Annotated in this window: 55 protein-coding genes (2 of these 55 running past the window's edge); 15 read left to right on the forward strand and 40 right to left on the reverse strand. The window is 31.8% G+C overall.

Annotation, left to right across the window (positions count from 1 at the left end):
• From orr to glyA, 8 genes are all read right to left on the reverse strand, one after another.
• Positions 1-882, reverse strand: partial view of an ornithine racemase Orr gene (orr, locus tag KPL50_RS10125; protein ID WP_216298342.1) — the 5' portion only. It extends 189 nt beyond the left edge of the window; the window shows 882 of its 1071 coding nt (coding positions 1-882); its start codon is at positions 880-882; its stop codon lies off the left edge, out of view.
• Positions 883-899: 17 nt separating this feature from the next.
• The gene (locus KPL50_RS10130) at positions 900-2285 is read right to left on the reverse strand and encodes a GlmL-related ornithine degradation protein (protein ID WP_216298343.1); all 1386 of its coding nucleotides are present in this window, start codon (positions 2283-2285) and stop codon (positions 900-902) included.
• 25 nt (positions 2286-2310) lie between these two features.
• The gene (gene oraE, locus KPL50_RS10135; protein WP_216298344.1) at positions 2311-4515 is read right to left on the reverse strand and encodes a D-ornithine 4,5-aminomutase subunit OraE; all 2205 of its coding nucleotides are present in this window, start codon (positions 4513-4515) and stop codon (positions 2311-2313) included.
• On the reverse strand, positions 4515-4880 hold the full coding sequence (locus tag KPL50_RS10140; protein ID WP_216298345.1) for an ornithine aminomutase subunit alpha: 366 nt from the start codon (positions 4878-4880) through the stop codon (positions 4515-4517). Before KPL50_RS10140 ends, oraE begins: the two co-directional genes overlap by 1 nt.
• 14 nt (positions 4881-4894) lie before the next feature.
• Entirely contained in the window at positions 4895-6307 is a 1413-nt protein-coding gene (ortB, locus tag KPL50_RS10145; protein WP_309245161.1) for a 2-amino-4-oxopentanoate thiolase subunit OrtB, read from the reverse strand.
• A gap of 37 nt (positions 6308-6344) precedes the next feature.
• Positions 6345-6635 (reverse strand): 2-amino-4-oxopentanoate thiolase subunit OrtA, encoded by a 291-nt coding sequence (ortA, locus tag KPL50_RS10150; protein WP_216298346.1) that lies wholly within the window; start codon positions 6633-6635, stop codon positions 6345-6347.
• Between the two features lie 250 nt (positions 6636-6885).
• Positions 6886-8280, reverse strand: coding sequence for a sigma-54-dependent Fis family transcriptional regulator (locus KPL50_RS10155; protein ID WP_253200552.1), 1395 nt, complete (start codon positions 8278-8280; stop codon positions 6886-6888).
• 145 nt (positions 8281-8425) lie between these two features.
• Positions 8426-9655: a serine hydroxymethyltransferase gene (glyA, locus tag KPL50_RS10160; protein ID WP_375372910.1), complete on the reverse strand. Its 1230-nt coding sequence runs from the start codon at positions 9653-9655 to the stop codon at positions 8426-8428.
• Between the two features lie 418 nt (positions 9656-10073).
• On the opposite strand from glyA, the gene KPL50_RS10165 reads away from it, so the two are divergent.
• Positions 10074-10847, forward strand: a complete 774-nt coding sequence (locus KPL50_RS10165; protein ID WP_216298347.1) for a threonine/serine exporter ThrE family protein — start codon at positions 10074-10076, stop codon at positions 10845-10847.
• Positions 10844-11269, forward strand: coding sequence for a threonine/serine exporter family protein (locus KPL50_RS10170; RefSeq protein WP_216298348.1), 426 nt, complete (start codon positions 10844-10846; stop codon positions 11267-11269). Before KPL50_RS10165 ends, KPL50_RS10170 begins: the two co-directional genes overlap by 4 nt.
• Positions 11270-11309: 40 nt before the next feature.
• Here the strand turns inward: KPL50_RS10170 and KPL50_RS10175 are convergent, their stop codons facing one another.
• The 20 genes from KPL50_RS10175 to KPL50_RS10270 form a co-directional block, all read right to left on the reverse strand.
• Positions 11310-11573 (reverse strand): metal-sensitive transcriptional regulator, encoded by a 264-nt coding sequence (locus KPL50_RS10175; RefSeq protein ID WP_216298410.1) that lies wholly within the window; start codon positions 11571-11573, stop codon positions 11310-11312.
• Positions 11574-11831: 258 nt separating this feature from the next.
• Positions 11832-13616, reverse strand: coding sequence for an aspartate--tRNA ligase (gene aspS / locus KPL50_RS10180; protein ID WP_216298349.1), 1785 nt, complete (start codon positions 13614-13616; stop codon positions 11832-11834).
• A 28-nt stretch (positions 13617-13644) separates the two neighbouring features.
• Positions 13645-14898 (reverse strand): histidine--tRNA ligase, encoded by a 1254-nt coding sequence (gene hisS, locus KPL50_RS10185; RefSeq protein ID WP_216298350.1) that lies wholly within the window; start codon positions 14896-14898, stop codon positions 13645-13647.
• Positions 14899-14914: 16 nt separating this feature from the next.
• Positions 14915-16366, reverse strand: coding sequence for a coproporphyrinogen III oxidase (locus KPL50_RS10190; RefSeq protein WP_216298351.1), 1452 nt, complete (start codon positions 16364-16366; stop codon positions 14915-14917).
• A 55-nt stretch (positions 16367-16421) separates the two neighbouring features.
• The gene (locus KPL50_RS10195; protein ID WP_216298352.1) at positions 16422-17030 is read right to left on the reverse strand and encodes an MBL fold metallo-hydrolase; all 609 of its coding nucleotides are present in this window, start codon (positions 17028-17030) and stop codon (positions 16422-16424) included.
• A 10-nt stretch (positions 17031-17040) separates the two neighbouring features.
• Positions 17041-17487 (reverse strand): D-aminoacyl-tRNA deacylase, encoded by a 447-nt coding sequence (dtd, locus tag KPL50_RS10200; protein ID WP_216298353.1) that lies wholly within the window; start codon positions 17485-17487, stop codon positions 17041-17043.
• 33 nt (positions 17488-17520) lie between these two features.
• Positions 17521-19704 carry a bifunctional (p)ppGpp synthetase/guanosine-3',5'-bis(diphosphate) 3'-pyrophosphohydrolase gene (locus KPL50_RS10205; protein ID WP_216298354.1) on the reverse strand — a complete coding sequence of 728 codons (2184 nt, stop codon included), beginning with the start codon at positions 19702-19704 and terminating at the stop codon, positions 17521-17523.
• A 128-nt stretch (positions 19705-19832) separates the two neighbouring features.
• A complete protein-coding gene (locus KPL50_RS10210) occupies positions 19833-20351 on the reverse strand; it encodes an adenine phosphoribosyltransferase (protein WP_216298355.1) in 519 nt (172 codons plus the stop codon).
• 143 nt (positions 20352-20494) lie between these two features.
• Positions 20495-21376: a DHH family phosphoesterase gene (locus KPL50_RS10215; RefSeq protein ID WP_253200553.1), complete on the reverse strand. Its 882-nt coding sequence runs from the start codon at positions 21374-21376 to the stop codon at positions 20495-20497.
• A 151-nt stretch (positions 21377-21527) separates the two neighbouring features.
• Positions 21528-22406 (reverse strand): protein translocase subunit SecF, encoded by an 879-nt coding sequence (gene secF, locus KPL50_RS10220; protein WP_216298356.1) that lies wholly within the window; start codon positions 22404-22406, stop codon positions 21528-21530.
• Between the two features lie 4 nt (positions 22407-22410).
• Positions 22411-23649 (reverse strand): protein translocase subunit SecD, encoded by a 1239-nt coding sequence (gene secD / locus KPL50_RS10225; protein WP_216298357.1) that lies wholly within the window; start codon positions 23647-23649, stop codon positions 22411-22413.
• A gap of 81 nt (positions 23650-23730) precedes the next feature.
• Positions 23731-25095: a thioether cross-link-forming SCIFF peptide maturase gene (gene scfB / locus KPL50_RS10230; protein WP_216298358.1), complete on the reverse strand. Its 1365-nt coding sequence runs from the start codon at positions 25093-25095 to the stop codon at positions 23731-23733.
• Between the two features lie 62 nt (positions 25096-25157).
• Complete coding sequence (scfA, locus tag KPL50_RS10235; protein ID WP_124999239.1) at positions 25158-25295, reverse strand: six-cysteine ranthipeptide SCIFF; 138 nt, start codon at positions 25293-25295, stop codon at positions 25158-25160.
• A 67-nt stretch (positions 25296-25362) separates the two neighbouring features.
• On the reverse strand, positions 25363-25731 hold the full coding sequence (locus tag KPL50_RS10240; RefSeq protein ID WP_216298359.1) for a TIGR04086 family membrane protein: 369 nt from the start codon (positions 25729-25731) through the stop codon (positions 25363-25365).
• A 96-nt stretch (positions 25732-25827) separates the two neighbouring features.
• A complete protein-coding gene (gene yajC / locus KPL50_RS10245; protein ID WP_216298360.1) occupies positions 25828-26121 on the reverse strand; it encodes a preprotein translocase subunit YajC in 294 nt (97 codons plus the stop codon).
• A 114-nt stretch (positions 26122-26235) separates the two neighbouring features.
• Positions 26236-27366, reverse strand: a complete 1131-nt coding sequence (gene tgt, locus KPL50_RS10250; protein WP_216298361.1) for a tRNA guanosine(34) transglycosylase Tgt — start codon at positions 27364-27366, stop codon at positions 26236-26238.
• A gap of 50 nt (positions 27367-27416) precedes the next feature.
• Positions 27417-28442, reverse strand: coding sequence for a tRNA preQ1(34) S-adenosylmethionine ribosyltransferase-isomerase QueA (gene queA, locus KPL50_RS10255; RefSeq protein ID WP_216298362.1), 1026 nt, complete (start codon positions 28440-28442; stop codon positions 27417-27419).
• A gap of 33 nt (positions 28443-28475) precedes the next feature.
• On the reverse strand, positions 28476-29531 hold the full coding sequence (ruvB, locus tag KPL50_RS10260; RefSeq protein ID WP_216298412.1) for a Holliday junction branch migration DNA helicase RuvB: 1056 nt from the start codon (positions 29529-29531) through the stop codon (positions 28476-28478).
• Positions 29532-29554: 23 nt separating this feature from the next.
• On the reverse strand, positions 29555-30154 hold the full coding sequence (gene ruvA, locus KPL50_RS10265; protein ID WP_216298363.1) for a Holliday junction branch migration protein RuvA: 600 nt from the start codon (positions 30152-30154) through the stop codon (positions 29555-29557).
• A 201-nt stretch (positions 30155-30355) separates the two neighbouring features.
• Positions 30356-31108: a hypothetical protein gene (locus KPL50_RS10270; protein ID WP_216298364.1), complete on the reverse strand. Its 753-nt coding sequence runs from the start codon at positions 31106-31108 to the stop codon at positions 30356-30358.
• A 571-nt stretch (positions 31109-31679) separates the two neighbouring features.
• On the opposite strand from KPL50_RS10270, the gene aat reads away from it, so the two are divergent.
• Entirely contained in the window at positions 31680-32348 is a 669-nt protein-coding gene (gene aat, locus KPL50_RS10275; protein WP_216298365.1) for a leucyl/phenylalanyl-tRNA--protein transferase, read from the forward strand.
• Between the two features lie 113 nt (positions 32349-32461).
• The gene (locus KPL50_RS10280; protein WP_253200555.1) at positions 32462-34930 is read left to right on the forward strand and encodes an ABC transporter substrate-binding protein; all 2469 of its coding nucleotides are present in this window, start codon (positions 32462-32464) and stop codon (positions 34928-34930) included.
• A 67-nt stretch (positions 34931-34997) separates the two neighbouring features.
• Here the strand turns inward: KPL50_RS10280 and rd are convergent, their stop codons facing one another.
• Entirely contained in the window at positions 34998-35159 is a 162-nt protein-coding gene (gene rd, locus KPL50_RS10285) for a rubredoxin (protein ID WP_216298366.1), read from the reverse strand.
• Between the two features lie 413 nt (positions 35160-35572).
• On the opposite strand from rd, the gene KPL50_RS10290 reads away from it, so the two are divergent.
• The 5 genes from KPL50_RS10290 to KPL50_RS10310 all read left to right on the forward strand — a co-directional run bounded on the left by KPL50_RS10290 (position 35573) and on the right by KPL50_RS10310 (position 39890).
• On the forward strand, positions 35573-36229 hold the full coding sequence (locus KPL50_RS10290; RefSeq protein ID WP_216298367.1) for a response regulator transcription factor: 657 nt from the start codon (positions 35573-35575) through the stop codon (positions 36227-36229).
• A gap of 3 nt (positions 36230-36232) precedes the next feature.
• Complete coding sequence (locus KPL50_RS10295; protein WP_216298368.1) at positions 36233-37681, forward strand: HAMP domain-containing sensor histidine kinase; 1449 nt, start codon at positions 36233-36235, stop codon at positions 37679-37681.
• Complete coding sequence (locus KPL50_RS10300) at positions 37671-38435, forward strand: YcdB/YcdC domain-containing protein (protein ID WP_216298369.1); 765 nt, start codon at positions 37671-37673, stop codon at positions 38433-38435. Before KPL50_RS10295 ends, KPL50_RS10300 begins: the two co-directional genes overlap by 11 nt.
• Positions 38436-38734: 299 nt before the next feature.
• The gene (locus KPL50_RS10305) at positions 38735-38995 is read left to right on the forward strand and encodes an N-acetylmuramoyl-L-alanine amidase (protein ID WP_309245166.1); all 261 of its coding nucleotides are present in this window, start codon (positions 38735-38737) and stop codon (positions 38993-38995) included.
• Entirely contained in the window at positions 38976-39890 is a 915-nt protein-coding gene (locus KPL50_RS10310) for a polysaccharide deacetylase family protein (RefSeq protein WP_216298370.1), read from the forward strand. Before KPL50_RS10305 ends, KPL50_RS10310 begins: the two co-directional genes overlap by 20 nt.
• 118 nt (positions 39891-40008) lie before the next feature.
• Here KPL50_RS10310 and KPL50_RS10315 read toward each other — a convergent pair whose 3' ends face one another.
• The 7 genes from KPL50_RS10315 to KPL50_RS10345 all read right to left on the reverse strand — a co-directional run bounded on the left by KPL50_RS10315 (position 40009) and on the right by KPL50_RS10345 (position 46848).
• The gene (locus KPL50_RS10315; RefSeq protein ID WP_216298371.1) at positions 40009-41196 is read right to left on the reverse strand and encodes a MalY/PatB family protein; all 1188 of its coding nucleotides are present in this window, start codon (positions 41194-41196) and stop codon (positions 40009-40011) included.
• Positions 41197-41353: 157 nt separating this feature from the next.
• Entirely contained in the window at positions 41354-41587 is a 234-nt protein-coding gene (locus tag KPL50_RS10320; protein WP_164955372.1) for a hypothetical protein, read from the reverse strand.
• 117 nt (positions 41588-41704) lie between these two features.
• Complete coding sequence (locus KPL50_RS10325) at positions 41705-42196, reverse strand: LURP-one-related/scramblase family protein (protein ID WP_216298372.1); 492 nt, start codon at positions 42194-42196, stop codon at positions 41705-41707.
• A gap of 18 nt (positions 42197-42214) precedes the next feature.
• Positions 42215-43966 (reverse strand): DUF4153 domain-containing protein, encoded by a 1752-nt coding sequence (locus KPL50_RS10330; RefSeq protein ID WP_216298373.1) that lies wholly within the window; start codon positions 43964-43966, stop codon positions 42215-42217.
• Positions 43967-43990: 24 nt separating this feature from the next.
• Complete coding sequence (locus KPL50_RS10335; protein WP_253200556.1) at positions 43991-44782, reverse strand: RelA/SpoT domain-containing protein; 792 nt, start codon at positions 44780-44782, stop codon at positions 43991-43993.
• 47 nt (positions 44783-44829) lie between these two features.
• Positions 44830-45690, reverse strand: a complete 861-nt coding sequence (locus KPL50_RS10340; RefSeq protein WP_216298374.1) for a putative RNA methyltransferase — start codon at positions 45688-45690, stop codon at positions 44830-44832.
• Positions 45691-45822: 132 nt separating this feature from the next.
• Positions 45823-46848, reverse strand: coding sequence for an AI-2E family transporter (locus tag KPL50_RS10345; RefSeq protein WP_216298375.1), 1026 nt, complete (start codon positions 46846-46848; stop codon positions 45823-45825).
• A gap of 164 nt (positions 46849-47012) precedes the next feature.
• Between KPL50_RS10345 and KPL50_RS10350 the strand changes: the two genes are divergently transcribed.
• Positions 47013-47273 carry a glutaredoxin domain-containing protein gene (locus tag KPL50_RS10350; protein WP_216298376.1) on the forward strand — a complete coding sequence of 87 codons (261 nt, stop codon included), beginning with the start codon at positions 47013-47015 and terminating at the stop codon, positions 47271-47273.
• Between the two features lie 44 nt (positions 47274-47317).
• Here KPL50_RS10350 and KPL50_RS10355 read toward each other — a convergent pair whose 3' ends face one another.
• Both KPL50_RS10355 and KPL50_RS10360 read right to left on the reverse strand, forming a co-directional pair.
• Complete coding sequence (locus tag KPL50_RS10355; protein ID WP_216298377.1) at positions 47318-48052, reverse strand: hypothetical protein; 735 nt, start codon at positions 48050-48052, stop codon at positions 47318-47320.
• 364 nt (positions 48053-48416) lie between these two features.
• Positions 48417-49703 (reverse strand): DEAD/DEAH box helicase, encoded by a 1287-nt coding sequence (locus KPL50_RS10360; RefSeq protein ID WP_216298378.1) that lies wholly within the window; start codon positions 49701-49703, stop codon positions 48417-48419.
• Between the two features lie 425 nt (positions 49704-50128).
• On the opposite strand from KPL50_RS10360, the gene KPL50_RS10365 reads away from it, so the two are divergent.
• The 3 genes from KPL50_RS10365 (at position 50129) to KPL50_RS10375 (ending at position 53194) form a co-directional block, all read left to right on the forward strand.
• Positions 50129-50998 carry an SDR family oxidoreductase gene (locus tag KPL50_RS10365; RefSeq protein WP_216298379.1) on the forward strand — a complete coding sequence of 290 codons (870 nt, stop codon included), beginning with the start codon at positions 50129-50131 and terminating at the stop codon, positions 50996-50998.
• Between the two features lie 129 nt (positions 50999-51127).
• Entirely contained in the window at positions 51128-52063 is a 936-nt protein-coding gene (locus tag KPL50_RS10370; protein WP_216298380.1) for a M15 family metallopeptidase, read from the forward strand.
• A 15-nt stretch (positions 52064-52078) separates the two neighbouring features.
• Positions 52079-53194, forward strand: a complete 1116-nt coding sequence (locus KPL50_RS10375) for an amidase domain-containing protein (protein WP_216298381.1) — start codon at positions 52079-52081, stop codon at positions 53192-53194.
• A 90-nt stretch (positions 53195-53284) separates the two neighbouring features.
• On the opposite strand, the gene KPL50_RS10380 is transcribed toward KPL50_RS10375, so the two are convergent.
• The gene (locus tag KPL50_RS10380; protein ID WP_216298382.1) at positions 53285-54949 is read right to left on the reverse strand and encodes a ribonuclease J; all 1665 of its coding nucleotides are present in this window, start codon (positions 54947-54949) and stop codon (positions 53285-53287) included.
• Positions 54950-55208: 259 nt separating this feature from the next.
• On the opposite strand from KPL50_RS10380, the gene KPL50_RS10385 reads away from it, so the two are divergent.
• On the forward strand, positions 55209-55508 hold the full coding sequence (locus KPL50_RS10385; protein WP_216298383.1) for a hypothetical protein: 300 nt from the start codon (positions 55209-55211) through the stop codon (positions 55506-55508).
• A gap of 58 nt (positions 55509-55566) precedes the next feature.
• Here the strand turns inward: KPL50_RS10385 and KPL50_RS10390 are convergent, their stop codons facing one another.
• Entirely contained in the window at positions 55567-56799 is a 1233-nt protein-coding gene (locus tag KPL50_RS10390) for an FprA family A-type flavoprotein (RefSeq protein ID WP_216298384.1), read from the reverse strand.
• Between the two features lie 211 nt (positions 56800-57010).
• On the opposite strand from KPL50_RS10390, the gene KPL50_RS10395 reads away from it, so the two are divergent.
• Positions 57011-57671: the 5' portion of a Crp/Fnr family transcriptional regulator gene (locus tag KPL50_RS10395; protein WP_216298385.1), read on the forward strand. 50 nt of this gene lie beyond the right edge of the window; 661 of the gene's 711 nt are visible here — the first part of the coding sequence; it begins with the start codon at positions 57011-57013; its stop codon lies beyond the right edge, outside the window.

A 57671-nucleotide genomic window follows, 5' to 3' on the forward strand; every position in this document is an offset into this window, starting at 1 on the left:
TCTTATATCCTGTCTTCCTACGGCTACAATAGCTCTTTTTCTTATCCCTAGATTTTCAAAATGAGGAATATTGCCAAAAGCGTCCACTCCTATTTTCCCTGTTGGGATTGTTGGTTTATCCTTTATTTCAACTATTTCACCTTTCAAGATAAAAGCATCTTCATAGCAATTTTCCACGCCTTCTCCATAAGCCGTTTCTCTGCCAAGAAGAATTGATTCACCAATTCTAAGCTGAGTAATTTCTTTTGGCATAGTATTATTAATAACCATATAAAGGCTGCTAGAATTTCCTCCTGAAATTAAAGGTAAACTTATATCAAAGGTTTTTTCTAAGTCCACTTTTAAGGCTATAAGTACGCCTAAATTTTCACTATCAGGAATTACCCCACCATAGCAAGTAACATTGGTGCCTAGTCCAAGCAAATTAATGTTATCTAATTTTAATATTTCTCCCACAGTGGAAATTGCATCCTGGATTAAGACACCTTCTCTTAAATCCCCAATATCTACCATTAGAATAATATTGTGAGTTTTATTTAAATCTTTTGCAGCTACTGATAAGGCCCTAATTGTAGCAAGTTCTGAATTTAAACTTGTATCGCTATACCTAACAATTTCATAAGCTTCGCTAATCATTGGAATCCTAATCATCAATTTGGTGCAGTCTAAGTCTTTTGAATTTTTCAAATTTGAAATTCTAGAATCCGCAACACCTTTAATTCCAGACTTTAGTATAGCTTCTGTAATGGGCCTTTGAGCGCAGAACACTTTAGTTACCGAGGCAACCTCTATATGCACTTTATTACATAGGTCTAAGATTGTTTTTGCATTATGTGTTAATTTTCCTAAATCTACGTCCACACAAGGATAAACTTTTTTCATATAGATACTCTCCTTTTCTAAACTGGATTGACATTTTCATTAATTATCATATCCACTGTTATGCCTAAACTTTGAAGTAATAGTGCTTTGGCAACTTTTTTATTTTCTCTACTTAAAACTCCCGCACAGGCCATAATATAGTTTTTGTCTAGGAGCACTTTGGCACCTTTTTTAGGTAGCATTGTAACTTCATCCTTTAAGTATCTAATTCCTAGGAGCATGTCTTCACCTTTAGGAAGTCTTGTTAATGCACCCCCAGTTCCTATAATATATTTAACCTCAGATAAATCCTTACCATAAGCCACAAAACCGCTTTCCCCATCATATTTCCTTTTTATAAATCCTACATGCCTACTTATTGCAACATCAAGTGCTTTTTTAGTTAGCAGGCTACTTGCATTTATATCTTCCACTTCTGTGGGTATTGGCTTTATGTGCTGAGTTATGTGTTCTTTAGTAAATTCACCTAAATCTCGCAGGTCAAGTAAATCTATTACATTTTTACTGTTAATGAAAACTCCAAGATCTCCTTCTACAGTTCTTTTAGCCTTTGGTTCAGGATTTACTAGCATATCTAAAACTACAGTACTTCCATCAGTAACAGAATGTACATCTGTGGTAGCACCGCCTACATCAAAAACTACTAAATCACCTATGATGTCGTATAAAACCTTTGAACTTTCCATAACTGCTCCTGGAGTTGGCATTATGCTTCCGTTTACCATTTCTTTTATTTTATTCATTCCAGGTGCTTTTACAATATTCTTTTCAAAAGCTTGTTGTATTATTTTTCTTGCTGGTTCCACATTTAAGGTATCTACCATTGGATAAACGTTATCAATCAAATAAAGTTCTTGTCCCTTAAATATATTTTTTATTTCTTCTTGATTTTCGATGTTTCCACAATATACAATAGGAATATTAAATTTTTCAGTGCTTATAAGTTCTGCATTATAAAGAGCTGTTTCTCTTTCACCATAATCAGTACCTCCAGCAATCATTATCATGTTAGGGTTTATATCATGGATTCTCTTTAAATCACTTTTTCTCATCTTGCCAGCAGTAACCATTTTAATGATACCTCCAGCGCCCAGAGCAGCTTCTCTAGCCGCTTTAACAGTCATCTGTTCCATTAGCCCGTGAACAGTTATTCTGAGCCCACCTGCAGCACTTGAAGTTGCCAGCATTGAGTCCCAGGTAAGTGATTCTCCAATTTGATTTTCTACATCTTTTACTGCAGTTTTGAGTCCTATAGTTACATCACCGTCTAAAACCGTAGTACAACTTTTACCTTGAAAAGGTATATTTACAACAACGCGGCCCCTATCGTCATAGATGGCATTAAAAGCTGTAACTAAAGTAGTGGTGCTGCCTATTTCAGCAACTAGATAATCTACCTTCAAAAGAATTTCCTCCCTTTTACGCTTCTTACTCTTCTTCTATATCAGGAATACCCATTAACCTTTTAATTATGAAAGATGCAACAGATGTACCATTTGATCCACGTCCAAAGCCAACATCCATACCGTTTGCTTTAGCTATATCATCTGTTACTTGTGTACCACCAGAAATAAGTATAATTTTATCTCTTACTCCCTTTTCGGTGCAAAGATCACTAAGCTTTCTCATGTTCTTTATATGCACATCATTATGGGAAATGATTGTACTACATAATATTGCTTGAGCCTTTGATTCTATAGCAGCATCTACTAATTTTTCTATTGGACATGAGGTTCCAAGGTAAAGTGCTTCTATACCAAATCTTTCAACTCCACCATGTTTTATATCTATAACTTCTCTTAGTCCTACTGAATGTTCATCCTCGCCTACAGTAGCTGCGGCAACTTTTATTGGGTGCTCTTTTACGTAATCCTTCATAACTTGATTTGAAAGTACTTTTCTTCTCTTGGGAAGTACTAACTCATCTCGCTTTACAGGTGTAAAATCACAAATACCTTTAATTTCTACAAGACAACCTTCAGCTTTTTGTAGAACTTGTTTATGAAGAACTTCGACATTTTTAAGGTTCATTCTTTTACCCATTTCAAGGGCTGCTGCTTCACTAATCTGTTCATTTTCTGGTATGAATAGGGTAATCTTAACATATCCATCTTTAGCCCATTGAACTTCAGGAATGATAGTGCCATCTTCTTTAACTTTTTCCATTCTCTTAAATACATTATCATTTTCGTCTAATTCATCAATATATTGAATCTTTGAATGGCTACATAAAGTACATTCATCTATTGGATCGCAAGCTTTTTTATATTCGCTTGGAACATTATTAAATCCAAAATGACCACAAACCGGTGCAAAATAATCACTGTCTCTTAAAACTATTGTATCAACAGCATCTCCACCATCCATCTTTCTAGCAATACCATCATCATTTCTTTCTGGATACTCACCTGAATCTATAAAGAATCCTGCATCAACTGATTTAAAATATCCACCTACTTCTATCATTTCTTCAAGGAACATTATAGCTCTTTCTTCTAGTTCCCTAGCTTTTTCAGGTAGATATCCAGTCTTCTTAAGTTCAATCATGTCCATTAGACCATCCATACCTAAAAAGGACTGTTTTGTAGTGTTTATAGCATGTATATTATTATAATGCCAAGGAACATTACGTCCTTCATCAGGAGTTATAGTACTTTGGATATCAACAGAAGTTAATTCTGAAATTAACAAATTTAATGTATGACCAACTGTAGCTTCTCTTTCACAAGATTCTACATATTTTGTATTCATTTGAGCTCTCATTTTATATTTTTTAAAGAAATGTCTAAGTGCTACTGCATAAGGTAAATCATATCTCATACATGGAGCTGGAGCTGAAGTTGGTGGCACAGTTGAAAGGGCAATATTTTCAGGCTTCATACCTACCATTTCTGAAAAACAAGAATTTATAGCATGTTGTACCATAAGCTCTGGCATTACTTTATAACCTTTCATAGCTGTTGCATTTGCATTATGTGCACCATCTATTTGAAGGATATTTGCCCAGGACATTACACCTTTTGCAACTGCTGCATCTACAAAAGATCTATACATATTAATATTTCTATAAAGTACATTGTATTGTGGATCTTGATGAGCTCCGTTAACGCCTTCTTCTGCGAACATAACCGCTACATCAGGACCTGCCACACCAGATACATAGGAGTGGAAATTAATTCTTCTTCCTACTTCTTCTTCTATTAAATCTATAGCTTTTCTTGTTGCTCTAACTTCTTTTCTAGTTATTGGAACTCCACCTATACCTTCAGGGCTTCCTTCTAATAAACCATCAAAATGACTTTGTCCCATTGTCCTTATAACCATTAAATGATCCGCACCATGCCATGCAGCCATTCTCATCCTTCTTATATCATCTTCAAATCTTCCTGAAGCTATTTCTGTTGTAATAACAGGTCTTGGTTGCGGGTCTATACCTTCAAAACTTCTTGCTGCAGGAAGGCCATGACTTTTCTTAAGTGGAGCTGATATTTCATGGTAGGTGAATTCCCCTACTTTTCCTTCTTTATTTTCTTCTCTCCAGTGCCAGCCTCTCCATTTAGGTTCATATTTATCTAAGTCTTTTAATATTTCTTCTACATTAAGCTTTACATTTTCTTCTAACTTTTCTACCATTACTTGTCACTTCCCTTCATTTTTTCTGAGATGATATCCCAGCCTATTCCAATAGACAATTCCTCTCCTGCTTTAAGGTAATCCATGTTCTGAAGCTTTGCATAAGTTAAAATAACATTTCCGATACCTTTGGAAAGTAAGTTGTACTTTGTACCATAATCAATTAATGGTTTCGCCTGCAAACTTGAAAATCCCATTCTGAGTACTACAGATCTCTCAATAGCTGGAGACGTATGAGTATAGGCTAAATCAACAATAGGTTTTACAATTTCCTCGGTTAAGCTCCAAAACCTGTCATATAATTGATCCTCGGTAAGGCTTTTTAAATGTTCTCTTCTTTTTTCAAAATCATCTTCTCTTTTCATAAATTAATTTCCCCCTAACATATTTCAACATTATGTTGTTTTAATATTTCAACTACTTTTTTATTACTCAGTTTTGTTTCTGTGGACAAAAACTCAATATCTACCTGTTCAACTTTATTATCTACTAATTTATTTACTACATTTTTCATATAAGAATTTTTTAACCCATCCATATCTAAATCTGTAACTGTTACCTTTGATGGATGAGATGGAATTACTATATTTTCACCTGGTACTTGCTCTTTTGGATCGCCTACATAAACTTTAATTCCGTTATCTTTAGCAAAATTAAGCTGCGGTATTAAATGTTTTCCAGCTCCCGTGTATTCAGTCTCTTGTACAACTATTATGGCATCATCCTCGTATTCTTGAGCAATTGAAAAGGCTGCTACTAGGGAGGTATTTCCTGCTGGTCCTCTTTCTAGTCCTTCAAGCACAGCTAATATTTCAGTCATCCAAAATACATCACCTTGTGTGGTAGTTACATATCTATCCAAATACCTCAGAGGCCTAGCTGCACTTCTAGGTACATCGGATCTATCTGGATTTGTCAAAAATGGAATGCCAAATCCTGTATGTCCTGTTGTAAAGGATTTCTTATTAAAGTCTATATCAGACGCCATATGCAGCCCTGAAAGATCAACTGATGCTCCGATTATTTTCGTTTTAACAGCACCGGCCTTTATAAGTCCCCTAGCAGTACCAGTAACATTGCCACCTCCTGCATGAGTTATAATAACTGCCTCAGGATCTTTACCAAATTTTTCTCTACACTGCTCAGCTATTTCATAGCCTAGTGTTTCTATGCCTGCTACTCCATAAGAGGAATATAAGGAGGCATTATAATAACCTGTATCTTCAAGTATTTTAAGGTATGTATAAAATAATTCAGGTCCTACAGAGAGTCTAATAACTTCTGCTCCAAAACCCTCACATTTTCTTCCTTTTTCTAGTATTTCAGGCTGTCCAACTTTTCTTGAATCATAACATTCGTTTGCTATTATACATTTAAGTCCTCTAATGTTTGCTTGGGATGCAACTGCAGCTCCGTAATTACCTGAAGTAGCTGCGCCTACACCGTTATATCCTCTGTTCATCGCATCAAATACAGATATAGATGCTCTTCTATCTTTAAAACTTCCAGAAGGATTACAGCTCTCATCCTTTACAAATATTCTAGCTGCATGTCCAGTCTTAGAAGTCTTTCTCGCAAGTTTTGTAATGTTTTTTAGCTCTATTAGTGGAGTGTTTCCTACCCCTACCTCATTTTGAATTTCTTTAACTTCATCTAAGCAATATCCAACATCTTTCATCAATCCTTCATAATCAAAGGAAAGCTTGCCAGTTTCATATTTACTATAATCTATTCCTATAGATTTAAGAATTATTTCATTCTTACGCTCCATAAGCTCTTCATATTTATTCACCCTTTATTACCTCCTCTTAAAACTATGATTAAACTCATTATTTTGCTATTATTTCTCTAGCTTGTTTTCCTATATTGCTTATTTCTTCAACATATTTGCCATAGGTATGATAATAGCCTGGCTCTATGTCCACAATTGTGCCTTGAGCAATTCTGCCAATATTAGTTTCAACTTGTACTTGTCCTCCAAGTTCACAATCACTAAGGCACTTTCCACATGTCCAGCTTTTAAGAGGAGTTTTTTTTGTCTCATCTGGTATATTCGAAGCTCTATCTTCTGGTGTTAAAACCGTTTCTTCTACTTCAACCCAGGTGCCTTTTTTTATCATTATTTTTACCTCCCTTTTTTAAAATATTATTGAAAGTACTTTCTTAATTGTAGAGCAATTTCTGTGCCAAATAGAAAACACATGTATTTAAGCCATTGCTTAAATACATGTGTTTATTATTCGCAAAATATTCTGCATATATTTTTTAAAATTGTTGAATTTAAATCAATAATTACTAATTATCTACCTTTTTACAGGGTTTGGTGTACATGCAAAAAATTATGCATACATAGCAAAAAAACTTGCTTCCTTAGAATTCTTCTATTATTTTATGTATTTTTATTTTATATTGAAGATTTTGTCTTGAAATGCTAAGTTCTCTAGCAGCTTTACTAACATTAAAATCATTCTTTTTTAGTATTTTTTCTATTATGCTCTTTTCAATACCGCTCATATAATTTTCTAAATGGAAGCTTCCATCATTTATTGTATTAATGTCATGAACATTAGTACAATTATCATATGCTATTCTAAAATCAAAGTAGTTTTCTGTTAAAATGGAATTATAGTCTGCCATATTTATTGCAGATTCAATAACATTTGTTAGCTCTCTTATGTTTCCTGGCCAATTATATTGTAGAAGCTTTTTCATCATATCTTCATCAATGCCTCTTATATTTTTATAAAGAATTTTATTGTATTTTTCAATTAACTTGTCCACAAATATAGGGATATCGTCTTTTCTATCTCTTAGTGGAGGTATATTTATTCTCAGTACACATAACCTATAATAAAAATCTTTTCTTAATTTTCCACTTTCAATAAGTTTTGCTGGGTCTTCATTTAAGGTAGCGATTATTCTTACATCAATATCAATACTTTTAGTTCCTCCAATTGGCCTTATATACCCCTCTTGAAGTACTCTTAGTAGTTTAGATTGAAGATATGGCTCTAGTGAATTAACCTCGTCTAATAAAATAGTTCCATGATTTGCTTCTTCAAATAATCCTTTTTTATTCTCAGCCCCTGTAAAACCACCTTTTTCTGTACCAAAAAGCATTCCCTCTAGTAATAGAGCAGGAATAGCTGCACAATTTATAGGAATAAATGGCTTATCTTTTCTTACCCCACCATAATGAATACTTTGAGAAAAAACTTCTTTGCCTGATCCAGTTTCTGCATATAATAATACAGAGGAACTTGACATGCTAGCTTTTTTAGCTTTGTCTATAGCGATTTTCATAGTAGGACTATCACCATATATATCACTAAAAGTATAATGGCTATTAATTTTTTTATCCAAATTTTGCAATTTGCAAATGTTCTCAGTTAGTTCTTTTAATTGAGTCATGTCTTTTGCTATTTCAATCACCGCTATAACTTTATTATCTACAGTTACTGGAACAGTAGTATTTATAGTAGTGACTTTTTTCTTATATCCATTACCATAATGTTGTATTAAACCTACAATTTTTTCACCGGTCTTTAATACATTCATAATGGTGGAATCATCATCTTTTACATCTTCTAGATACTCGCTAACCTTTTTTCCTAAGACTTCACTAGGATCTACACCCTCGACTTTTCCCATGGCACTATTATAATATATAGTCTTGCCATCACTGTCTACTACTTGAATTCCTTCCTCCAAATTTTCTAATAGGCATGCTAATATCTTTTCTGCGCTTGGAATTTTACTATCCATATTACCCCTCCCTAATGGAGTATTTACAATTTAAATTAATTATACCACATGGAATTTTATTATGTAAAAAAATAACACCGGCAATGAACCAATGTTATTTTTAATATTTATTTTATATATGGCTCCTATTTAATTCCCCAAGTTCTTAATATAATGGGAATTTACTACATAATTGAACTACTTTTTCTCTAATTCCTTCTAAATTACCCTCTCTATTTTCTATAGTTTCATTCATAAGCTGTGCTATTATTTTCATTTCTGCTTCTTTAAAGCCTCTTGTAGTTACTGCAGGTGTTCCGATTCTTATACCACTTGTAACAAAGGGACTTAATGTCTCGTTTGGTACAGTGTTTTTATTTACAGTAATACCCACAAGGTCTAATAGCTTTTCAGCTTCTTTTCCAGTTATATTTTTGTTTGTTAATTCTATAAGTAAAAGATGGTTATCTGTACCGCCAGATACCAATTTAAATCCGTATTTTAAAAGTTCTTCTCCAAGTATTTTTGCATTTTTAACTACTTGTTCAATGTAAACTTTGAATTCTGGCCTAAGAGCTTCTCCAAAACAAACAGCTTTCGCAGCTATAGTCTGCATTAATGGTCCACCTTGCATACCTGGGAAAATAGACTTGTCTATTATTTTTGCATATTTTTCTTTACATAAAATTGCTCCACCTCTAGGTCCTCTGAGTGTTTTATGAGTAGTCGTTGTGACAAAATCAGCATATGGCACTGGAGACTGATGTGCTCCTGTTGCAACAAGCCCTGCGATATGCGCCATATCTACAAACATATAAGCTCCCACTTCATCACAGATTTCTCTAAAGGCTGCAAAATCTATAGATCTTGGGTAAGCACTGGCACCAATAACTATCATTTTAGGATTATGTTCTTTAGCGAGTGTCCTCACCTCTTCATAATCTATAGTCTCTGTTTCTAGATTAACGCCATAAGGAATGAAGTTATATAAAATTCCTGAAAAATTCACTTTACTTCCATGAGTTAAATGTCCACCATGACTCAGATTCATACCTAGTACTGTATCTCCTGGTTTTAACACAGAAAAGTAAACAGCCATATTAGCTTGTGAACCTGAATGGGGTTGCACATTAGCATGTTCTGCACCGAAAAGTTCTTTCATCCTATCGCGGGCTAAATTCTCGACTTTATCAACTACTTCACAACCGCCATAATATCTTTTAGCAGGGTAACCTTCTGCATATTTATTAGTTAATATAGAACCATTTGCTTCCATTACTGCTTTACTAACAAAATTTTCAGAAGCAATTAGTTCAATATGATCCTCTTGTCTTGCATTTTCCTCTTCAATAATTTCGTAAACTTTTAAATCACTGTTTTTTAAATATTCCATCATATACGTACCCTTCCTCTCTTTTTTAGATTAATTGATTATTTTGAATTTATATTTCTAGAATTAAATAAATTTTTAAAACTAAATAATTTTTGAAATTATTTATTATACTCCCATTATAAAATTTAATAACTTATTAATCAACCTAAAGATGAAATTTTCCACGAATTTTCTGAATTATTTGAGAAATATATTTGTTATGGGATTTTAATACACTTTATAGCATATTACTATAAGTATGGCTATATTTCAGAGTATAAACAATAACAAATAATTCAATTTTCCAAATAATAATAGTTTTTTAGGTTTATGGTATATAATGATAGTACGAATTTATTATAATATAATATGTGCAACTTTATATTTACGCTTAATAATAGCTATATAAATCTAAAATTAGTTTTTACTGAAAGGAGATCCAATGCATATTGATGATATTATTCATGTAGCCACTGACGCTGGAAAAATCATTTTAGAAAATGGTGGAGAAACTTATAGAGTTGAGCAAACTATTACTATGATATGTAAGTCCTATGGCATACCAAATACTGAAAGTTTTGTTACTCCCACAGGCATAATGGTTTCTATAACTAACAGTGAAAATAAGACCATTTCATTAGTTAGACGAATAAATAATAGAACAGTAAATCTTCGTAAGGTTGATATGATTAACAATCTCTCTAGAAAAATAGTTACGAAGCCTATATCTACTTATGAAATGAGAAAGGAAATTGAATATATTAATAATATACCACCTTATTCTCAAATCACTACCACATTTTTTGCTGCTGGCTCTTCAGGTTTTTTCACCTTGCTTTTTGGTGGAAATTATAAAGACTTTTTTATAGCCTTTTTAATTGGAGCTCTTATAAATTATTTAAGTGGATATTTAGATAAATTAGAGGTAAATAGTTTTTTAAAAAATACGCTTGGCGGCGCCCTTGCTGCAAGCATAGCCCTAATAGCTGCCTCTTTAGGTCTAGTTGGTAATATGGATACTATTATAATAGGTTCTATAATGATACTAGTTCCGGGTATTTCCATAACAAATGCAATACGGGATACTATTGCTGGCGATTTAGTTTCTGGTGTATCAAGGTCAGTAGAAGCTCTATTTGTGGCCATTGCCATAGCTGCTGGCACAAGTATAGTTTTTAAAATATGGGTGTTGTTATTTGGGGGTGGTTTAATATGATTCTTAATTCATTTTATGCTTTTTTAAGTTCTCTTGGTTTTGGAGTACTATTTAACATTAGAGGTAAAAACCTTATTATTGCATCACTTGGAGGAGGTCTTAGTTGGTTCACTTATCTTCTTACGGCAAGACTACAACCTTCATTAGTTTTTTCATTATTCCTTGCCTCCTTGGTAGGTAGTATTTACTCAGAAATAATGGCAAGAATTTATAAGAGTCCTGTGACTATATTTATTATTTGTGCAATTATACCCCTTGTTCCCGGTGGTGGAATGTATTATGCCACACTTGAGGCAGTAAAGGGAAATTTTGATGCATCGCTATCCAAAGGAGTTGTAACCCTGTTTAGTGCAGGAGCAATCGCAATTGGAATAGTTTTTGTGTCTTCCATAAGTACAATTTTCAAAAAAATAAAGAAGTAAAATTTGTTTGCAAATTTTACTTCTTTATTTTTTTGTTTTATTATTTTAAAAACATAAGAAAAGTTGAAACTAGCTCTTGAATTTTCTCTTCTTCTATTGGGTCATCTTCACGTATAAGACAGTTTTTTGTATATCTCTCTAAAACAAGGCCACCAACTTTACTCATAGCGGCACGAGCTGCAGCAACTTGCACCAGTATGTTTTTGCAGCAAACTTCACTGGTAACCATTTTTTCTATACCTTTAACCTGTCCTTCGATTTTTCTTAGTCTAACTTGAATATCTCTGACTAGTTCATCATTCATTGCTTTCTCCTTTTCTGTTGTCACTTTACCACTCCTATACATAATATAGTGAAACACTAACCATAGTTAATTATATTTATAATCATCATACCCGGTATAGGTACTATTTACAATTATAGCATCAGGATTAATACAAATCAAGAGATAACCGTGCAATTAAAACATTAATACATAAATTTCACATATTCATTTATTATGAATGCAAAAACAGCATAATATTTGCATATTATGCTGTTTTTGCACAACTATATTATAGTACTATTGCTTTACTGCTGTTTTTGTGATGCCAAGTTCTTCAAGTTGCTTGTCATCAACCATGTTTGGCGCTTGTGTCATTGGACAGAAAGCATTTTGATTTTTAGGGAAAGCTATTACATCTTTAATGTTTTCTGTTCCGGCTAAGAACATTGTTATTCTATCTAGTCCAAAAGCAAGTCCGCCGTGTGGTGGTGGTCCATATTTGAATGCCTCTAGTAAGAACCCAAACCTTTCCCATGCTTTTTCCTGAGTAAAGCCTAAAACTTTAAACATAGTTTCTTGTAGGCTAGAGTCATGTATTCTTATACTTCCTCCACCTAATTCTTCACCGTTTAATACCATATCATAAGCTTTAGCCCTAACTCTACCTGGCTCTGACTCTAAATACTTAAGATCTTCATCCATAGGCATAGTAAAAGGATGGTGGGCTGCTACGTATCTATTTTCTTCTTCGTTATAATCTACTAGTGGGAATTCTGTAACCCATACAAAGTTAAATTCCTTATTATCTTTTAAGATTTCTAGTTCTTTAGCTAATTGTAATCTTAAGGCGCCCAGTGATTGTAGAACGACGCTATCCTTATCTGCAACAATAAGTACTAAATCTCCAGCCTTTGCTTCTACCTTATTTAATATAGCTTTCATTTGTTCGTCACTTAAGAACTTAGCTATAGGGGATTTAATTTCATCTTCTTTATAAGCAATATACGCAAGCCCTTTTGCTTTGTAAGTTTTAACAAACTCACCTAATTTGTCTAATTTCTTTCTTCCCATGTCTGCAGAATTAGTTACTTTGATAGCTCTCACTGAGCCACCATTATCTAGGGCATTTTTAAATACTACAAATTCACAATCACGTGATTCTTCTGTGATATTAACTATTTCCATACCAAATCTTAAATCTGGTTTATCTGAGCCATATTTATCCATAGCTTCTTTGTAGGTTATTCTTTTCATAGGAAGCATAACATCTTCATTTACTACTTCTTTAAATACTTTTTTAATCAGGGCTTCATTTACAGCTATAACATCGTCTTCTTCTACAAATGACATCTCTATATCTACTTGTGTAAATTCTGGTTGTCTATTGGATCTTAAATCTTCATCTCTAAAACATCTTGCTATTTGGAAGTACTTATCATATCCAGATACCATTAATAATTGTTTAAACAATTGTGGTGATTGCGGAAGTGCATAAAAGTTTCCTGGATAATTTCTACTTGGAACTAAATAGTCCCGAGCGCCCTCAGGTGTACTTTTTGTAAGGATAGGTGTTTCTATTTCTATAAAGCCATTCTCATCTAAAAAGTCGCGAATAACCTTAGATGTTTTATGACGTATCATAAGAATTTTCTGCATATCGGGTCTTCTTAAATCAAGATATCTATATTTTAGACGTACATTTTCTGAAGCATCTAAGTCCTCTTTTATGTATATAGGTGGAGTTTCTGATTGAGATAGTATCTTTATACTTTGGCCTTTAAGCTCTACTTGTCCTGTTGGCATATTATCATTTGTAGATTGTCTTTTAATTATTTCACCAGTTACAGCAATACAGTACTCAGGCTTTACTAAATCTGCCTTTTCAAAAGCTTCTTTGTTTATTTCTTCTCCGAATACTACCTGAAGTAGGCCTGTTCTATCTCTTAAATCGATAAAAACAAGTCCTCCTAAGTTTCTCTTTGTTTGAACCCAACCCATTACTGTTGTTTTATTTGATATATGTGTTTCACGAAGATCACCACACATATTGGTTCTCTTTAAGCCGTTTAATGCTTCTGCCATTTTGTTCCCTTCCTCTCTTGACTGTGAATTAAGCTTTAACTATATTAATAATTTCTTGTAAATTATCTAATTTAATTTCAAACTGCTGTCCATCAGACATTCTTTTTATTTTAGCAATTCTTGTTTTGATTTCATCTTCACCTAAAATAATTGTATAGCATGCTCCAATCTTATTAGCATATTTCATTTGAGCTTTTACGCTCTTTTCCATATGATCGCATTCACATTTTATTCCCTTTTCTCTAAGGGAATTCACAATTTTAATTGCTTCATATTTAGATTCACCATTCATTGAACCAACATAAAGCTCCATGTATTTTTCTTTAGGTACTTCTATATTATTTTCTTCCAGGGCCATTAATAGTCTTTCTATTCCCATACCAAAGCCCATAGCTGGAACATCTGGGCCACCTATTTGTTTAATTAAATTATCATATCTTCCACCACCACAGAGAGCAAGACCATTTTTGTCAAGCACTTCAAATACAGTTTTGGTGTAATAATCAAGTCCCCTTACAATAAGTGGATCCACATCAAAGTGTATATCCATAACTCCTAGGTAATTTTTTAAGCTTTCAAAGTGAGTAGAACAGTCTTCGCAAATGTAATTGGATATAATTGGTGCGCCACTAACAATTCCTGTGCAACCATTCACTTTACAATCTAAAATCCTTAGTGGGTTTTTTTCAAATCTACCTTTGCAAGTTTCACAAAGATCCTCATATTTATCTTTTAAAAATTCTTTTAATGCATAATTATATTTTTTTCTACAACTCGGACATCCCATACTGTTGATTTTTAATTGAACACCTTCTATTCCAAGCTCTTTATATACCCTCATAACAAGGCTAATTACTTCAGCATCAATGGAAGCTTCCACGGAGCCGCAAACTTCTACACCAAACTGATGATGTTCCCTAAATCTTCCCTTTTGCATTTTCTCATATCTGAAACATGGAGTAAAATAATATAATTTTGTAGGTTGCACCTCATTAAATAAGCCATTTTCTATAAATGCCCTTACTGCTGGTGCTGTGCCCTCAGGTTTTAGTGTAATACTTCTTCCACCCTTATCTTCGAAAGTATACATTTCCTTTTGAACTACATCTGTAGTTTCCCCTACTCCTCTTTTAAACAATTCTGTATGTTCAAACATAGGTGTTCTAATCTCACGGCAACCATATACGCAGCATAATTTTCTAAATAGATTTTCTACATATTGCCATTTATAAATGTTTTCAGGTAATATGTCTTTAGTACCCTTAGGTGCTTGAATATCCATTTTATCACTCCTTTTACTAGTCTTTTAATTTAATAGTATTGCAACCATATAATGTTTCTAGCAATTCAATTTTCTTTTGGATCATCTCATCTATCCTTTTTATGTACTCTCTAACATCCTTAATATTTGCGAACCTTTCATGCCTGTTTTCTTCTAAAAAAACAACTTTACATACAGCATCTGCACCAAGTGCAATAATCGTCTGTTTTTCCTCAATCATTTGAATATTATATATTCCTTCACTGCCCGGTGTTTTATATCCAATATTCTCCATATTACCCACCATGTTTTTCTGCCTATACATATAATAAGGTTTCATATGAAGTTTTTTAGATAATTCCACAGTATGCTCATACATTTGATTTAATTCTTCTTGACCGGGAACTTCAAACCTATAATTATTAAGCATCTTTTCATGGAGCTTAGAAGCTCTTTTTATGGACAAACCATGAATTGTAATACTGTCAGGTTTAATGTCAAATATTTTATCACAAGTCTTTATTATATGTGAAATCTTTTCCCCAGGCAGTCCTACTATTAAGTCCATATTTATATTATCAAAACCTAATTTCCTTGCCATATCAAATTTTTGGGTAACGCTATCTACGGAATGAGTTCTGCCAATTAATTTCAAGGTATCATCATTCATTGTTTGGGGATTAATGCTTATTCTATGTACTCCATATTTTTTCATAGTAGTTAACTTATTAAAAGTTATACTGTCAGGTCTTCCGCATTCTACAGTAAATTCACGTACATTATTATGCACGATAAAGGCTTCATAAATATATTTCATTATAAATTCAAATTGTTCATCATTTACAGAAGTGGGTGTACCCCCTCCAAAATATACACATTCAATGTTTAGCTTTTTTTCTTGAATATAGTTACTTATCTCTTTAATCTCATGAGCCAGTGCGTGAAGGTATGGCTGTACTATGTCTTTACAACTTTCTATAGGACTCGCTGCAAAAGAACAGTATAGACAACGGGTAGGACAAAAGGGCATCCCAATATAAACACTTATAGTATCCTTGTCACTATTAACAATATTTCTCTCAAACTTTGCAACATCAATACAAAGTTGTGCTTTATCTTCTCTTGTAACATGTTTTTCTTTGAACTGTTCTATGATAGCCTCATCAGAAAACCCCTCTTGTAGCAGTTCAAGAGCTTTTTTAGACGGCCTAATTCCAATTAAAGTACCCCAAGGTAGCTGATTTTCTGTACTTTTTGAAAAATATAAAAAAACAGCTTTTTTTACTTCATCCTTAAGTTTATAGGAATTATCAACCTTGTATTCATAATTTTCAGAGTCCTTTTGTATTGTTATTATATTTTCCATTATTTCAATATTAAAATCATAATTTTCTTCAACAAATTTAATATCAGCAAATAAAAAGAATAAATTTATTATTTGATATACGTCATAATTAAATTTTTCATTATTTAATTTTACCTTAATCATTTTAACTCCTTACTAACTATAGTTTATAAAAATTTTAGTGCTATTTTAGACTATATTAATCCTTTAAAAAAGGATTTCCCAATTTTTCATTATTTATTGTACTACTTGATCCATGACCAGGATACACTATAGTATCTCCAGGAAGGCATAAAAGCTTCAATTTAATACTCATAATTATAGTATTGAAATCTCCTCCTACAAAATCTGTTCTTCCGATGGAACCTGCAAAAAGAGTATCTCCTGTGAAAACAGCGTTTTCAACTTTAAAGCACATACCACCAGGTGTATGACCTGGTGTGTCTAAACAAGTAAACTCTAAGTTAGAAATTTTTATTACGTCCCACTGCTTTAGTAATTTGTCTGCCCCACCTTCAATAAGAGGACCAAATAAATACTCGCCCTTTGTTATTAAGTCGTCGTCTGCTTTGCTTATACAGACTGTTGCCTTTGTGATTTCCTTTAGTTTAGCCACACCGGTGGTATGGTCTAGATGTCCGTGAGTCAAAAGGATATACAAAACTTTCGCGCCCATAGCATCTATAGCACGAGCAATCTCCTCCACGTCTCCACCTGGATCTACCACTATAGCTTCTTTTGTAGTCTCATCCATAACAACATAACAATTTGATCCATATATTCCTGTAACAAGTGTTCTAATTTGCATATTAATCCTCCTAGAAATCTTTCTTGCTCTCAATAAGTAAGGTTACCGGTCCATCATTTTGTATAAAAACCTGCATATCCGCCCCAAAATCTCCAGTTTTAACTTCACCTAATATTCCCTTGCACTGTTTAACAAATTCTAAATATAATATTTGGGCTCCATCTCCACCAAGTGCTCTCATGAAATTAGGTCTTCTGCCTTTTCTACAATCACCGTATAGTGTAAATTGAGAAACTACAAGCATTTCCCCACCTACATCTATTAGAGATTTAGTCATTTTTTCATCTTCTTCAAAAATCCTAAGATTTAATATCTTATCCACTAGGTATTTTACATCCTCTTCCGTGTCATCCTCGCTAATTCCTAGGAGAATATTTAGCCCAAACCCTATTTCACTAACTAATTCACAATTTACTTCAACCCTTGAAGATTTTACTCTTTGCACTACTGCTCTCATAAATATCCATCTCCTAAATAATAAAAATATCCCTTAGTTTTTTAATCTGTATACTTCTATTACACCAGACAATTTAGTGATTTTCTTTTGTAATTCCTTCAAATGCTCCGTATCAGAAACCCTTAACTTTATATTTATTAAAGCCACATTATTTTTTAGTGTTTTTGCGTTAATTGAGTATAACTGAGTCTTTGTTACTGTTATTACCTCCATTATGTCCGACAATAACCCATATCTATCATCTGCTTTAATTTCAATCTCAGTAATATAGCCTTTTCCCTCAGAAGCTCCCCAGCTTACTTCAACCACTTTATTAATTTCATTTTTCATTAAGGCTTCAACATTTTTACAGTCCTTTAGGTGAACAGAAACTCCACGTCCCTTAGTTATATAACCTATTATTTCATCTCCTGGAACTGGATTACAACACTTTGCGAACCTTACAAGTACATTGCCCTCACCTTTGACTACTAGCCCCGAAAAATCAATTTTCTTTTTCTCTTCTTTGCTTGTAGTCTTGGTTATCTTTTGTTCAATGTCCTCAATTGTCAAATTTTCTGTTTTATTTTTATTTTCAAAAACTTCTCTCAACCTATTAACTACAGTTGAAGGCATAATATCTCCTACTCCAACATAAGCAAACAAATCATCTAGAATTTTAAAATTATATTTCTTGTATATTTTTTCTATTGCTTCACCCTTGGCAATTTCTCCAAAATTGTGCCCTTGTCTTTTGGATTCTCTTTCTAATACTTCTTTACCTTTCTCAATACTCTCATCTCTTTTAGCTTTTTTAAACCAAGCTTTAATTTTACTTTTAGCTTGATTGCTCTTTGTAATGTTAAGCCAATCAATATTAGGACCCTTAGGTGACGGCGAAGTTACAATTTCAACTATTTCTCCAGTTTTTAGGTGATATTCCAGGGGTACCATTCTTCCATTTACCTTTGCTCCCATGCACCTATGACCTATATCTGTATGAATTCTGTACGCAAAATCAATTGGTGTTGCATCAAGGGGTAAATTAATAACTTCTCCCTTGGGTGTGAAGACAAAAACTTCATCTGAAAATAAATCAATTTTAAACCCTTCCATAAACTCTTCTGCATCAAAGGTTTCCCCTTGCCATTCAAGAATATCTTTTAGCCAAGAAAATTTAGAATCGAAATTTTCATCATCACTGCTCTCTGTGCCCTCTTTATATTTCCAGTGAGCAGCAATACCATATTCCGCGGTTTTATGCATCTCATAAGTTCTAATTTGAATTTCAAAAGGTTTTCCGTGTGGTCCTATCACTGTTGAATGAAGTGATTGATACATGTTGGGTTTAGGCATTGCAATATAATCTTTAAATCTTCCCGGAATTGGTTTATAAACCGTATGCACAATCCCTAGAGCTGCATAACAATTTCCAATATCATTTACTAAAATTCTAACTGCAGTCAAATCGAATACTTGATCTATAGTTTTGTTTTTGGAAACCATTTTTCTATAAATGCTGTAAAAATGCTTTGGCCTTCCATCGATGTCAGCCTCTATTCCTACAATATTTAAGTTAAATTTCAATTCTGATATTATGTTGCTAATATTATCTTCTCTCTCAACTCTTTTTTCAGCAATTTTCCGTACTAAATTATAATATTCATTTGGGTTTAAATATCTAAGTGATAAGTCTTCTAGTTCCCATTTAATTTTAGACATACCTAGTCTGTGTGCTAAGGGCGCATAAATATCCAAAACTTCTTTTGCTTTTAGCTTTTGCTTCGCAACAGGCATATATTTTAGCGTACGCATATTATGAAGCCTATCTGCGAGCTTAATAAGGATAACCCTAATATCCTTTGCCATAGCTAAGAGCATTTTGCGAATATTATCTGCCTGTTCCTCTTCCTTAGTCTTATATTTTATGAGACCGAGCTTTGTTACACCCTCAACTAAATTTGCTATCTCTATACTAAATTCCCTGCTTATATCTTCATAAGTATATACGGTGTCTTCAATTACATCATGAAGTAAGCCCGCAACAATTGTGCTAGTATCAAGTCCCATTTCTGCCAAAATACAGGCTACTTCTAATGGGTGAACAATATAAGGCTCTCCTGATTCTCTCTTTTGCTCTTTATGTGCGGCATAAGAAAAATTAAAGGCCTTAACAATAAGATCTTTATCTAGAATATTACAATTATTTTCAATCTTATATAACAATTTTTCCAACATGGCTTATACACTCCTAAAATCAAAGGCTGGTTTAATTAACCAGCCTATACTTTTTACTAATATTATATAGTTTTATGTAGAATTTTGCAATTTAAATTTAATATTTACTACATAAAATTAAATAAGAATTAAATATCGTATTTTACAAGAGACATTATATCATAACCCTTTAATTTGTCTTTTCCATTAAGTCCTGTTAATTCAATTACAAAGTTTAAGGAAACAACCTCTCCACCCATTTGCTCTATAAGCTTTGTTACTGCAGCTACTGTGCCACCTGTAGCAAGCAAATCGTCTACTATAGCTACCTTTTGTCCAGGCTTTATGGCATCTTTATGAATTTCTAGTTTATCACTACCATATTCAAGGTCGTACTCAACTTCCATAGTGTCATAAGGCAACTTACCAGGTTTTCTAACTGGTACAAATCCTGCTCCAAGAGCATAGGCCACTGGAACACCAAATAAAAATCCCCTTGCCTCTGGTCCTACTATAACATCTATCTTCTTATCTTCTAAATATGCTACCATTTCATCTATAGTGTACTTAAGAGCACTATGATCTTGTAGTAAGGTAGTTATATCTTTAAAACTGATACCTTTTTTTGGAAATTCCTCTATTATTCTAATATTATTTTTTAAATCCACGATAATCCCCCCCAAAAATAAAATCAAAGTTTACAAATGCATAAGCATTTGATTATTTTTCGTTTTTAATCAATACTACTTATTATACTGCCCATTATATATTATAATGAGTTATTTATGCAACACAAAGATTATGTAGTATCTCACCTAACTATGAGACTGTTTTTTAATTCTTTATCTAAGTACTTTGATATCTGTAATGCTCTATTGCTGTCAGAGGTAATAAATAGCTCAACAACAATTTTAGCATTATCCATTCGTCCAACGGGATTAATGGTAGGCATTACTGTTAATGCCAATTTTGATACTGTATCTTCATTAATAACCACAATGTTATGAGTTTTTAGTAGTGCACAAATTCCATAATTATTTGTGTTTTTTAATTTCTTCATGCCTTCCTGCGCAAATATTCTATTTTCACTCTCAAGCTTTGTTTTACTAGAAATAGTACCTAGCATTACCAAATCCATATATTTGTTTATGGATTTCATTTTGTAATAGGATGATATTGCTTGTGCTACTTTAAAGGCCACCCCAGCAGCGCATAATCCTTTGAATGGATAATTGCACCCCTTTTGTTTTGGATTCACAACAATGGTGTCTGGAGCTATATTTATAGGCTCATGAAAATCTGTGATTATAACCTCTATTCCCATGTATTTGCATAGTTCTATTTCACTGAAAGAATTGATGCCACAACCTAATGTTATTATAAGTCCTGGTCCTAAATATTTTATATGATTGATAACATCACTTTCAAGTAAGTCACGGCTCTCGCTACGCACACTTGGTATAAAATACTCAACATCAGCATTTAGAAACTTCAGAACTAACATCAATAAAGAAATTGCCGTAATACTATCCACATCATAAAATCCATAAAGGACAATTTTTTCTCTCTCATTTATGGCTTTGACAATTCTATATAATGCATCCTCCATTCCTTTTAATAAAAATGGATTATACATATTATAATCTATAAAGTCATTATTATTCACTTGCATGCTTTTAAGATAATCCACCATAAAAACTCCTCAAAGTTAATAGAAAACACTTAAATTATAAAATTTCCTATTTAACAAAATTAAAAAAGGCAAAGAAGTAGTTAATACATCATACTTCTTTGTCTTTAATTTTTAACTATTTGAGCCAAAGTGTAACAAGGGCAATTGGTTCCTATGCTCTTGCTTTCGAAGTTGCTTTACTATTTCTTTTTTTTAGCAATACCCAAACTGGACTTGCTATGAAGATTGACGAATAGCATCCAACTAATATACCTATTATTAATGGGAAACTAAGCTCTCTTATAGCTGGTACAAATACATATACTGCAATTATAGTAAATAGTGTTGTAGCAACTGTATTTATTGATCTTGCCATAGTTTGTGTAACACTTGTATTAGTAATCTCTTCTATAGATGCTTTTCTCATATTTTTTTGATTTTCTCTTATTCTATCAAATATTACTATAGTATCATTAATAGAGTAACCAACAATAGTCAGAATAGCCGCAATAAAAGTTGCATTTACTTGCACTCGGAATATTGCGTATACCCCAACCATAATTAGAATATCGTGCACTAATGAAACTATTGCTGCAACTCCGAACTTAAATTCAAATCTTATACCTATATAAACTAGCATACAAAGCATGGCAATAATCAAACCAGCTATTGCTTTTGTCTTTAATTCGCTACCAACAGAGGCTCCAATTGTATTTTCTGAAATTAATTCACTAGATTTAAACTGCGTCTTAATTTCTTTTACCATGATTGCTATTTGATCAGCAGTAAGTGCATCAGTTTTTACGGTTATTTCCAAATCCTTGCCTTCATCTAGTGTTTTTGACAAATATTGATCCTTTGCGTGTTTGTCTATTATTTTATCTACATCGGCTTTTACAAAAGCCTGATTCATCTTTATCTCAAGCACTGTACCACCTTTAAAATCTATACCTAAGTTTAACCCTTTTGTTACCATGAATCCCATTCCTATTACAATAATGAATAGAGACATAGCAAACCATAGTTTAGTTTTTTCAACTATCTTTAGCATATGCTTACCCCCTCTTCACGCCAAAATGAGATGTTTTACTTAAAAGTCCCATTTCGACAGCTAATTTCAATAAGAATTTAGTGCTAGTAAGTGCTGTAAATACACTTATAGTTACACCAATCATAAGTGTTAGTGCAAAGCCTTTAACTGCGCCTGTGCCCATTGAGTAAAGAACTATAGCAGCAATTATAGTTGTAATATTTGAATCTAATATTGATGACAATGCTCTATGAAACCCAGCATCTACAGAAGATTTTACTGATTTTCCTGTTCTAAGTTCTTCTTTTATTCTTTCGAATATTAACACGTTAGCATCTACTGCCATACCAACCGTAAGCAGGAATCCTGCTATACCTGCCAGTGTCAAAGTAGCATTAATGGCTGAGAATGCGCCAAGAACCAAAACCACATATAAAATTAGTGATACATCTGCAATCAAACCTGGCGCTCTATAATATAACATCATAAATATAAGTATAATTAATATTCCAATAGCTCCAGCCTTCATACTTAATGGCAATGCATTTGCACCTAATGTAGCTCCAACTGTTTTAACTGAAACAGCTTTTAGTGTTACAGGCAATGCTCCTGATTTAATAATTTGAGATTGTCTTGTAGCTTCGGCTAAATCTTTACTTCCTGTGATAACTGCCTTACCATCTGAAATAACTGCTTGAACTGTAGGACTAGTTAACTCCACACCATCCATAAAAATAGTAATTGGTTTTCCTAAAAATTTCTGTGTTGCTTCTGCGAACTTTTTCTTACCTGCTTCATTAAGCTCAAGTCCTATAGTAGGTTTATTATCTTCACCTGGGTATGCAGTAGCATCCTTTACATCTTTACCAGTAAGAATTGTAACTTTATCCGGACCAACAAATGTAAGCTCTCCTGATTTTGCAACAGTATCAAGAACTACTTTAGAATCGAACATACCCGGTATTTCAATTCTAATTCTATTGTTGCCTTCTTTGGCAACTAGTGTTTCACTAACTCCCATTTTGTTGACTCTCATAGAAATAAGCTCAATTGCCCTGTCTAAGGTCTTTGGATCAACCTTTCCACCTTGAACTTCTTCTAAGACAGAAATTCCGCCTTGCAAATCTAAACCTTTATTTATTGTCTCAGTAAAGGGTTTAAACCTATAACCTCCGATTGTAAATCCTTTAAAACCTGAATATGCCAATATCCCAACAACTAAAACACTGGCCAAAAACATAAACATGCTTTTCTTCTTTTTCATCTTTATCCCCCTCTGTTGCTTAATCATAAATACAATTATATTATGATTAACAAAATTAGTCAATATTAGGTAATTTACAATTTATTTATCCATGGTTTTTGCTTTTAAAGCTATAGCACACTCTATCCTTTTCTTTTGCATCTTGCAGCCAATTTCATAGGGAATATGCATATCTCCATTAAAATTAAAGTTATTTGCCTGGCATCCCCCACTACAATAAAACTTTGCCCAGCAATCAGTACATTTAGGTTTGTTGTAAATGTGTGCTTCTTTAAACTCTAGCTCCATTTTTTTATTATGCATTCCATTATAGATATCTCCCATTAGGAAATCTTTATTCCCAACGAATTGATGACAAGGGTATATATCACCATCAGGAGTAACTGCTATGTATTCATGACCTGCTCCACAACCAGAAATTCTCTTATAAACGCAAGGTCCACCTTTAAGATCTATATTAAAATGATAAAATTTAAATTCATTTCCATCTTTATGTCTTTGAAGCATATCCTTATATAATTTATCATATTGCTCAAAAATAATAGGTAAATCTTCCTCTCTAAGTGATAAAACATGTTCGTTTGGAAGTACTACTGGTTCTATAGATATTTCTTTAAAACCTAGATCTGCCATATGTTTTATATCTTCGAAAAAGTCAGTATTTTCTCTAGTGAAAGTTCCTCTTGCATAATAAGCTTTCGACTTATCTCTCATGTCAACCATTTTTTTAATATTAGGAAGTATTCTATCATAAGAGCCAGTTCCATCTGCCCTTACTCTAACTTTATCATTAACAGATTTTCTACCATCTATACTGAGTACTATATTACCCATATTTTCATCCATATATTTCATGATTTCGTCATTGAGTAATGTAGCATTAGTTGTCATAGTAAATCTTATAGATTTATTATGAAGTTTTTCTTGAACTTTAGCATGTTCAACTATTTCTTTTATTGTATCAAAAGCCATAAGGGGCTCTCCACCAAATAAATCAACCTCAATGTTTTTTCTTGGGCCAGATTTCTCTATAACAAAATCTATTGCTTTCATTCCCACTTCTGCTGGCATTACGCTTCTAGCACCATGATATTCACCCTCGTCAGCAAAACAATATTTACATCTTAAATTACAATCATGTATTACATTTAGGCATAGTGCCTTTATGTAAGACTCTTTTTCTCCAATGTCCATAGCGATTTCTCTGTACATATCTTTTGTGTATAACATTTCTTCCTTGATTAAGCTGAGAATTTCACTGTAGGCTTCTTCAATATCTTCTACCATATATTTATCTTTAAATATTTCTAGTAATTCTTGTTTTTCTTTAAGGGAATTATCATCCAAAAGATCATAAACTATTTCATCAATTACGTGAAGTGATCCGGAATTTACATCTATTACATAATACTCGCTGTCTTGTATATATTTATGAATTAATGACAAGTTATTTTCCTCCTAACAAATTTAAAGCAGTAACCCTAAGTGTTACTGCCACATTAGTAATATTAGTTTTCACAAGCTAAGTTAGCCACTGTACAAGAAGTTTTGCATGCTGATTGACATGAATTAGCACATTCCTTGCATCCTGGTTTTTTTAAACTTTCTTTAATGCTTGTTTTATTTATAGTTTTTATATGTTTCATTTCAATTCCTCCATTCGTAAAGTTTCGGTATGATTATATCATAATATCTTGGCTAAATAAAGCATTTCTATAGATTTATTCCAAGCATTCCAGCAAGTGTACCTATACCCAGTGCTAAAGCGGTTCTTATTACTTCTCTCAAACCAATAGCAGTGCTTCCACCACCAACTACTTTAACTAAGTATAAAACTACCATGTAAATAGCCGCCACCATAATGCCCATTAGCCAACCCTTTTCACCTGCTTTTTTTGCAGCATATACCGATCCATAAAGCACGCTAACTAATGTTATTATAATATAAAAAACGGATGTTACCTTCATGCTAGCTGGTAAATAGCTTGTTATTATAGAATAAGCTACCAATACAATTAAGGTTAAAATTGAAGCCCTAAATACACCTTCTGCAGCACAAGAATATTTTACTTTATTTTCCATGTAAACCCCCCCTTTTTTATGGATTTCAATAAAAAAATTTAGTTGAAATCTATAATATTAATTATGATTAAAAAGGGGGTTTTATTACTTAAATTTTTACTTTTTCTCTAGTATCACATCAGAACTACTTGAATTTCTAACAGAACCTATTCCGGTTCTAGCTAATTTAATTTTAGTTCTATCTGGACCACTTTCTAAGATAACAAATTCTTCTTGGATATTGACGATTTTTCCAATTATACCGCCTTTAGTCATTACTTCATCATTTACTTTTAAATTATTTAGAAGTGCGGCATATTTTTTCTTTCTTTTGTTTTCTGGTATAAATACTACTAAATAAAACACTACTAGCATTAATATTATAGGTAATAAAGATACTATTTGATTCATTTATATTCCCCTCCTTTCAATAATTTTTTAAATTATAATAAAATAATTCTCCTGTAAAAATCAATAACTTTACTTATTATTACTTTTATAGGGTAATCATGTTATAGCAATTAATTATGCGTTTTCATTCCACTGAGCTAGTTTCTCAGCCTTAAATTCTTCAAAACAATCATTATCAATGGCAGTTCGTATGTCTTCCATAAGTTTATTATAAAAATATAGATTATGAAGCACACAAAGTCTCATGGCGAGCATCTCTTTTGCCTTAAATAAGTGTCTTATGTAGGCTCTTGTATAATTCATACAAGTAGGACATTGGCACCCCTCATCAATAGGAGCAGCATCTAGTTCAAATTTAGCATTCATTATATTTATTTTACCATCACCCGTAAAAACATGTCCATGCCTTCCATTTCTTGCAGGCAAAACACAATCAAAAAAGTCTACGCCTCTTGATACAGCTTCTAAAATATTACTTGGATACCCTACTCCCATAAGATATATTGGTTTATCTTGTGGTAAGTGTGGAACAACGGCATCAATGATTCTATACATGTCTTCATGAGACTCTCCCACTGCAAGACCTCCAATAGCATAGCCATCCAGGTTCATCTTAGTAATAGTTTTAGCATGTTCTATTCTGATATCCTCATATGTTCCCCCTTGATTTATTCCAAATAATATTTGTTTGTTATTGACAGTGTCATCAAGAGAATTCAGCCTATCCATTTCAATTTTACACCGCTCTAGCCACCTTGTAGTTCTTGCTACTGAATCAACTACATATTCTTTGGTAGATGGGTTAGGTATGCATTCATCAAAAGCCATAGCAATGGTAGATCCCAAGTTGCTTTGTATTTGCATACTTTCTTCTGGGCCCATGAATATTTTCTTTCCATCAATATGTGAATTAAAATAAACGCCTTCTTCTTTAATTTTTCTCATAGCTGCAAGTGAAAACACTTGAAATCCACCTGAATCTGTAAGAATAGGCCTATCCCAATTCATGAATTTATGAAGTCCTCCCATCTGCCTTACAACCTTATCTGTTGGCCTTAAATGCAAATGATAGGTATTAGATAATTCAACTTGGCAATTAATTTCTTTTAAATCCATGCTGGAAACTGCACCCTTAATAACTCCTTGAGTTCCTACGTTCATAAAAACAGGTGTTTGAATTGTGCCGTGAGGAGTTGTAAACTCTCCACGTCTTACTTTACCACTTTTCTTAAGTAATTTATACATTTTTACCCTTCTTTCCTTACAATAATTAAGAGTTAGCTCTTTATTATTCACTAATATAACAACATTGCATCTCCAAAACTGAAGAATCTATATTTTTCTTTTACCGCAATATCATAAGCACCCATAACTAAATTCTGTCCTGCAAAAGCGCTAACTAGCATTATTAGTGTAGATTCTGGTAAATGAAAATTGGTTATTAATGCATCAACAATTTTGAATTTATAGCCTGGATATATAAATATGTCTGTCCAACCTGATTTTTCTTCTACTCTCCCATTCTCACTTGCTATGCTTTCTAGAGTTCTATTGGAAGTAGTACCTACAGCAATTACTCTACCTCCGTTTTCTTTTGTATCATTAATTACATCCGCTGTTTCACTATTTAGCACATAATACTCTGAATGCATTTCATGCTCTTCCACTAGGTCAGCTTTTACAGGTCTAAAAGTACCTAGCCCGATATGTAATGTTACAAATGCAAGTTTTACACCCTTTGCTTTAATTTGTTCAAGCAAATCATCTGTAAAATGAAGCCCTGCAGTGGGAGCCGCTGCTGACCCTATTTGTTTTGAAAACACAGTTTGATATCGTTCTTTATCTTCTAATTTTTCAGTTATATATGGCGGTAGAGGCATCTCTCCAAGTTTATCTAAAACTTCTTCAAAGATTCCCACGAATTCAAATTTTACTATTCTACTACCACCCTCAGAAATGCTTATAACCTCGGCCCTTAATTCTCCATTTCCAAAAACAAACCTAGTTCCAATCTTTGCTTTTTTTCCAGGTTTAACCAAAGTCTCCCATTGATTCACATCTATTCTCTTTAGAAGCAGAAATTCCATTTTACCGCCTGTATCTTCTTTTGTACCTATAAGTCTTGCAGGTAAAACCCTCGTGTCATTTAACACTAAACAATCTCCTGGGTTTAAATAATCTATTATATCTTTGAACACTTTGTGTTGTATTTCACTACTGGTTTTATTAACTACCATAAGTCTTGACTCATCTCTTTTTTGGAGTGGATGTTGTGCAATAAGCTCCTTTGGTAAGTCAAAATAAAAATCTTTTACTTTCAAAAAAATTACATCCTTTCTTTATGCGAAAATAGTTTATATTTCTTTATCATCATCAAAAATTGTAAATTGTTTAAGGTTTTTATGTGCCTTTGGCCTTTTCATAGATCTATTTAAATGTTCATAGGCCTTTTCAGAGGCTATCCTTCCTCGTGGAGTCCTTATTATGAATCCCTTTTGAATTAAATAAGGTTCATAGACATCCTCGAGAGTCCCTATTTCTTCACCTATAAAATAAGATAGTGTCTCTATCCCTACCGGTCCACCCTTAAAATTATCTATAATAGCTTCTAGCATTTTATTATCTATTCTATCAAAACCTTCACTGTCTATTTCAAGGAGTTCGGAAGCCGCTGTAGCTATTTTTAAATCAATGATTCCATTGCCCTTAACATCACAATAATCGCGAACCCTCTTAAGCAAACGATTAGCAATTCTAGGTGTACCCCTTGACCGCCTTGCAATTTCAACAGCTGCTTCTTCAGTAATTTCTACATTTAAAATATCAGAAGACCTAATTACTATTTTCTTTAACTCATCTTGCGTATAATATTCCATAGCACTTAGTACACCAAATCTATCACGAAGCGGCGCTGTTAGGAGTCCTATTCTAGTAGTTGCACCAATGAGCGTAAATTTTGGTAAATCGAGTCTTATAGATTTAGCTGAAGCGCCTTTTCCAATTACAATATCTAATGCATAATCCTCCATTGCAGGATATAGTATTTCTTCTACATTTCTATTGAGCCTATGTATTTCATCAATAAAAAGCACATCATAATCACTAAGTGAAGTTAAAATAGATGCCAAATCCCCTGCTCTTTCAATAGCGGGCCCCGAGGTTACTTTTAAGTTTCCATTCATTTCCTTTGCAATAATGTTAGCAAGGGTTGTCTTTCCAAGGCCAGGGGGGCCATATAAAAGCACATGATCCAGAGCTTCTTCTCTGTTTTGAGCTGCCTTAATGAATATATTTAGTTTTTCTTTTATCTTTGGTTGACCAATATACTCTCTAAGCCTTTGTGGTCTTAGGGAATACTCTGCCTCCATATCTTCTTCAATGATAGAAGAAGTAATAATTCTTTCCTCTATATCATCCATAATATACTCCCACCTTAGTTCATTAAGTATTTCAAACAATCTTTAATCATATTTTCAAGGGATAGTTTGTTATCGCTTGCTTTTAATGCTCTTTCAGCTTCCTTTTCAGAATATCCAAGTGACATAAGAGCTCCTAAAACCTCCATAAGTTTTCTATCCTCTACTAAATCGCCACCTGAGTTCTGTGAAAAATTATTAACTTCAGACTGCTCAATATGAATTTTTTCTCTAAGCTCTAGAATTACTCTTTGAGCAATTTTCTTTCCTATTCCAGGTGCTCTTTGCAGCGTTTTTTCGTCTCCTGATACAATAGCATATCTTAGGCTTTGTACACTACAAATAGAAAGTAGTGATAAGCCAGCTTTTGCACCAACTCCATTTACCCCCATTACTAGGGTAAACATCTCTATCTCGTCTTTTGTTAGAAATCCGTATAGTCCAATAAAATCTTCTCTAACAATTTGCTTTATATATAATAACACTTGCTCGCTTGTTTTAGGCATCTTCGCCATAGTACTTCCGGAGGTGTATATTTTGAACCCCATACCATTATTATCTACTACAATATAGTCTTTATTAATACCTATAAAAATTCCTTTTATATATTCGTACACAATATTCCTCCTAGCGTCCTCTTTGGGAAAAAACGAAAAATCATTATCTCCCTCAGAAAATAGCGACTATATAATACTTTACCACCTAACCGCTATTAATTCAATAATTAAGAATGGAAATGTTTATAAATAAGTAAAATAACCTTAAGAAATATATTTTTCTTAAGGTTATAGTAGTTTTTTTTATTTTACATAAAATTATTAAGATTTTAGTAAACCCCTAGCATAATCAAAAGCTTTTTCTGGAGTTTTGAATTCCCCACTCTCATATTCTTCATCAACTTCTACAGCCTGGCTGGCATCACTATCTTTTGTATATTTTCTACCGTGAACTAGGTCTTCTACTAACCCGTCTTTTTCTTTTAAGTCATCTATTTTTATATATTGTAATTCTCCACTGTCATTTGTCTCAAAATTATATTCCCGCTGTTTTCCATCTTCTGCATATACATTAGAATTAAATATTTTGTGAGACGTTATATCACCATTATTATCTGTTTTATAAATTGTTACAAGGTTATTATATACACCTAAATAATATCTATTCGCACTATAACTGTACCTATCACTATTATTAACAAAAATAATCTCATGATCACTCATATTTGAAACTGTGTAACCTTGGCTTTTAAAGATTCCATCAAGTTGCGCTTGTGTCTTGCTATTTAGTAGAGTTGAACCATTAAAATGTTTCTCTAATACCTTATTTCTTACTTCGATATCTTTATATTTAATTTTAAAAATAAATTTTGTGTCTTCAGCTACCACAGGCAAACTAGCAGTCACAGATTTATCACTAGTGTTTTTGGTAATTAGTTTTAAAAATGGAATTTTGCCAGAGGCTTGTAAAACTAAATTGTGATTGTTAATGTAATCAGTAAGTGAGTAGCTAGCAATGGAAAAAATGATTAATAGGGTAGCTAAAATTGTGTATAAAAACTTTCTATTTTTCATATTACCCCTCCTTATTTGTAAATTATGTCCATACAGGGGGGTATTTATTCATTAGATTTATTTTATTTATCTAGACCTTTTCCAGAATCAGTAACATTGACCTAATCCTACTTTAGTTTCATTTTCTAGTCGTCCTATGGTTTCCGATAAAACTCTACATATTAACTCTAAATGACAATCTTTAAAATCAAGTCTTTTAGAAGTTAGAATACAAAGTTGCCATTGCAATGTTTCTAATAAAAACATATTATATATGTCTGTAGGAACATTTTTTTTTACATAGCAAGTCTTTTAAGAGCCTCATAATCATGGATCTCGTAAGCTTTTGTAATAACATGCTTGTACTCTTTATAGATAGTTTCATCAAAAAACATAAAATCACCTTCCTTTAATAGAATTTATGTTGAAAAATTTAATATTATTACGATTGATTGGTTTTGTTAATATTGTTAAGTAATCTTCAAATGAAAGCATTAATAATGCTGATATGAACTTTATCAGGAGTTCGGTTGCAAGGCACGTAGGCTAGAATTAATACTTTTATATTAGTAGATTTTGAAAGGAGTGTATTATGCCTATTTATAGATTATCAAATGATTTAGTATTTCCTGACCCATCTCTTTCAGAGGACGATGGTCTTTTAGCCCTAGAAGGAGACCTATCTCCCGAGAGATTACTTCTTGCCTACTCAAATGGAATATTTCCATGGTTTTCAGAGGAGGAGCCCATACTTTGGTGGTCACCAAATCCAAGATTCGTTCTTTATCCAAAGGATATTAAAATTTCTAAATCTATGAAAAAAATACTTAAAAAGAATACCTATAGAGTTTCCTTTGATACTTGTTTTAGAGACGTTATATCCAATTGTTCTAATATGAGAAAAGAAGAAGGCACATGGATTACAAATGAAATGATTGAAGCTTACTGCAAGCTACATGAACTTGGCCTCGCTCATTCTGTAGAGGCCTGGTATGAAGATAAACTGGTTGGCGGATTATACGGCGTAAGTATTGGTAAATGTTTTTTTGGTGAATCCATGTTTTCAACTATGGATAATGCCTCAAAGTCGGCATTTATTACTCTTACCAAGGTACTCGCGGAAAAGGGTTTTGTTTTAATTGACTGCCAAGTTCATACAAATCATTTGGAAAGTTTAGGTGCAGTTTATATTTCTAGAGAAGACTTTTTACAAGTGGTACAAAGGGGAATTTTAATAGAACCTTTGAAATTGCACTTTTAGTTAAATAATTCCTTATATTATTCAATAATTATATTGACGTTTTGATTATTTTGTCTAATAATGTATATATCTGATTATTTCAAAAAACTTTTTTTACTATTAGGGGGATTAGAATGTTAAAATGGAAGCTACGAAAATCAAGCTCTAGTGAAACAGCTATAGAAAATAACATAATAAATGATAAAATGGAGTGTCTACCATCTCAAAATAAACTTGCAGTTTTGAAACATAATCAAAAATGTATTGTTAATAAATTAAGTAACAAAATTGATGAAACCGGTTTTGCTACAGAAAATTTAATTGGTATTACCGACAATATTAATCAATATGTGGAAGTGCAGATGAGTTCCATTGACAAATTGGTAAATGAAATCACTAATTATTCTGCATTAGCGGAGGAAGTGCTAGCAAGCACTGAGAATTCAAAGCAAATAGCGGAACAAACAATGGAAATAGCAGAAGAAGGCCGTAAGGCCGTAGATAATTCTATTAAAGCCATGAGTGAAATAGAATCTTCTGTAAGCGACGCAAAGTCTGTTGTCATGGATCTTAACACAAAGTCTGCACATATTAATGAGATGCTTAATGTTATTAAAGATATAGCTAATCATACAAACCTGCTTTCTTTAAATGCTTCTATCGAGGCAGCAAGAGCTGGAGAGGCTGGTAGAGGTTTTACTGTAGTAGCTCAAGAAGTTAAAAAATTAGCAGAAAGAAGTGTGGAGTCTGCTGGATTTATTTCAAAGACCATAAATGAAATAAATGATAGTATCGCTCATACAATTGCTGCTATGGATAAGACTACTGATAAAGTAAAGGAAGGAAGTGACATAGCGCAAAATACTATGTCTGTTTTCCAAAATATTATTAATGCAGTACAAACTAGCACTGATGTAACTGCAGAAATAAATATAGCACTAGTAAGTCAAACAGAAAATTTAGAAAGTGTTATAAGCTCTACAGAAGAAATGAATCACACCTCCGAGAAATTATTATCAGTTGTAGAATCTGCTTCGTTAAATACACAATATACAAAGACTTCTCTTAATATTCTATGGGAGGTTTCAGAGGATTTAAAATATATATCCGATAAATTGCTCCAAGAAATTCCTGCAACTACTAAAGAGGACTCTATTTTAAGAACCTGTCTGCATGGTGTACCACTTGGATTTGATCCAGCCCTTGCCATTGATCAAGAAAGTGGGCAAGTAATTGTAAATGCACATGCGGCACTACTCAGCATTGGTTCTTCTGGTGATGTTTCTCCAGGCATAGCAAAAAGCTGGTATGTAGAAGAAGATCATTTAACTTGGGTTTTTAATTTAAGAAAAGGTGTAAAGTTTCAAAATGGACGTGACCTAACAGCTACTGATATTAAATATTCCTATGAAAGGATTTTAAGCCCTGCATTGAAATCACCAAATAGTTGGTTTCTTGAAAACATAGAAGGTGCTACTGAATATCTTCAAGGGCGTGTTAAAGAAGTTGTTGGAATAAGAGTATTAGATAAATATAGAATTTCTCTAAAGCTTACAGTTCCCTACACTGGGTTTTTATTGAATCTTGGACAATATTGTTGTTCTATTATAGCAAATGAAGAAATTTTAAAGGGCAAGATTGTTGGTTGTGGTCCCTTTATTTTAGAAGATGTAAAACCTGATGGTTGTACTCTTACAGCATTTAAGGATTACTTTGGTGGTGCTCCTTATGCAGACAAAATCAACATTGAGTTTAACCCTGAAAATCCTGCAGAAAAGTTTTTAAATAAAGATTATAATTTTATTACAGTAGACAATAAACCCCTTATGGAAAGTTTGAAAAATTCAGAATCCTCCTCAATCAATATGAAGGATGTTATGGGAACTTATTATGCTGGCTTCAATTTAAAAAGTAATTCTCCACTGATTCAAGATGAACAAATAAGAAGGGCATTAAATCATGCTATTGACAGAAAAAGAATTATCAAAGAAGTTTTAGGTGGCATGGCCATAGAATCAAAGGGTCCTTTCCCACCTAGCATAATAGATAATAAGTATTTACCAGCTTTTGATTACAATCCTACTATGGTTAAGGATTTAATAGCTAAAAAAAGATTAGGATCTTCGCTAAAACTTAAATTACTAATGAGAGATGGAAGTCCTGATACTGTATTTAATAAAATTGCACAATACATCCTTGAAGACTTAAAGAAAGTAGGAATTGAGTGTAATGTTGAAAAGGTGGCCTCTGATAAGTATTTTGCGAGTATACCTCATAGTGATTTATTTATAAGTAGATGGATTGCCGATACTGGTGACGCTGATAATTTCCTTCAACCTAATTTTAATCATACAAATTATACGGATTTTACAGGATATAAAAATGATGACGTACTAGAAATGATGAATAGTGCTAAAGAAATATTAAATCCAGTTAAGCGAACTAAGGTGTATGAAGATATTCAAAAGGAAATTATTAATGAAAGTCCATGGATTTTCTTATATCATCCTCAAGTAGGTGTAGCTACTAATGCTGGTATATTAGGCGCAAGACTAAATCCTCTAGGAATTGTAAGATTTGAAGATATTGTTGTAGAGCAATAAACCTAGCTATAGATAAAAAACAAATCAGCCTAAAGATATAAATCTTTAGGCTGATTTAATTATATTACTATTCTACTTTTTCGAACTCTGATTTACTAACTCCACATAGTGGGCAAACCCAATCTTCAGGTATATCTGAAAACTTAGTTCCTGGGTTAATTCCACCATCATCATCCCCTACTGCTGGGTCATAAATGTAACCGCACACTGTACAAACATATTTATCCATAAACAGCCTCCTTAAAATTTATTAATAAGATTACATTTCAGTTGCTTATGTAGAAATAAACATGATTTATCCTCATACACTTTCTAATAACTGAAACTTATGGTTATGTTACCATATCTCGTATGGATTAACAATGCTTCTTTTTCTTGATAGTGAATATTAAGTAAAATATTCAATTATTGATCAGTGAAAATTATTATTTATCAGTACTCTACTTTATGAAGATTGAAGATTTCAGCACAAATAGCAAGTCCAAGTCATGCTCCATTATTGGGTAAGAATCTAAAACTTTACAACAACTTTACATTTATGATAATCTTCTCATATATAAATAGTTTATAATTAAAAATGCTAATTATTTATATTAATAGCTTTGAATAAATATAGCAATAATATTACTGGAGGCGATATGTTTGAAACAAAAGATTCTAATAGTAGAAGATGATTTAGCAATATCAAACTTAATCAGATTAAATTTAAATATAGCAAATTATGAAACTAAAGAAGTTTATGATGGCTTAGAAGCAATTAATATAATTGAAAATGAACCTTTTGATTTAATACTACTGGATGTTATGCTTCCAAGTGCTGATGGTTTTACTATAATGGATAAAATAAGATACTTAGATATTCCTGTTATATTTCTTACCGCTAAAAACTCAGTTATTGATAAAGTAACTGGATTAAAATCAGGAGCAGAAGATTATATTGTAAAGCCCTTTGAGTCTCTAGAACTGTTAGCAAGAATTGAAACTGTTCTTAGAAGATATGGAAAAGCTAATGACGCTTTGGAATTTAAAGATATTAAAATATATTTAAAAGAGAGAATAGTAAAAAAGAGTGGTCAAATAGTTGATTTAACTCTTAAGGAATTTGAGCTATTATGTATATTAGTGAAAAATAAAAATATAGCCTTAACTAGAGATACACTGTTAGAAAAAGTATGGAAATTTGATTACTTTGGAGGAACTAGGACTGTTGATATGCACATAGGTTCAATTAGAAAAAAATTAGACCTAAATGATAATATTAAGACGGTTTATAAAATTGGATATAGGTTGGAGGAATAATAGATGAAATTTTGGCAAAGAGTATATATTTTATTTTTGACTTTATTTATTTTAACATTTAACTTTGCAGGAATTTTAATAATAGAAAAGATTCATAACGAAACATTAAAAAGAGAAGTAGATAGATGTTTAAGTGAGCATTTAAGTATTTATTCAGGGGTGAGTTTAAGTATTCCTGTGTACGGCACTTTAAGAAGGTATTCCCGTAATATCAGCTCTGATGATGAAATTTTATCTAATGCCATCAATGATTATTATAAAGAATACAATGATAAAAATGTTTATGTAGAGATTTTAGATGCAAAAAATAAGAGTGTATTTAGTAATATAAATTTTAAAATGCCTTCTAAAAGAGAAGAAATCAAATCACTTCAACCAGATAAAAGACAATATATAATAAAGGATATAGATGATAAATCCTATATATTCATATCAAACTTGATAAATATAAACAATAAATCCTATAAATTTACTTATTCACGAAATATATCAGGAATTTATGAAGGAAGAAAAAATCAGTATGTTTTCTTTTTTAAACTGGACGTAGCAGTATCTTTAGTTTTCATGGTGTTTATGTATTTCGCAAGTAAATATATAACAAAACCAATCCTGAATCTTATAGGAGCTACTAAAAGAATAGTTAAAGGAAACTTTTCAGAAAAGGTAGCAATAAAATCTAGGGATGAATTTGCTGAGCTGGCAGAGAATTTCAATATAATGGCTGAGGTTGTTGATGAAAAAATAAATGAATTAGAAAGAAATAATAGTGAAAAACAGAGGTTTATCGATAACTTGGCCCATGAATTAAAAACACCATTAACTTCTATAATAGGGTATGCAAATTTACTTCGTACCACCAAATATAACGAGGAAATTTTCATAGACGGTCTTGGTTATATATACAGAGAAGGAAAGCGTTTAGAGGAATTATCTTTTAGGCTAATGGACTTAATACTATTAAGAAAAGAAGAGTTTAAGCTACAAAATGAAAGCATAAAAAACATTGCTCTTGAAGTAAAAGGGTCATTGCTTCCAAAACTCATTGAAAAAAACATAAACTTAGTAATAGAGGATAATGATTTTGAAATGATGATGCAACGTGATTTAATGAAGGTATTACTATCCAATCTTATAGACAATGCTATAAAAGCTTCCAAGGTTAAATCAGAAATTAACATTGGTATTAACAAATATAAATATGAAGTTGAAATAAAAGATCATGGCATAGGGATTGCTAAGGATCATATAGATAAGATCTTTGAACCCTTCTATATGGTTGATAAAGCAAGAACTAGGGCAAGTAATGGTGCCGGATTAGGTTTATCAATATGTAAAAAGATATTGGATATTCATAGTGGATGCTTTGTAGTTGAAAGTGAAATAGATAAGGGAACATCAATTAAATTAATATTTAATAATTGTAAAGGTGGTGACTCCTTCAATGAAGCATAAAATAATACTTCTCATATTATTGATTTCGAGTATTTTTTTAACTTCCTGTGGTGATTTTAGTAACATAAAAAAAAATCAACTGGTAGTTGTAAAGCTTGATAAAAATACTATATCTACTTCAGATGTTGCGAATGGGAAAAAAATCTTAACAGATGAAGGAGCAAAATTAAAAGCTCTAGAAATTTTAGAAAAATATTTTAATGTGAAACTTTACCTGACAGAGGTTGGGAGTGACGTTCAGTTCATTAATTCATCAATGTTAAAAAAAGAGTTAGGGCCGATAAATCCAAGTAGTTATTCAAAAACGCAATTGGAATATAGTAAATCTGTGTTAGAAAACGGTTTTTATGCGGTAGACTTTTTTACAAGAGTAGAAAAGCAAGCACAAGATACAAATTACGCATACTTTTCTATGAAAATAGATTCAAAAACAGGAGAATGTATATATTTTAGCAGTTATGATACTAAGGTTATATCTTCTTCAAACAGTAGTATTGATATAATTGATATAAACGAAGCAAAAAAAATAGCAAAAGAATTTATTCTAAAAAATAATATTGGTAATATTAAAAATATAAAGTTAGTTAATCAAAATCCGAAAAGCGTAAAATCGGAAGTTGGATACAGTTTACTATACGAGGATGCTGACGTAGCTAGTAATAAAGTAATGATTGTTATTGATGGAAGCACTAAAAAAATATACAGTTTCTCAATAGGAGTAATGGAGGTAATTCAATCTAATCCTAGTTGGTAAAAGAATAAACAAATGGAAGAAAATTATAATACTCACTTTTAACAAAATCTTATTTTGTTAAAAGTGAGTATTTTTTTAGAACTAGATAATTCTTTTCTTTACATATACTTTACAACTATTAAAAACTTCTGATATATTCTCCTATTATAATTAAATATATCAGATAAACGATAAAAAGCAAAAACAATGTAGAAAGAAGGTGAAAATCTTTGAAAAAAATTTGTTGAAAATAAGTATAAAAGCACTCTTTTTATTCTTATTCATTACAACCTATTAATATTTCTAATTTTACAGTTTGTATTGATGCGGGCCATGGCGGATATGATATCGGTGCTAAAAACTCATCAAATATTTTTGAAAAGAATGTAACATTAAAAATTGCTCTTAAAGTAGGCGCACTTTTGGAAAGGGACGGAATTAAGGTATTATATACAAGAACTACCGATGAAGTATCCTGGACCTCTGATAATAAGCTAGATCTTAGGGCAAGAGTTAAAGTATTAAAATTAATGTTTAAATATAACAAAGGAGATAAAAATTATGAGAAGAAAGAGGAATAAATTTAATACAATAAGAAACACTGTAATTATAGTATTTTTTATTGTATTATGCAGTTTAGTTTTTACAGGCTATACATATTTTTCTAAAGCGGATGTTCAAGCCAAGGAAAATCAGGTATTACAGGCTAAGGCACAGGAAATAAAGGAAAAAGCTAAAGAATATAAGAAAGCTAAAGATTTAAGTACTAAAGCCAATGATACTTCACATGTTGATGCTTATGATATACAAAAAATATCGGCTATAGCTGACTACAAAGGAGAGAAAGATGGTAAAAAAATAGCATTTCTTACTTTTGATGATGGTCCGTCTACTACTGTAACACCCCAAATATTAGATGTATTGAAAAATAATAACATAAAAGCAACCTTCTTTACTGTTGGAAAACTTATAGAATCTAATAATTCAAGTAAGGATCTTATAAAAAGAATCTTCGAAGAAGGACATGCTATAGGAAATCATAGTTATAGTCATGAAATGAAAAGACTATATCCTCATAACAAACTTGATGTAAATGCTTTTATGACTGAACTCGAAAAAAATAACAATATCTTAAAAGATATTTTAGGACAAGCTTTTAATGCCCGAGCAATAAGAATGCCAGGTGGTTATATGTCTAGATTGTATTACAAGGATCCTAGTTTGATTGAATTGAATGCTAAGTTAAAAGAAAAAGACCTGTATAGTATAGATTGGAATGCATATATTTTCGATGCTGAGGGTGAAAAGAAAACTGCACCCGAATTAGTAGAGGCATTTAAACAATCTGTAGGTACACAAGAAAAGATAGTAGTATTAATGCACGATACCTATGGTAAGGAAGAGACTTCAAAAGCATTACCTGAAATTATAGACTATCTAAAAACAAATGGATATGAATTTAAAATTATAAAATAATACCTTCAAATATACAATAAAATAAAGGCTTTAGTTAAACCTACTATAAGCCTTTATATATTTAAATCTGCTGGAAATGCAGGATGTAAATCCATGGCTAAGAAAAACAATATAAAAGTCAATGATCTTTATAAAAGAATTTATTAACTGATTTTTCCACTCTTCCAAGGGCTTCTTCTAATACACTTCTAGCACATGCGATATTAATTCTTTGAAACATAGCGCCCTCTATCCCAAATAATATTCCATCATTAAATCCTACTTTAACACTTTTTACAAAAAAATCTTGGAGCTCCTGTGAGGACATATTGAGTGCTGCGCAGTCAATCCATACAAGATATGTGCCCTCTGGTATTATTACTTTAAGTTTAGGTATACGCTCTTTAATATATGCCATTAGGAAATTTAAGTTTTCTTCTAAGTATTGCATTAATTGCTGGAGCCACTCGTCACCTTCATTATAGGCGGCTTCTAACGCTACAGTTGCAAAAGAGTTTATTTCAGTTGAAGCATTATTCTCTAAAGTGATTTTGTACAAATTCCTTAACTTTTCATTGGGAATAATTATATTTGATACTTGAAGACCTGCCATATTAAAAGTCTTACTTGGGGCCGTACATATAACAGAGTTCTCAGCAAATTCTTTTGATATGGAAGCAAATACAGTATGCTCATTTCCCTTGTAAATAAGATCAAAATGAATTTCATCAGATATTACAAGGATATTGTTATCTATACATATTTGTCCAAGTTCTATAAGTTCCGATCTAGACCATACTCTGCCTACAGGATTATGTGGATTACATAATATAAGCATTTTTGTTCTATTAGTGATTTTTTCCTTTAAATCTTCAAAATCCATTTTATAACAGCCTTTTTCATAAATTAGTGGATTTTCAACAATTATACAACCATTGTTTTTTACAGAACTATAAAAAGGATGGTAAACTGGTGTTTGGATTATAATTTCATCTCCTGAATTTGCATAAGTTCTAATTATATAATTTAGAGCGGGGACTATTCCTGGAGTATAAATTATCCATTCTTTTTCTATGTTCCAATTATGCTGCTTATCCATCCAATTAATTACCGCTTTATAATATGATTCACCTTTTAAAGTGTACCCATATATCTCATGACAAGCCCTCTTCCTTATTGCTTCTGATATAGGTTTTGCTACTTCAAAGTCCATGTCTGCTACCCACATTGGGATTACATCACTATCTCCAAATTTTTCTTTAACTATGTCCCACTTAATAGATTCTGTATTAAACCTATTAACAATTTCATTAAAATCATAAATCATTTTCTAGCCTCCTTATTCATTATTCCTTATAAGTACACAATAATTCTTGCTCCTGCTAGCTTTCTATTTATCATTATAACCAAAATATAGGGAAAATGATACAATATAAATGTATCATTCTCCCTATATTAAATCGCTCTTAGTAAATAAATAATTCTTATCTAATATTGTATTTATTGATTACCTTATTCCTTAATTTTATGCCAAGTGTCTCATTTACAAATCTATCAATTATATCTTCCTTAGTAGCTTTACCTTCTACAAATATGTTATATCTCTTGCAAAGCTTACCTAAATCACCCTTACTTATCTCACAAGTTTTAACAAAGCTTTTTGCAGCTTTAACACTAGCCATAATCATTATACGTTTATATATCTCATCATTAGTCATATATGCACCTCTAATCTCTTATTTATCTAATACATTATAACATCTTAAAGAGCATGAATAAATCATTATACATAAATTAATAAAATTTTATTAGATAATTCAATATTTTAGTAGCATTTATCCATTATTTTTGTTTTTGTTATCATGTAGTACTTGATCTACTACAATTACCATTGCTAATATAAATGCATGATTTTCTTGTTCATTGATATTAATCTCATAAGTATCTCCCCAAGATAACCATTTTTTGTTTACTTCCGCTATAGAGATACCATTTTTTGTAATTGAAAAGTCATGAGCAAAAAAATCCCCTTCAATCTCGTAATCACCCATATTGCTATCTATATCAAACCTATTGCTAAAGAAAGTAAATTCTTTTTTCACTCTTGCAGCATAGTTTCCATTTAAGTATATATTGTATTCCGGGAGTAGCTTAAATAACTTTTGCTCAATATAGACAATTTCATTATTACCCATATCGTAAATTTTAAGCTTATTTCCTATGGAAAAAACCTTTCCTTCTACATTGAACACATCATTACCTGAAACGTCTTGAATGCTAAACTTATCACCTATAGAAAATATTTTTTCTCGAATATAAAACTTCATATAAGTTCCCCCTTATTGTTATTCTAATTTCACAAGAACATAAAATTCAAAATTCTTCGATTCTATTTTACCACTTGAATTATTCTTATTTCCAGATATACTAGAGAATTGAATCTTAATTTTTACTTTGCCATTTTCATCTTCAAAAGACATTTCCTCTGAAGGAATATTTTTCTGATCTTGGTTACTACCATATTTGTCCATCAATAAATTTGTGAAATCCTGCAAATTCTTTTTATAAATAGCTTTAGCATCTTGAGTTATTTCTAATGTGCTTGATTTATAATCAAAATCTATGCTAAAGCTTGTGTTACTAACCTGCTGTCCATTAGTTCTTGAATCAAAGAAATAGTCATATCCTCGTATATCAATTGGTTTTAATGGACCTGATGAATTAAAATAAAAATATCCATTGTTGCCTGTATTATATTCATCTGTATATTTTACGCCTAAAACTCTTTCCATATCAGAATTTTTAAAGTCCTGTGGCAAGCTTTTGACATCTTTTAGACTGTGATTTCTTTGAAAGTAATTAAGAATACTGGATATCTGCCTAGAATCCTCGTTAGAAACCGCAGCACTTGCTTTAATTACACTGCTATCTTTAATCATATGGTTTGCAATAAATATCTTATCTAGCCTCTTATTTTGGCTGTATTTTGAAACTGAATAACTACTAAAAGGACCAAATACAGATATAGTAGTTATTGCTACTAGGGATAGTGGGAGGAGTATATTTCTTAGTTTTTTTGTAGCCGCAAAGTAAATCATAATTAAAAATACCCATATACCAAGTGCTACAACAAAGTATCTATTTTCAGTTACACCATATGCGTTAATTCTTATTCCTATAGAAATAAACATCATGACTATTAGTGGGAGGATTGCCTTTGGGAAATACTTCATATACTTTTTAGTCCAGGTCTTTTCATTGAGTAATGGCGATATGAAAAATAAAACCGCTGCACTTATCACAGAATACCAAAGCACGAGATTAGATACAAGTCCTTCTGGCCACTGTCTTGTAATGATTATCTTTCCAAAATATATATATAGGATTATTGTATATACTGAAATAAGTGGCATTATTATATATAGCACAAGTACATTCAAAAGACGAGAGTAGTCGTTTAAAGTTAACTTTTCATTTTTTGTAGGAATCCCTGCAAGAAAAAATGATGGTGCAAATGTACCAGCAACAATAAGGAAAGTGTAATAGTAAAGTTCACCTTTTATATTAATTCCTAGAAGTTTATCAATTGTAAAAAGAATTGCCGAAAGCCCAAGATATAAAACTAAGGAGTATAAAACTGTAGTAAAAAATCTAGTGAAAACCCTTACAACAAAAATCTCAAAGTCCGGGCGGTCTGGGAGATATGATATTATAAGAAAAATCAAATAAAGAATAAGGCTAAATGCAATATATCTTGACATTGCAACCATCCTTATCATCCCAATCTCCTTTAGGAAGAGGTAATAATAAATGATTAGTAAAACAGTACCTCCTAAATAAGACACATATAGGGAGACCTTTTTGCACTTCTCTAATCCTTCAAAGTAAAGATTAATACACAGTGAAAGTGGAACCCCAAGGGCAAGTACCATAGTTATTCTACCAAGAGTTTCAATAAAATCGCCATTTGCTTGTGGTGCTATTTCTGATATATAGATAAGAAGTATAACACAGGCCGTTGATATACCAATCGTTTGTGGAAATCTATTAATACTGCTCACAATGCCTTTTACTATTGCATTAAATATTTTTTTCATTACAAACCTCCTTCTTTTTTAAATTTAGTTTTCTCCTTTAAGCTCCTTTATTTCCTTGTCCTTTATCTCAATTATCTTTTCATATTTTTCTTCCATTTCAGTCCAATTTTTATTTAGTAGATTTATTAGAGAAGCCATTTCATCGGAACTACCTGCTATACGATTAAATAGTAATAAATTAAGTGCAAGCACTTCTGGAATTTTATTATGAGAATATCTTAGCTGATGGTCAATTTCACCATAGCCTTCCTCAAAGATTGTTCTCACCTGAATCTCTGCTATAACCTTTTGACTGGTGGGGAAAAATTCTATCAAATAGTGTACAGAACGGTATCCTGATTTTCTAGAATGAATTTGAATATTAAGTTCATCAAACCTTTTAGTATCATCGCCTTCACGAACATTAGCAGTTATTTCAATTACTTTCCAAGTATTATAAATAAAATTATGTATTTCTTCCCAATCTTCTTTAAAAATATGTATTGCTCTAACCCCTATTAAATCATTTATTTCTTCTTTATAGTTGTCGATGGAAAATTGAAATTCTAAGCCATACTTTTCTTTTCGTCCAGGCGTTTTTCTAATTATCTTTTCTATTAACCTATCTGGTTCTTTAACTCTAGACTTTACTGAATGTATTTTTTTATGTGTTCTTAGTGTATCTGCTATAAATCCAGCCTGACTTTCATAACTACTCCTATAGCTATCAAAGTCAGTATATATTTCATTTAATACCGCCCAATCAATTTCATTTTTAATAATATCATCTTCATCAATATGAGTTTTGCTTAAGAAGTCGTCTTTTTTAAGATTCATGATTTCCCCCTAATTAATATAATATGCTAATGCACTTAAGTATATTATTAACACTTTTCATATACATTAATATTAAAATGGAGCAGAGTCGAAAGTTTAGAAGTGCCACTCGCTTTTTCTCTCATACAATTATCAAAAGTCCAATAGTAAGGAGTCATTGAAATAAGATTCCTTACATTGTCCCCATCATCTACATGAATATCGTACTTAACTTCTGCTCTGTCAATTAACTTAAAGCCCTCAAAGGAAATTTCTTTTTCCTCATGTTTTCTAGGGTTTACATATAATATTTCTTTTAATCCATATAAATGTTGAATGCCAGGTGTTATAACAATTAGCTTGCCATTATCCACTAGAACCCTCTTAAGCTCTGTCTCATCAGATGGTGCAAAGTTTCTAATAATAATATCTATGGTATTTGTCATTATAGGTAAGTTGAAATTACTTCCAACAATAAAGTTGATTTTTTTATCTCTTTTAGTAGCATAAGTAACTGCGGCTTTTGAAATATCTACACCGAAAAAATTGATTTTACTATTTTGAGTGTGGTTAGATTCACTTTCATAAATAGCTTCCTTTAACCTACATAAAAAGTACCCTTCTCCACAACCAGCATCAAGTATATTTACAGTATTTCCACTTATATTTGATATTATTATCTCATTCAATTTTTCAGAAAAGATGTGATAATATCCTTTATTTAAAAAGTCTCTACGACCTTCCATCATTTCTTTACTGTCTCCTGGTTCTTTTGTGTTCTTTTGGTTAGCTAGCAAAAGATTAATATATCCAATGCTTGCTATATCGTAATTATGATTATTTGTACATATATATTGCTTTTCATGTTTTTTTAGACACAAATTACAAACAGGACATTTTAATATAGATTCCATATTTTCTGTTGTCACAAAATCACTGCCTTCCTTAAAACCATTTTTTATACTATCCCTAATTTTATTCTTTGTTCCAAACTTTCATATAATGAGTTCCCTGCAATATGAGACATAAATTTACTTTCCCTTATATTAAATTCAATTCTTTTAACGTGATTTTTTTTCGCTCAAATCCACTCCAATTATATCTAATAAGAATATAAATATTGGTATTCCAAGAAGTAGTCCCCAAATGCCCATAAAGTGTTCTGACACTATTAATGTAACAAACGTAAAAAATATTGGAAGATGGGTGGTGTCAGACATAAGCTTCGGGTTCAAAACATAACTTTCAATAGCATGAATTAAAAAAATCATGATGAGCACAAAAACTACTTTAATTAATCCACCTATTTTAAATGCAATTAAACATAGTGGGATTAATGAAATAAATACTCCAGCTACTGGTACAAGACTTAAAATAAATATCATAAATGCAAGTGCTAGTAATTGAGGAAATCCCATTATAGTAAGTCCAATAATTGATAATACCGTGTTTGTAATAGCTATCATTATTTGAGCCTGTATTACTTTACCGAAAGAATTTAAAAAGTTAGTACCAAAATAGCTAATGTAGTTATATTCCACTGATATTTTGCTATGTTTAAATTTATATACAAATTTTAAGATACTGTCTTTCTCTAATATAAATATGAAGCTTATTAAAAGTGCCATAAAAAAATTCAAACTCCATTTCCCAAAATCAGTTACAAAAAGCATAATACTTTGGATACCAGATTTTGCATAACTGGCTATGTCAATTTGCTCTAATATGGGTGTGAAATAAACCATTATCCCACTAGTAGTCTTTGGAAATTTAATATACTCCATTTTATCTAGGATAAATATACTTTCTGAAATAGCAATAGGTATATACTTAACTAATAGAAGAACTATAGTTACTGCCATAAACATATATATAATTATAGTAATAATAGTTGGATTTACTTTTATAACTTTGTTCATTTGCTTAACTAATAAACATTGTAAACTATTTGCTAAATATGTAATCATAAAAGTTAATAAAACTAAATTGATAATGGATCTTATTAAATATGCAAATAACACTAAGGTAGCTAATAATATTATTTTTATTACTGTTTCTCTCTGAAATAACTGTTTAACTGTTTGCATTCAAGATGCTCCTTTATTTCTTTTATTTATTTTTAACTATTTCATTATATCAAATCATTTAACTGATTTCTATAAATAATTATTATTATAATAGCTGAAGAATGAGAAAAATAGTGTATACTATTAATATATATATTAATTTGAAAGTTTGGTGGTGATATTAAATGAAACCAGTAATGATGTTTGTAACTGAATGGTGTCCATATTGCAAAAAGGCACTTACTTGGATGGATGATATAAAAAAACAAAACCCAGAATACGCTGATATTGAAATTAAAATAATTGATGAAGAACTTCAACCTGATATAGCAAAACAATACACTTACTACTATGTACCTACCTATTATGTAGATGGTGTAAAAGTTCACGAAGGAGCCGCCTCTAAGAATATTGTTAGTAAAGTATTTGAAATGGCATTAAAATAGAAAACTATATATTAGGCATCTAAAAAAATAAACTAGCAATTAGACTAGTTATTTTTTTTTAGATACCTCATTTTTTCGTAATATTGTAATTCTAGTCTAAACTTCTTTTCAATTTCTTTATATTCCCCCAAACTGTGAAGCCTTATAAGAAAAATGTCGATCCCCTTTTCCATATTTACAATGTTTTTTCGCATTTTAGCTAAGGATACTTTATCCACGATTATCTTTCTTTTATATTTTTCTATATTATTGTTATCATATTGCATATCCTGCCTGATTGTTCCTTTTCTATTATTACATTGTATAATTTTAGTTTTTATACTCAATTCATTAGAATATGTCAAAAATACTCTTCTATAGCTTCTTAAAAATATTTTCTTAATAAATTTAAATTTTTCACTTTTTAGAAAAATCCGAAGAGCTTCATTATACTCTTTACTTTGCGCTCTCTCTTGTACTATTTTATTTTCTAATTTATTCATATGGAGCTTAATCAGCTTAATCTCCTGCTTGCAATGTTTGATTTTATTTTTTAGCTCTATTTGTTTTTTCTCGGAGTCTTTTATCTTTGATTTATTTATATCTATATTTCTAATAAACTCTTTCTTATATCCATCTAAAGCTTCAGTGTCAAATACAGGTATCTTTAAAAGATTACATATAGCATTTCTAGATTTAGTTAAATTTTGAACTTCACATTTCATCTCTTCTAAAATATCGCTGCTTAATTGAAATTCCATTACAGTAGCATTGTAAGTTTCATTATCATCTACCATCATTGTTACTACCTCTTTTCCATTTTAAAGCCAATAATTCATAAATGTATTTTACCATATTTGTGAAATTTCTGCAAAGTTCTAAAGCCATAGAAATTGCTAATTTAAAATATAAATTTTGTTTTAATTTTATGTATATATTTTTAAGCCTCGGATATACTATTACTGTAGTCAACTAGCCAACATTAATCACATAGTGGGGAGATGTTAGTTATGTTAATCAATAGATTTATAGTTTTAAGCGTAGGCAGTATTGCTAAGGCTAAAAACGGAGATTACTAAGTAAATCCATATGTAATTTAAAATATGGATTAGTAAAGCCAATGATTATTTAAAATAATCATTGGCTTTATGCATTTTTATTATTTTATTTTGCGGCTCTAGTTGTTGCTCTAGCGTTTCTAGGTTGTTGTCTTGCTGAGTGATTTCTTTCATTTCTCCTAGCATAACCGTTTGCTCCTGACTTTGCAGTTGAAGCTTTTTTTGTGTTATCATTACTAACAACTATTGGTAAATTGCTTGCAGGATAAGGATGCTCTTCTATTACTGGTATTGATTTTGCAATAAGCTTCTGAATATCTTTAAGAAATGGCTTTTCTTCGTCATCACAAAAGGATAATGCAACTCCACCAAGTCCTGCCCTGCCAGTTCTCCCTATTCTATGTACATAGGTCTCTGGTATATTTGGCAAATCAAAATTGATTACATGAGATAATTCCTCAACATCGATACCTCTTGCTGCTATATCTGTTGCCACGAGTACTCTTGTAATACCAGCCTTGAAATTATTTAAGGCAAGTTGCCTAGCACTTTGTGATTTATTTCCGTGAATAGCTTGAGCTTCTATACCTGAATTGTTAAGGTCTTTAGTGATTTTATTTGCACCATGCTTTGTTCTTGAGAATACCAAAGCAGAGGCTATGGACTTATCTTGTAGTAAATGAATAAGTAGAGGTTTTTTATCTTTTTTATCTACAAAATACACTGATTGATTAATAAGTTCAATAGTCGAGGAAACAGGTGTCACCGCTACCCTTACTGGATCCACAAGAATAGAATCCACTAGTTTTGAGATTTCTGGTGGCATAGTTGCTGAAAATAGCATGGTTTGCCTGATTTTAGGTAGTTGCGCTATAACTTTTTTTACGTCGCGCAAGAAGCCCATATCAAGCATACGGTCTGCCTCATCAAGTACAAACATTTCCACATGATGTATGTTTATAAATTTCTGTTGCATTAAATCAAGTAATCTACCGGTAGTTGCAATTAAAATATCTACTCCGCCTCTTAGTGCATCAGTTTGATTTTTTTGTGATACACCTCCGAAAATAACTGCACTAGTCAGATTCATATGTGTGCTGTAGGCATCAAAGCTTTCTCCAATTTGGATTGCTAGTTCCCTAGTTGGTGCCAGGATTAGGGCCTTTATATTTTTAGGTCCTTTTATAACCTTTTGCTTTCCACAAAGAATTTGAAGTATAGGAATAGCAAAAGCTGCCGTCTTTCCGGTACCTGTTTGAGCACAACCTAGAAAGTCTCTACCTTTCAATATACTAGGAATTGCTGCTTCCTGTATAGGTGTAGCTTCTACGTAGCCTTCAGTTACTAGTGCTTTTTTTATTGGCGTAATGAGATTTAAGTTTTCGAATAACATTATTTTCTCCTTTGGAAGTGGCTGTCTTGAACTTTAAATGTCGCAAATCACTGATATCCTATTATGAATCTTCTTGAAAATTGGAAACAACAACTTTCTTACATGATTATATTGCATCTAAGAAACCACCATTTATTAGTGATATGAGTATATTTAGGCTGATTAATCTTCATTTTAACTTTGACTTTATATGTCTTTATGTATAAATAAATTTGTTTCACTTATATCAACTTCAATTTTATATTTATTTTAATTTAAATGTTCATTGTACTCACACTTTCTAATTATAACATATTTTCGCTCTTCTTGCTATTCTTCTATTCTTATAGTGGATTGTATAGATTGTAGCTGAAGTGAATATAAATGATGATTTATCATAAACTATGTTTACAAAATATATTTTATTAAAAGAAGGAGCTACTCTTATGAATGAAAATTTTAATTATCCTATGACAGTACCTGAGCAAAAACAAGATAAACAACCAGGACTCGAGTCACTTATGAATCCAAAGCCTATTTTTGAAAATGCAAATTGTATAGGCTCTGGCAAATTAATGAATAAAGTTGCCTTAATTACAGGTGGAGATAGTGGAATTGGAAAAGCAGTTGCTTTGTCTTATGCCAGAGAAGGCGCAGATATTGCCATAGTATATCTTGATGAGCATGAGGATGCAGAAGGTACAAAAAAACTTATTGAAATAAAGGGCAGAAAGTGTATTTTAATCCCTGGGGATATAGGAAAAGACACTTTTTGCAATGAGGCTGTTAATAAAACAATAAGTGAGCTTGGTAAAATAGACATCCTTGTGAACAACGCTGCAGAGCAACATCCTCAAAATAGTATTGAAGATATTACAGTGGAGCAACTAGAAAAAACCTTTAAAACCAATATCTTTTCCATGTTTTATATGGTGAAAGCTACATTACCTCATTTAAAAGAAGGTGCTACAATTATAAATACTTCCTCAGTTACAGCCTATGAAGGCCACAAAACACTAATTGATTACTCCTCAACTAAGGGAGCAATAGTTACATTTACTCGTTCTTTAGCTCTTTCCCTGGCAAGTAAAAAAATACGTGTTAATGCCGTTGCTCCAGGCCCTATATGGACGCCTCTTATACCCGCATCCTTTAGTGCCAGTGAGGTTGGTAAATTTGGAAGTAAAACTCCCATGGGAAGGCCAGGTCAACCTGTGGAACTTGCTGAAACTTACGTATTTTTAGCTTCCGAAGGTGCTTCCTATATAAGTGGTGAAACTATCCATGTCAATGGTGGTGTGGTAATAAATGGCTAGTGACACCCACATAACATGTCTCTTGCCACATGTTATGTGAGTGTCACCTGGCATGTTTATCCACACATATAATAATAATCTATAGGCAATTATATATAGCAAAAGTATTTTTATAAAGGAGATATTATTATGAAGAAACACTCTGCTTTAATCTTTGTTGCTTGTTTAGTATGCAACATAGTAAATATAACAATATCACCTGTTGCAAATACTATTTTCACTGAAGAAAATACTAATATATATAAGGTAACAATGAAGCAAGACCTTCTATGCCTAATGATAGCTTATCCTGAATATATCACAAATATTGAAGAGAAAAATGGAAATATGTATTTAGTGCTGAAGTCAGGGAAAAAGTTAGTTTACGATGATAAAATAAGGAAAAACTCACAAGAAAAACTAATAAGCCCTGATCTTCAAGATACTCTAGAACAACTTTATCCCCTTTCACCAATTAGAAGTATTATGAGGACAGATTACGACCCTGGTCGTGGGCGGTCTTATGGATTATTAACTGAAGTATATGGGTCTTCTAAAAAAGATATAGAATCTAGACTTACAAAAGTTAAGATTGGATACAGTAATTATCAATTCAATGGGAGTAATAGTGCAGCGAGTTCACTGCAAGTTGTTATGAAAGAATTACTTCCCCTTTCACAAACAAACCAAAATGTGAGAAAATGCCTTCTTCCCTGCAGCGGTACTTTTAATTACCGCGTAATCTCAGGGACAAACAGATTAAGTCCTCATGCTTTTGGAATTGCTATAGATCTTGCTAGTGATAAAAGAGATTATTGGAAATGGGCTTCTAAAGAAGCAGGAGAAAAAAGATTAGCTTCCTATGCCAGTGAACTTGTAGAAACTTTTGAAAACAACGGCTTTGTTTGGGGCGGTAAATGGTCGCACTTTGATATCCTACATTTTGAGTATAGGCCTGAAATAATTTTAAAGGCACGCTACTTTACAAATATTATGGATTCAACAAAATCATGGTATGAAGGTGCACCATTACAACAATTGGCTATAAAAAATGCTATAGAAAAAATTGATGCATTAATAAAATAATAGGAGTACAAAATTATGAATTTTTTTAAAGGAGAAAATTTACAATGGTCCAAAATTAGAATGCTTATATTTATAATGCTTCTTTTGTTCATACAGCTATGTGCTCCTAACCACACCTATGCTGCCACAGATGAAGAAAAGAAAGAGGTTACTAGTTATATAGATCAAATTTTTCAAAGGAGAAATAAAGCTATATTAAGTGGTAATTTAGAATTAGTAAAATCAATTTATAACATGAACACAAAATATGGAACCTGGGCCTATGAATATGAAAAAAGAAAGATGAATTATATTAACAATTGGGCACAAAAACAAGGAGTTAAGTTTACAGATATTACGCCAACTATAATTATAAAAACTATTAAAGGTAATATTGATAATTTTTCTATTTACCTATTGTGTTCCACAGAATATAAGTATGTATATATAAATCAGCCAGAATTAGAAAACACCTCGAGAATTGGAACCTATCACATTTTAAAACTTACTAGTAAAGATGATTCTTGGATAATTTCTAAAGAATGGTATAAAGATCCATTTGGCGATTCATTAAATTTAGATAATATTAAGGCAGATTCTATACAACAATATATATTATCTCAAACTGCAAGAGATTTATCTACAATAGACAAGCGAAGAACCAAAGCAATAGAATATGCTGATAAATATTGTGGTGCTGCAAGTACCGCAGAATTTGAATATAAGTACAATAAAAAATATAGAGACTATAATCCTGAGGGTGGTGATTGTGCAAACTTTGCATCACAAATTCTTTTTGAAGGTGGAAAGTTCAGACAAAATTCTGCTTGGAACTATGATAAAAATGGAGCAACAAGTGGTTGGCTCAACGCAGATGGGTTTAAAAGATACATGACAAATAGTGGTAGAGCATCAGTAATTGCATATGGTAGCTACGAGAAAGTATACAAAGCTAGCTATAAACTACTTCCAGGGGATTTTGTTGCCTATGAAAAGAAAAATGACATTACTCATATTTCTGTTGTGACTGGTGCTGATTCAAAAGGATACTCCTTGGTTAGTTGTCATAATTCAGATAGAAATAAAGTACCTTGGGATCTTGGATGGAGCGATAAAAGCATTAAATTTTGGTTAGTTAGAGTTCATTATTAATAAAAAACATTAAAAGCTGAGGGTCATTAAACCTTCAGCTTTTAATATTTGATGCCACCAATTATATCCCAATTGCCATGTGGGTATTTCTTAAATTTCCATAATAATAGGGAAAATAATTGGTCTACGATTTGTTTGTTGGTATAAATAGCGCTCTACGGATTTTTTCATATTAGATTTTAATACATACCATTCAATAATTTTATTATCTAAGCATTTATTAAGTTCAATCCTAACAATTTCTTTTACTTCACTAATTAATTCATCTGATTCTTTTGCATATATAAATCCACGAGTGATTATATCTGGACCTGCAATAATACTATAAGATTCCCTTTCTAAGGTAACTACTATTGTGAGCATTCCATCTTCTGCTAAGTGCTTTCTATCTCTAAGCACAATACTTCCTACGTCCCCCACCCCTAAACCATCTACAAATACAGAGCCAGTCTGTACTCGCCCTGCTACTCTAGCTTCATCCTCTGTAATTTCTAATACTTGCCCGGTTTCCATAGTAAATGTATCTTCGGATTGCATACCCAATTGTTGTGCTAATTTAGCATGCTGCCTTATATGTCTGTATTCGCCATGAACTGGCATAAAATATTTAGGATGAACTAAGGCATGAATTAATTTTAATTCCTCTTGATAGGCATGACCGGATACATGCACTTCTTCTAAATCCTCATAAATTACCTCTGCCCCTTTTTTGAATAATTCATTAATTACTCTAGATATAAGTTTCTCATTTCCAGGAATTGGAGATGCAGAAATAATATACAAGTCCTCTGGTTCAATGGCAATTTTTCTATGGGTAGCAAAAGCTATTCTAGCAAGGCCTGCCATTGGTTCTCCTTGACTTCCAGTAGTTATTATTGTAATGTTTTTATTGTTGTAATTTCTCATATCATCCATTCTTATAATAAAACCTTCTGGTATATGAAGATATCCTAGGTCCATAGCAACTTGCGAGATGTTCTCCATACTCCTTCCACTAAAAACAATTTTCCTATCATACATTACAGAGGCATCTGCTATCTGCTGCATTCTATGAATGTTTGAGGCAAATGTGGCTACAATAACTCTTCCCTCAGCATTAGAAAGTATTCTAGTTAAAGTCTTTCCTATGGCTTTTTCTGAAATTGTATGGCCTTCCCGTTCTACATTTGTGCTATCCGCCATAAGAAGCATTACGCCCTCTTTACCTAAATTCGAAATACGTTCTAGATCCATGACTAATCCATCAATGGGGGTAAAATCAATTTTGAAGTCACCAGTATGTAATATAACACCCAGTGGTGTGTGAATAGCAATAGCACAGGAGTCAGCTATGCTGTGAGTGACCCTTATAAATTCTATTTTAAAATTTTTTAGGTCTATTATATCTCCAGCATTTACATTATGTAGTTCACAACCAGTTAACATATTGTGTTCTTTTAACTTATTTTCTACAATACCTAATGTGAGCTTTGTGCCATAAACAGGTACATTTAATTGCTTTAAAATGTAGGGTAATGCTCCTATATGATCCTCATGTCCATGAGTTAAAAAAATACCTTTAACTTTTTCTGCATTATTTTTTAAATAAGATATATCCGGAATTACTAAATCCACACCATACATTTCCTCATCTGGAAAGGATATACCACAGTCTATAACAATAATTTCCTCCTGATATTCAAAAGCCGTTATATTTTTACCTATTTCTCCAAGTCCACCTAGTGGAATAATCTTTATGCACTGTTCATTTTTCACACAACTCTCCCCTTCGTTTATATCATTATACTATTAGTTTCATTTTCTTTATTTTGCCTTATATTGTGAAATTAATACCTTTTTTTGAAGATTCCTTATAGAAGAGTGGAATATAGTATAACTTATATTCATAGGGAATTTAAAATATCCAATGAAGGCACATTAACTACTCTTTTAAAGAATACTAAAAAAATTAATGAGCACCCTAATAGTATAGATAAAACCGTTAAATCAATAAACTATAAGGAGATAAACTAATATGAAAACTGAAGAACAAATCAAGTCAGAAGTATCTAGGCAGGTTATTGACAGTATGAAAACAACTCTAAATGAAGAGCTAACTCAGGTGGAAAAAGAATTCGAAGAAACTTATAAAAGCAAACTTGAACAAGAACTGCAATATTCATTAGACCTCGCAGAGACTGGCCTACAGCACACTTCTAGCAAAACCTTAAAAGTTGAAAACAAAAAACTAATGCAGCAATTAGATAGTATAAGAGTTGAGAAAATGAAAGTTGAGAACAAGTTAAAAACATTAAATGAATTTGAAAATTTATAGTTTTAAAGGGTCAATAAATCAATTTAAATAAAAGCCCATGAATATCATGGGCCTATATTTAAATTGTACTTAGCAATAAGTCAGTAGTATATATAACAGCCCTTTCAATATTCTTTAAATCTTCCTCAGTGGGTGCAAACCTAATCCTTATAGGTAACTGTATATCAATCATTCCAGTCTCCTTTATTATATCAGAAGTGTTTAATAATTTAATGTTGGCTTGTTTTAGATAGTCTTGAACTACTTCTATAGCCTCTCCACTCCAGCCATAAGATCCAAAAACAGCTCCTAACTTATTTTCTAGATTTATTGTACTAAGACTTTTTAGGAGCTCTTCCATATTGCCAATCATATCTGCATATTTTGTAGAAGTTCCAAAGAAAATTGCTTGAGCTTCACTAATAGCGTGTATAACTTCTTCCCTTGGCGCACTATTAATATCTATAGCTTCTGAAACTATACATTGTTCTTGAAATTTTTCCACTATAAATGAGGCGATTTTCTTTGTTCTACCTGTCATTGAGGAGTATAAAACTAGTGCTTTTTTGCTTATATTTGTGTTTTTACTCATAGTGTCATAAATATCTATATAGCTTTTTACATCCTCTCTAAGAATAAATCCATGGGAGGGGGCTATCATCTTTATATCCAGTGGTTTAATTTTTTCAATCATGTTTTGAACATACCTTCTATGAGGATGCATTATTAAATTGTAATAACCAATATAATCATTTTTAATATCTTCTTTTGCACTATCATTAAAATATTCATAGTTTGCTATATGAGTACTAAATATATCACAAGAAAATAAAATTTTATCTTCTACGCAATAGGTTACCATGGTTTCTGCAGTATGAAGATATGGTGTTTCTATAAAACTAAGAGTCTTACCTCCTATATCAAGAGTATCCCCATCTCCTACAACTATAAACTCCCTTTTATGAAGCTTATACATTTCCTTAAGTTCAATTACCGCAAGCTTTGAACATACAATTACAGCGTTTTTGGCAAATGTAGCTAAACTTCCAAGTGCACCAGAATGATCTGGCTCTGTGTGGTTTATTACAATGTACGCTATCTTTTCAAGATCTATTATATTTTTTAAGTTTTCTACAAACTCTCTTCCAAATTTCATATCAACAGTGTCAATTATTGTAGGCTTTTCAGTCATTAATAAATAACTATTATAAGTGGTTCCCTTGGTAAGTGTTAATCTATGAAATGGTACATCTCTATCATCGACCTTCCCTACCCAAAATATATCTTTATTTAACATTATATTATTTTCCATTATATTTCCCTCCTAAATTTTATTTATCCTGGCTTAGCTTTCTTTCTATATTCTTATCTTACAATCTTTTATCTTTATTAAATATGATTTAAATCAAAATATAAAAAAAGTATAAACTCTGTTTAATAATGATTAGGCAGTTTAAGCTAAAAATGTTATTATAAAATAAGTTAAATAAAAATTAAAAATACATTTGGTAGGTGATATATACATGGAACAGTGTAATTGTACAAATTGTAATACTACTCTTTGCGCTAAAAAAGTACCCATATTTTCTTTCCTGTCTGATGAGGAACTAAAAAAAATAGTGGATATGACTGGGCATAAATCTTACAAGAAAGGATCTATACTATGCCACGAGGGTGAGAAATCTGATACCTTATTTATAATCAATGAAGGTGGAGTAAAGATCTCAAAGCTCACCAAGGACGGTAAAGAGCAAATTGTTCATATCTTAACTAGTGGAGATTTTTTTGGAGAATTGAGTCTTTTCAACAATAATGAAACCTATAATTTTGACGTTTATGCTATATCAGACACAAAGATATGTACACTAACAAAACAAAACATGGATGAAATTCTTAAGGATAATCCGCAAATAGCTTTAAAGCTTCTACAGGTAATCACGAAACGTCTCAGTGACACTGAAAATCTAGCTCAGAATCTGGCTACTAACGATGCTGAAATTCGAATAGCCTATATGCTTTTAGAGTTTACAGAAAAATATGGGGTGACCACTCCAGAAGGATTGCAAGTTAAACTACCTATTAGTAAAGAAGAAATGGCAAGCTACGTGGGAGTAACAAGGGAAACCATAAGTAGGAAGCTTAGTATATTTGAAGAATTAGGTATTATAAGCCATAAAGGTAATA

It is taken from the genome of Clostridium sp. CF012 (assembly GCF_018861755.1).
Classification (GTDB): Bacteria; Bacillota; Clostridia; order Clostridiales; family Clostridiaceae; genus Clostridium_AD.

Coding starts and splice junctions, on each gene's coding strand:
- oraE (WP_216298344.1), bottom strand. CDS start 4,515: ATGGTAGAAAAGTTAGAAGAAAATGTAAAGCTTAATGTAGAAGAAATA.
- KPL50_RS10140 (WP_216298345.1), bottom strand. CDS start 4,880: ATGAAAAGAGAAGATGATTTTGAAAAAAGAAGAGAACATTTAAAAAGC.
- ortA (WP_216298346.1), bottom strand. CDS start 6,635: ATGATAAAAAAAGGCACCTGGGTTGAAGTAGAAGAAACGGTTTTAACA.
- KPL50_RS10155 (WP_253200552.1), bottom strand. CDS start 8,280: ATGGATAGTAAAATTCCAAGCGCAGAAAAGATATTAGCATGCCTATTA.
- glyA (WP_375372910.1), bottom strand. CDS start 9,655: ATGATGGAATATTTAAAAAACAGTGATTTAAAAGTTTACGAAATTATT.
- KPL50_RS10165 (WP_216298347.1), top strand. CDS start 10,074: ATGCATATTGATGATATTATTCATGTAGCCACTGACGCTGGAAAAATC.
- KPL50_RS10170 (WP_216298348.1), top strand. CDS start 10,844: ATGATTCTTAATTCATTTTATGCTTTTTTAAGTTCTCTTGGTTTTGGA.
- KPL50_RS10175 (WP_216298410.1), bottom strand. CDS start 11,573: ATGAATGATGAACTAGTCAGAGATATTCAAGTTAGACTAAGAAAAATC.
- aspS (WP_216298349.1), bottom strand. CDS start 13,616: ATGGCAGAAGCATTAAACGGCTTAAAGAGAACCAATATGTGTGGTGAT.
- hisS (WP_216298350.1), bottom strand. CDS start 14,898: ATGGATATTCAAGCACCTAAGGGTACTAAAGACATATTACCTGAAAAC.
- KPL50_RS10190 (WP_216298351.1), bottom strand. CDS start 16,366: ATGATTAAGGTAAAATTAAATAATGAAAAATTTAATTATGACGTATAT.
- KPL50_RS10195 (WP_216298352.1), bottom strand. CDS start 17,030: ATGCAAATTAGAACACTTGTTACAGGAATATATGGATCAAATTGTTAT.
- dtd (WP_216298353.1), bottom strand. CDS start 17,487: ATGAGAGCAGTAGTGCAAAGAGTAAAATCTTCAAGGGTTGAAGTAAAT.
- KPL50_RS10205 (WP_216298354.1), bottom strand. CDS start 19,704: ATGTTGGAAAAATTGTTATATAAGATTGAAAATAATTGTAATATTCTA.
- KPL50_RS10215 (WP_253200553.1), bottom strand. CDS start 21,376: ATGGTGGATTATCTTAAAAGCATGCAAGTGAATAATAATGACTTTATA.
- secF (WP_216298356.1), bottom strand. CDS start 22,406: ATGCTAAAGATAGTTGAAAAAACTAAACTATGGTTTGCTATGTCTCTA.
- secD (WP_216298357.1), bottom strand. CDS start 23,649: ATGAAAAAGAAGAAAAGCATGTTTATGTTTTTGGCCAGTGTTTTAGTT.
- scfA (WP_124999239.1), bottom strand. CDS start 25,295: ATGAAACATATAAAAACTATAAATAAAACAAGCATTAAAGAAAGTTTA.
- KPL50_RS10240 (WP_216298359.1), bottom strand. CDS start 25,731: ATGGAAAATAAAGTAAAATATTCTTGTGCTGCAGAAGGTGTATTTAGG.
- yajC (WP_216298360.1), bottom strand. CDS start 26,121: ATGAATCAAATAGTATCTTTATTACCTATAATATTAATGCTAGTAGTG.
- tgt (WP_216298361.1), bottom strand. CDS start 27,366: ATGTATAAATTACTTAAGAAAAGTGGTAAAGTAAGACGTGGAGAGTTT.
- KPL50_RS10270 (WP_216298364.1), bottom strand. CDS start 31,108: ATGAAAAATAGAAAGTTTTTATACACAATTTTAGCTACCCTATTAATC.
- aat (WP_216298365.1), top strand. CDS start 31,680: ATGCCTATTTATAGATTATCAAATGATTTAGTATTTCCTGACCCATCT.
- KPL50_RS10280 (WP_253200555.1), top strand. CDS start 32,462: ATGTTAAAATGGAAGCTACGAAAATCAAGCTCTAGTGAAACAGCTATA.
- rd (WP_216298366.1), bottom strand. CDS start 35,159: ATGGATAAATATGTTTGTACAGTGTGCGGTTACATTTATGACCCAGCA.
- KPL50_RS10295 (WP_216298368.1), top strand. CDS start 36,233: ATGAAATTTTGGCAAAGAGTATATATTTTATTTTTGACTTTATTTATT.
- KPL50_RS10300 (WP_216298369.1), top strand. CDS start 37,671: ATGAAGCATAAAATAATACTTCTCATATTATTGATTTCGAGTATTTTT.
- KPL50_RS10310 (WP_216298370.1), top strand. CDS start 38,976: ATGAGAAGAAAGAGGAATAAATTTAATACAATAAGAAACACTGTAATT.
- KPL50_RS10315 (WP_216298371.1), bottom strand. CDS start 41,196: ATGATTTATGATTTTAATGAAATTGTTAATAGGTTTAATACAGAATCT.
- KPL50_RS10320 (WP_164955372.1), bottom strand. CDS start 41,587: ATGACTAATGATGAGATATATAAACGTATAATGATTATGGCTAGTGTT.
- KPL50_RS10325 (WP_216298372.1), bottom strand. CDS start 42,196: ATGAAGTTTTATATTCGAGAAAAAATATTTTCTATAGGTGATAAGTTT.
- KPL50_RS10330 (WP_216298373.1), bottom strand. CDS start 43,966: ATGAAAAAAATATTTAATGCAATAGTAAAAGGCATTGTGAGCAGTATT.
- KPL50_RS10335 (WP_253200556.1), bottom strand. CDS start 44,782: ATGAATCTTAAAAAAGACGACTTCTTAAGCAAAACTCATATTGATGAA.
- KPL50_RS10345 (WP_216298375.1), bottom strand. CDS start 46,848: ATGCAAACAGTTAAACAGTTATTTCAGAGAGAAACAGTAATAAAAATA.
- KPL50_RS10350 (WP_216298376.1), top strand. CDS start 47,013: ATGAAACCAGTAATGATGTTTGTAACTGAATGGTGTCCATATTGCAAA.
- KPL50_RS10355 (WP_216298377.1), bottom strand. CDS start 48,052: ATGATGGTAGATGATAATGAAACTTACAATGCTACTGTAATGGAATTT.
- KPL50_RS10360 (WP_216298378.1), bottom strand. CDS start 49,703: ATGTTATTCGAAAACTTAAATCTCATTACGCCAATAAAAAAAGCACTA.
- KPL50_RS10365 (WP_216298379.1), top strand. CDS start 50,129: ATGAATGAAAATTTTAATTATCCTATGACAGTACCTGAGCAAAAACAA.
- KPL50_RS10370 (WP_216298380.1), top strand. CDS start 51,128: ATGAAGAAACACTCTGCTTTAATCTTTGTTGCTTGTTTAGTATGCAAC.
- KPL50_RS10375 (WP_216298381.1), top strand. CDS start 52,079: ATGAATTTTTTTAAAGGAGAAAATTTACAATGGTCCAAAATTAGAATG.
- KPL50_RS10385 (WP_216298383.1), top strand. CDS start 55,209: ATGAAAACTGAAGAACAAATCAAGTCAGAAGTATCTAGGCAGGTTATT.
- KPL50_RS10390 (WP_216298384.1), bottom strand. CDS start 56,799: ATGGAAAATAATATAATGTTAAATAAAGATATATTTTGGGTAGGGAAG.